The sequence below is a fragment of the Streptomyces sp. NPDC079141 genome (assembly GCF_040686775.1).
In the GTDB taxonomy this organism is placed as follows: Bacteria; Actinomycetota; Actinomycetes; order Streptomycetales; family Streptomycetaceae; genus Streptomyces.
The window spans coordinates 115,344-173,014 of the sequence record NZ_JBFBLP010000013.1; the positions used below are offsets into that span (position 1 = coordinate 115,344).

31 protein-coding genes (2 of these 31 cut by a window edge) are annotated in these 57,671 nt (G+C 73.6%); 22 read left to right on the top strand and 9 right to left on the bottom strand.

Annotated elements, in window-relative coordinates:
- A protein-coding gene (locus tag AB0Q90_RS29735) for a helix-turn-helix domain-containing protein (protein ID WP_363158593.1) crosses the window boundary here: on the bottom strand, nucleotides 1-563 show its beginning. It extends 712 nt beyond the left edge of the window; the window shows 563 of its 1,275 coding nt (coding positions 1-563); its start codon is at nucleotides 561-563; the stop codon falls past the left edge of the window.
- A gap of 226 nt (nucleotides 564-789) precedes the next feature.
- On the opposite strand from AB0Q90_RS29735, the gene AB0Q90_RS29740 reads away from it, so the two are divergent.
- Together AB0Q90_RS29740 and AB0Q90_RS29745 are read left to right on the top strand one after the other, a co-directional pair.
- Nucleotides 790-1,410 (top strand): hypothetical protein, encoded by a 621-nt coding sequence (locus AB0Q90_RS29740; protein ID WP_363158592.1) that lies wholly within the window; start codon nucleotides 790-792, stop codon nucleotides 1,408-1,410.
- 493 nt (nucleotides 1,411-1,903) lie between these two features.
- A complete protein-coding gene (locus tag AB0Q90_RS29745) occupies nucleotides 1,904-2,386 on the top strand; it encodes an ATP-binding protein (RefSeq protein ID WP_363158591.1) in 483 nt (160 codons plus the stop codon).
- 67 nt (nucleotides 2,387-2,453) lie between these two features.
- Here AB0Q90_RS29745 and AB0Q90_RS29750 read toward each other — a convergent pair whose 3' ends face one another.
- The gene (locus tag AB0Q90_RS29750; RefSeq protein WP_363158590.1) at nucleotides 2,454-3,494 is read right to left on the bottom strand and encodes a DUF2637 domain-containing protein; all 1,041 of its coding nucleotides are present in this window, start codon (nucleotides 3,492-3,494) and stop codon (nucleotides 2,454-2,456) included.
- 303 nt (nucleotides 3,495-3,797) lie between these two features.
- The gene (locus AB0Q90_RS29755; protein ID WP_363158589.1) at nucleotides 3,798-4,649 is read right to left on the bottom strand and encodes a (2Fe-2S)-binding protein; all 852 of its coding nucleotides are present in this window, start codon (nucleotides 4,647-4,649) and stop codon (nucleotides 3,798-3,800) included.
- 155 nt (nucleotides 4,650-4,804) lie between these two features.
- Here AB0Q90_RS29755 and AB0Q90_RS29760 point away from each other — a divergent pair, with 155 nt between their 5' ends.
- Nucleotides 4,805-5,587, top strand: a complete 783-nt coding sequence (locus AB0Q90_RS29760; RefSeq protein ID WP_363158588.1) for a GntR family transcriptional regulator — start codon at nucleotides 4,805-4,807, stop codon at nucleotides 5,585-5,587.
- 216 nt (nucleotides 5,588-5,803) lie between these two features.
- Here AB0Q90_RS29760 and AB0Q90_RS29765 read toward each other — a convergent pair whose 3' ends face one another.
- Nucleotides 5,804-6,580 carry a hypothetical protein gene (locus AB0Q90_RS29765; protein WP_363158587.1) on the bottom strand — a complete coding sequence of 259 codons (777 nt, stop codon included), beginning with the start codon at nucleotides 6,578-6,580 and terminating at the stop codon, nucleotides 5,804-5,806.
- A gap of 126 nt (nucleotides 6,581-6,706) precedes the next feature.
- Nucleotides 6,707-8,380, bottom strand: coding sequence for a PucR family transcriptional regulator ligand-binding domain-containing protein (locus AB0Q90_RS29770; protein ID WP_363158586.1), 1,674 nt, complete (start codon nucleotides 8,378-8,380; stop codon nucleotides 6,707-6,709).
- Nucleotides 8,381-8,756: 376 nt separating this feature from the next.
- Between AB0Q90_RS29770 and AB0Q90_RS29775 the strand changes: the two genes are divergently transcribed.
- The 5 genes from AB0Q90_RS29775 to AB0Q90_RS29795 all read left to right on the top strand — a co-directional run bounded on the left by AB0Q90_RS29775 (nucleotide 8,757) and on the right by AB0Q90_RS29795 (nucleotide 15,496).
- Nucleotides 8,757-9,647, top strand: a complete 891-nt coding sequence (locus tag AB0Q90_RS29775) for a xanthine dehydrogenase family protein subunit M (protein ID WP_363158585.1) — start codon at nucleotides 8,757-8,759, stop codon at nucleotides 9,645-9,647.
- Nucleotides 9,647-10,219, top strand: coding sequence for a (2Fe-2S)-binding protein (locus AB0Q90_RS29780; RefSeq protein WP_363158583.1), 573 nt, complete (start codon nucleotides 9,647-9,649; stop codon nucleotides 10,217-10,219). The genes AB0Q90_RS29775 and AB0Q90_RS29780 overlap by 1 nt, the downstream gene beginning before the upstream one ends.
- 5 nt (nucleotides 10,220-10,224) lie before the next feature.
- On the top strand, nucleotides 10,225-12,609 hold the full coding sequence (locus AB0Q90_RS29785; protein ID WP_363158582.1) for a molybdopterin cofactor-binding domain-containing protein: 2,385 nt from the start codon (nucleotides 10,225-10,227) through the stop codon (nucleotides 12,607-12,609).
- Nucleotides 12,610-12,834: 225 nt separating this feature from the next.
- Nucleotides 12,835-14,292, top strand: a complete 1,458-nt coding sequence (locus AB0Q90_RS29790; protein ID WP_363158581.1) for an NCS2 family permease — start codon at nucleotides 12,835-12,837, stop codon at nucleotides 14,290-14,292.
- A gap of 52 nt (nucleotides 14,293-14,344) precedes the next feature.
- The gene (locus AB0Q90_RS29795; protein WP_363158580.1) at nucleotides 14,345-15,496 is read left to right on the top strand and encodes an XdhC/CoxI family protein; all 1,152 of its coding nucleotides are present in this window, start codon (nucleotides 14,345-14,347) and stop codon (nucleotides 15,494-15,496) included.
- Here AB0Q90_RS29795 and AB0Q90_RS29800 read toward each other — a convergent pair.
- Complete coding sequence (locus AB0Q90_RS29800) at nucleotides 15,448-16,746, bottom strand: lanthionine synthetase LanC family protein (protein ID WP_363158579.1); 1,299 nt, start codon at nucleotides 16,744-16,746, stop codon at nucleotides 15,448-15,450. The two genes, AB0Q90_RS29795 and AB0Q90_RS29800, sit on opposite strands and share 49 nt — an antisense overlap.
- Before the next feature lie 24 nt (nucleotides 16,747-16,770).
- Entirely contained in the window at nucleotides 16,771-17,211 is a 441-nt protein-coding gene (locus AB0Q90_RS29805; RefSeq protein WP_363158578.1) for an SRPBCC family protein, read from the bottom strand.
- A 184-nt stretch (nucleotides 17,212-17,395) separates the two neighbouring features.
- On the opposite strand from AB0Q90_RS29805, the gene AB0Q90_RS29810 reads away from it, so the two are divergent.
- The 11 genes from AB0Q90_RS29810 (at nucleotide 17,396) to AB0Q90_RS29860 (ending at nucleotide 52,924) form a co-directional block, all read left to right on the top strand.
- Nucleotides 17,396-18,406: a DUF2278 family protein gene (locus AB0Q90_RS29810; RefSeq protein ID WP_363158577.1), complete on the top strand. Its 1,011-nt coding sequence runs from the start codon at nucleotides 17,396-17,398 to the stop codon at nucleotides 18,404-18,406.
- A gap of 84 nt (nucleotides 18,407-18,490) precedes the next feature.
- Nucleotides 18,491-19,711 (top strand): cytochrome P450, encoded by a 1,221-nt coding sequence (locus tag AB0Q90_RS29815; RefSeq protein ID WP_363158576.1) that lies wholly within the window; start codon nucleotides 18,491-18,493, stop codon nucleotides 19,709-19,711.
- 180 nt (nucleotides 19,712-19,891) lie between these two features.
- Entirely contained in the window at nucleotides 19,892-22,375 is a 2,484-nt protein-coding gene (locus tag AB0Q90_RS29820; protein WP_363158700.1) for an acyltransferase domain-containing protein, read from the top strand.
- Nucleotides 22,372-27,300 (top strand): type I polyketide synthase, encoded by a 4,929-nt coding sequence (locus tag AB0Q90_RS29825; protein ID WP_363158575.1) that lies wholly within the window; start codon nucleotides 22,372-22,374, stop codon nucleotides 27,298-27,300. The genes AB0Q90_RS29820 and AB0Q90_RS29825 overlap by 4 nt, the downstream gene beginning before the upstream one ends.
- Nucleotides 27,297-33,854 carry a type I polyketide synthase gene (locus tag AB0Q90_RS29830; RefSeq protein ID WP_363158574.1) on the top strand — a complete coding sequence of 2,186 codons (6,558 nt, stop codon included), beginning with the start codon at nucleotides 27,297-27,299 and terminating at the stop codon, nucleotides 33,852-33,854. Before AB0Q90_RS29825 ends, AB0Q90_RS29830 begins: the two co-directional genes overlap by 4 nt.
- Complete coding sequence (locus AB0Q90_RS29835; protein WP_363158573.1) at nucleotides 33,851-39,298, top strand: type I polyketide synthase; 5,448 nt, start codon at nucleotides 33,851-33,853, stop codon at nucleotides 39,296-39,298. The genes AB0Q90_RS29830 and AB0Q90_RS29835 overlap by 4 nt, the downstream gene beginning before the upstream one ends.
- Nucleotides 39,295-43,692, top strand: coding sequence for a beta-ketoacyl synthase N-terminal-like domain-containing protein (locus tag AB0Q90_RS29840; protein ID WP_363158571.1), 4,398 nt, complete (start codon nucleotides 39,295-39,297; stop codon nucleotides 43,690-43,692). The genes AB0Q90_RS29835 and AB0Q90_RS29840 overlap by 4 nt, the downstream gene beginning before the upstream one ends.
- Nucleotides 43,689-49,007 carry a condensation domain-containing protein gene (locus tag AB0Q90_RS29845; RefSeq protein ID WP_363158570.1) on the top strand — a complete coding sequence of 1,773 codons (5,319 nt, stop codon included), beginning with the start codon at nucleotides 43,689-43,691 and terminating at the stop codon, nucleotides 49,005-49,007. The genes AB0Q90_RS29840 and AB0Q90_RS29845 overlap by 4 nt, the downstream gene beginning before the upstream one ends.
- A complete protein-coding gene (locus AB0Q90_RS29850) occupies nucleotides 49,004-49,795 on the top strand; it encodes an alpha/beta fold hydrolase (protein ID WP_363158569.1) in 792 nt (263 codons plus the stop codon). The genes AB0Q90_RS29845 and AB0Q90_RS29850 overlap by 4 nt, the downstream gene beginning before the upstream one ends.
- Nucleotides 49,796-49,808: 13 nt before the next feature.
- Entirely contained in the window at nucleotides 49,809-51,383 is a 1,575-nt protein-coding gene (locus AB0Q90_RS29855) for an acyl-CoA carboxylase subunit beta (RefSeq protein ID WP_363158699.1), read from the top strand.
- 20 nt (nucleotides 51,384-51,403) lie between these two features.
- Nucleotides 51,404-52,924, top strand: coding sequence for an amino acid adenylation domain-containing protein (locus AB0Q90_RS29860; protein WP_363158568.1), 1,521 nt, complete (start codon nucleotides 51,404-51,406; stop codon nucleotides 52,922-52,924).
- A 217-nt stretch (nucleotides 52,925-53,141) separates the two neighbouring features.
- On the opposite strand, the gene AB0Q90_RS29865 is transcribed toward AB0Q90_RS29860, so the two are convergent.
- Entirely contained in the window at nucleotides 53,142-53,777 is a 636-nt protein-coding gene (locus tag AB0Q90_RS29865) for a TetR/AcrR family transcriptional regulator (RefSeq protein ID WP_363158567.1), read from the bottom strand.
- A 41-nt stretch (nucleotides 53,778-53,818) separates the two neighbouring features.
- Complete coding sequence (locus AB0Q90_RS29870) at nucleotides 53,819-54,469, bottom strand: TetR/AcrR family transcriptional regulator (protein ID WP_363158566.1); 651 nt, start codon at nucleotides 54,467-54,469, stop codon at nucleotides 53,819-53,821.
- Nucleotides 54,470-54,605: 136 nt separating this feature from the next.
- On the opposite strand from AB0Q90_RS29870, the gene AB0Q90_RS29875 reads away from it, so the two are divergent.
- The 3 genes in view from AB0Q90_RS29875 to AB0Q90_RS29885 are tightly spaced (each overlapping or abutting the next) and all read left to right on the top strand, a layout consistent with a single transcriptional unit that may run on beyond the window.
- Nucleotides 54,606-55,736, top strand: a complete 1,131-nt coding sequence (locus AB0Q90_RS29875) for a VOC family protein (RefSeq protein ID WP_363158565.1) — start codon at nucleotides 54,606-54,608, stop codon at nucleotides 55,734-55,736.
- On the top strand, nucleotides 55,733-56,659 hold the full coding sequence (locus AB0Q90_RS29880; RefSeq protein WP_363158564.1) for a fumarylacetoacetate hydrolase family protein: 927 nt from the start codon (nucleotides 55,733-55,735) through the stop codon (nucleotides 56,657-56,659). Before AB0Q90_RS29875 ends, AB0Q90_RS29880 begins: the two co-directional genes overlap by 4 nt.
- Nucleotides 56,656-57,671 carry the 5' portion of an AMP-binding protein gene (locus tag AB0Q90_RS29885; protein ID WP_363158563.1) on the top strand. The gene runs 793 nt beyond the window's last position, so the window shows 1,016 of its 1,809 coding nt (coding positions 1-1,016); it begins with the start codon at nucleotides 56,656-56,658; its stop codon lies beyond the right edge, outside the window. The genes AB0Q90_RS29880 and AB0Q90_RS29885 overlap by 4 nt, the downstream gene beginning before the upstream one ends.

The window sequence follows — 57,671 nt, forward strand, 5'->3', positions numbered from 1 at the left end:
GACGGCTCGGTCGTCGTGGGGGACGGGGGCAGGGGGCTCTTGGTCGGGCCGGGTGCGGTGGTACGAGGGGTGCCCGCGCCCCGGGCCGGGTCGTCGGCGGTCCTGTCGCCCGGGCCGGTGTCCAGGGCGGAGAGGGTGCCGAGCGTGGCGAGGAGCACCGATGCCACGGCCGCGGCGACCGTGGTCCGTCGGCGGCGGTACCAGGGGCGGCCCGGAGGGGCGGGTTCCGGTTCCCGTTCCGGTTCCGGTGTCGCGTCGGCGGGCTCCTCCGGCGGGTCCGCCGGTTGTGGTGCCGCCGCGGCCCGGGGCCGTTGCCGTGCCGCCACCGCCAGGAGCCAGCGGCGGTGCAGTTCCATGCGCTCCTCCGCCGACGCCCCGCACAGGGCGGCGAAGCGCTCCACGGGGGCGTAGTCCTGCGGGACCGCGTCGCCGGCGCAGTAGCGGTGCAGCGTGGAGGTGTTCATGCCCAGCCGGCGCGCGAGCGAGCCGTAGCTGCGGTCCGTGCGGTCCTTCAACTCCCGCAGAGATTCCGCGAACCGGGCCACATCGTCTGGTGCCGACACCCTTCCCCCGTGTTCTCCCGACCCGGGACGGCATCCCAGGCACCCCATGTACCTGCACGTCAGGCGGCCTGGGATGGTTCCACCACGAGGGAACCGGCGTCCCCTGTTGCGCCCGGGTCCTGTGACCGCTGATGCTCTTGGTGTCGCACCGACGACCGCCGGGCCGACCTTCCGGCGGCGCGGTGACGACGACCCGCACCCATGCACTCACCCACGGGGGACACCCATGCCCAAGCGCACCCGAGCAGGCGCGGTCACCGTACTCGCCGTCGCAGGCCTCGTCGCCGGTGCGGCCCTCACCGTACCGGCCGGCGCCGCCACCGGAGCGGCGAGCGCGCCCCGGTTCCTGTCGGCCTCCGAACTCCCGCCCCACCCCTCGTCCGCCTGGACCGCCGGCAAGGTCACCGACGGAGTCCCGGACGAACTGCGGCTCTGTCTGGACGAGGCGCTGCTCGCCTACGACTCGCGCTACCGCGAGTTCCACACCGACCTCGACACCAACGCCCGCCAGCTGAACGTCCGTGTCGGCACCGCCGCCAAGGCCAAGGCATTCGCCACGAGCCTGAACAAGGCGATCCGTTCCTGCGCCGGGCGCATCGAGCGGGCGTACCCGGACATCGAGGCCACCCACAAGTCCTACGGCACGCTGCCGGTCGAGGAGGGCGCCCGCGTCCACGGCCTGTACACCGAGGCCTCCTGGGGCGCCCAGGACATCCGGCTGCTCTCCGTGGGCCGGGACGGCCGGACCGTCACCGTCGTGGAGTGGGCGCAGATGGGCGACTTCGGCGATGCCCCGGTGGCCGCCTTCAAGAAGACCACGAAGACGGCCGTGAACAAGCTCCACTGACCGCACGACCGCAACAGGAGACGGGGCCGCCCTCCCGCCACGGGGGTCGGGAGGGCGGCCCCGCAGCGGTTGTCCCGAAGTCGGCTACGGCCGGATCGGCAGACGCGGATGGACAGTTGGGCCCATCCGGTGCGGTCAGGACCGTCCGGGTGCCCGGTGATCCGCCCCGGTGGCCCGCCCGTTCACCCGTGGTACGCGGATGCCGTGCCCGCTCGTCGCCTCCGCCACGCCCACCAGGGCTTTCCTCGCCTCGGATCGGCCGGAACCGGCCGCTGCCGCCCGGCGACACGCTGCATGTATGCACCGGCCGGCCCGAACGAAGGGTTCCGTACACCTTCCCGCCACCGTCCCCATGTCGTCCAGGGCGGCCCTTTCCTGGCCGGACACCGGGTAGTTGACGAATCGACATGACTGTCGCGTGCCCGACGGGGCATGGTTCCCGTGAACGTGTTCGAGCAGGAGGGGAACCGACATCGGCACGCGGGCGGGGGTCATGAAGAGGCAGGCACGAGGAGGCGGTCCCACGGCGATCGGGGCCTTCTCGGCGGAGACGACGGAGGACAAGCCCGACGGCCTCGCGCAACCGGCGCAGGCGCACCAGCTCCGGCGCAGGCTCGGGCGGGCGGATCTCAGGGCGGTGCCCGAGGCCCGCAGGGAACTGCGCAGGCTGTTACGGCACTGGGGGAGGCCCGGACGATCGGAGATAGCGGAACTGCTCACCAGCGAGCTCGTCACCAACGCGCTCGTCCACACGGACCACGACGCGGTCCTGACCGCCACCGTGGAGCCCGATGGACTGCGCGTGGAGGTACGGGACTTCGTGTCCCACAGGCCCCGCCTGTGCGTACCGAATGCCGACGACGGTACGCACGGCCGGGGCCTGGTCCTCGTCCAGTCCCTCGCGGACGCGTGGGGAGTGCGCCCGCACGCCGTGGGGAAGGCGGTGTGGTTCGAACTCGACGCCGGTCTCCTGTGACGACGAGAGGGGGGTACGACGTGGAAGTCGTACCCCCCTCTCGGGGTTCGTCCGATGAGGCCGGTCTCTAGCCGAACTGCTGCTCCAGGTCCTTGAGCTTGCGCTCCAGGGAGTCCAGACGCGGCAGGGCCATCGTGTCGTCCTCCGCGGTGAGGTCGACGGTCAGCGAGTCAGAGCCTTTGCGTACGGGCTGCAGTGAGGGACGCGTACGTACGGGCAATTGCTCCGGCGTCGATATGGCAGGCTCCGCGGTGACCCGGTCGGAGCCGCGCTCCACCGCCTGCACCTCCACCTGACGCCCGCCGCCACGGCCGACGAAACCGCGGTGGCCGCGGCTGATGGCCCTCAGCTGGGCACGCTCCACGCGCTGCGCCTCGCGGCGCCGCAGCCGCTGCTCCTCCTTCTTCAGCTTGTCCTCGCGCACTTCCTCGACCGCCTCGTCCAGGCTGCGCACGTTCTCCAGGAGCATCAGGGACCAGGCCCTGTAGGTCTCCCGGGGCGCCCGCAGCCAGCGGACGATGCGGATCTGCGGCAGCGGCCTCGGCACCAGACCCTGCTCGCGCAGGGCGGCCCGGCGGGTCTGCTTCAGCGCCCGGTCGAAGAGCACCGCCGCGGACAGGGACATGCCGGCGAAGAAGTGCGGGGCGCCGTCGTGGCCGAGGCCCCTGGGCGCGTGCACCCAGTTGAACCAGGCCGCGGCGAACGCGAACGTCCACACGAGTATCCGGGAGCCGAGCGCCGCGTCACCGTGGCTCGCCTCGCGCACCGCCAGCACGGAGCAGAACATCGCCGCTCCGTCCAGGCCGAACGGGACCAGGTACTGCCAGCCGTTGGTGAGTCCGAGGTTCTGTTCGCCGAAGCCGACCAGGCCGTGGAAGGAGAGCGCCGCGGCCACCGCCGCACAGCAGAACAGGAGCACATAGGAGACCGTGCCGTATATGGCCTCCTTGCGCCTGCGGCGCTCTTCGCTGCGCTCCCACGAGTCGTCGCTCGTGTCCTTCCCCGAGGAGCGCTTTCCGCGCGCGAGCACCGCCACCGCCGCCAGCGTGCCCAGGAGCAGTACGGCGCCCGGAAGCAGCCAGTTCAGCGATATGTCGGTCAGTCTCATCTGGGGTCCCTTGCATTGGGATAGGGCGTAACGCCCGCCATAGTGGCCCAATCCCAACGGCCCTCAGGGGTTTTCGGGGCAAGAGGCCGCCAAGGAGGTGCAAGGGGATGCCCAGGGCGGCGTTCTGCTCGAACTGCCGCTTGAGGGGCGGGAGTTGAGTTCGAATAAGACTACCCGTACGGGTGGTTCCACGGAAAGTTCCTGCGACGAGTGAGGAAGTTGTGAAACGGCTGTAACCGTGCGGGGGTGGCCTTGGGAGTTGATCTTAGCGGACCGGAGCGGGGTGCACGGTCCGGGGGTGCGTCAACTGGCTGCCGTGGCCAGCAGCTTGGTGACCCGGTCCGTGTCGCAGGTGCGCGGACAGGTGGCGCAGGTGTCCTCGGGGCGCAGGGTGTAGAACATGCAGCAGCTCACCCGGTCCCGGGTGGGCAGCGGCTCGCCGTTCGGGCCCGTGAGCACACGGAACGCCGCCGAGCCGGCGTACGGCTTGGTCGCGCCCGGCAGCAGCAGCTCCAGCTCGCGCATCGCCCGCTCCTCCTCACCGAGGAGATGGGCGACGTACCAGAGTCCCTCCACGACGTCGTCGGTCGCCATGCCCCACAGGGCGCGGCCGCGGCGGCGCATGCGGGGGCCGAAGGCGGCGAGGACGGGTTCGAGGTGGTCGGCGACCGCGCCGCGCACCTCGGCGCGCAGCGCCTCCTCGTCCGGGACCACCCGGGCGCCGGGGAGCGCCGCGGCCGGGTCGTCGGGGAGGCAGGCGAAACCGGCGGTCGGGCGGACGGTCATGTGGCCGAGGGCCAGGCCGGGGGCCGTGCGGTCGTACGAGACGTGCGTCACGGGGAGGCGGGGGACGCGGCGGTGCAGGAACCAAGGGACCGTGATCAGCAGGCAGGCGGGCCAGGCGTAGCGGTGCAGGCCGAAACTGGCGACCACGTCCGGGCGGGCCTGCGTGCCGTAGTCGCGCAGGACCTGGGCGTCGTCCCAGGCCAGGAAGGTGTCCAGGGCGGTGGCGTCCTGCGCGAGCGCGGCGGCGGTGAACCGGCCGGGGTTGGTGGGGGTGGGGTCCGTGGGGGTGAGTTCGGTGACCGCCAGTGATGGCATGACCTCGGTGAGCCGGGTGTACGCGTCCGTCGTGGCGGAACGGGGTACAGGCATCCGGGCTCCCGAGTCACTCATGTTTGAAGGTAAGCCTTACCTTACCCGAGATCGAGTGGATTTGAACTGACGGCCCGTGCGCTTATGGTGCTTGACGGGCGAGTAACAACCCGCCGTAATGACCCCAAGTACCGACACGTCCGGAGGAGGAGCCCGTGAAGCAGGGTGCGCGAGGCTCCGCCGGTGCGGCGGCGGCCGGGGTTCCGCAGGTCCGGGGCGCGGTGGCGCCGCGGGTGCCGGTGCAGCCCGGGGCCGGGGATGTGCGGGGGGAGCACACGCACAGCGAACCGCCCATTCCGCGGCCGCGGGCCGGCGTGGAGGGGGATCGTGCCGTCGTTCAGCGGTCCTCGGTGCGGGGGCAGATTCTCGATGCGCTGCGGACCGCGCTGGTGGCGGGCGAGCTGAAGCCCGGTGAGGTGTATTCGGCGCCCGTGCTGGGCGAGCGGTTCGGGGTTTCCGCCACGCCGGTGCGTGAGGCCATGCAGCAGCTTGCGCTCGAAGGCGCCGTCGAGGTCGTGCCCAACCGGGGGTTCCGGGTGGTCCGGCGCGGGGCACGGGAGCTGGCGGAGCTGGCCGAGGTGCGCTCGCTGATCGAGGTGCCCGTGGTGCTGCGGCTTGCGCGGACGGTGCCCGCGGAGCGGTGGTCGGAGCTGCGGCCGCTGGCGGAGGCCACGGTGCGGGCGGCGTCGAGCGGGTGCCGGGCCACGTATGCCGAGTCGGACCGGGCGTTTCACCGGGCGGTGCTGGGGCTGGCGGGCAACGAGCAGCTGGTGCAGATCGCGGAGGATCTTCATCGGCGGTCGCAGTGGCCGTTGGTCGGGGGGCGGGGGCGGGCCGAGCTGATCGCTGACGCGGCCCAACACACGGCGCTGCTCGACGCGTTGGTCGCGCGGGAGCTGGATGTGGTGCGGGTGCTGGTGGGGGAGCACTTCGCGTAGGTGCCTGCGGCGGCCTGTTGCGGTTCGGTGCGGGTGCGCGTAGCGCCTGGTCGTGGTGGGTGGGTCGGGGCCGCGCCGGGGGGTGTCCGTCCTCGGGCGGGCGGTCTGTTTCTTGGTACGGCAACGGAGTTGGCGCCCGCCGCTGCGGGCGGACACCCCCCGGCACGTCCCCTTCCCGTGGGCCACTGCGGGTCGGCGCCCTCCCCGGCGTTGCGGCTACGCCGTTGCCGCGTCCGGTGGGGACAGCTGGTGGGCCAGCCAGGTCGGTACGCCGCCCAGGAGGCGGAACAGGCGGCGGGCTTCCTCGCGCAGGCGGGAGGCCTCCGGTTCGGTTTCCGTGTCCGCCAGGGACACGAGTGCGGGGGCCGTGCCCACCAGGTAGCCCAACTCCTCGCGGATCCTTAGGGATTCGGCGAAGCCGTGGCGGGCCTCGGCCAACTCGCCGTCGCGCAGGGCCAGTCCGGCGAGGTGGCGCCAGGTGAAGGAGAGGAGGAGGGGGTCGGCGTGGGTTGTCGCCGCCGCGTGGGCCCTGCGGTACGCGGCACGGGCCGCCTGCGGGGAGCGGGCCAGGTTCTCCGCCAGCAGGCCCCGGCGGTAGTCCAGCAGGGCCCTGCCCGGCGCTCCCGGCGGGATCAGGGCCGCCGCCCGGCCCAGGGCCGCCCGCGCCTCGTCCGCCCGGTCCCGCACCGTGTGCAGCGTGGCCGCGTAGGCAAGTTGCCCGCGTTCACAAGCGGCCGCGCCCCGCTCCTCGTCGCTGTGCGCCTGGGCCTCCGCCGTGCGCAGCGCGTCCTCGGCGTCCTCCCAGCCCTGCTCGGTGTACAGACACCGTTCGACCAGCAGCGAGGCCCGTTGGAGTGCGGCGGCCGGGGTGTCGGGGTGGAGCAGGGCTGCCGCGTCGGCCCAGCATGCGCGTGAGCGCAGCCGCCATACCGCGGTCTGGAGTGGATCGTCACCGGCGGTCGTTCCGTTACCAGACATGGCGGTATGCGCCACTTGCCCTCCCCGAGCACGCCATTGAGCTATGAGTGGTCGCCGCATTTCAGCATCTGCGGGCGGTCATGGCCAAGGGGGTGGGTGAAGGAATTCACAAAGTCGTGGGAACGCGCGCCCACTTGGAGGTCAGCTCATCCGCAGGGCCAGGAAGAAATCGAGCTTGTCCTCCAGCCGCGACAGGTCCCGGCTCGTCAACTGCTCGATCCGGCCCACCCGGTAACGCAGCGTGTTGACGTGCAGGTGGAGGCGGGTCGCGCAGCGGGTCCAGGAGCCGTCGCAGTCCAGGAACGCTTCGAGGGTGGGGATGAGTTCGGCTCGGTGGCGGCGGTCGTAGTCGCGGAGGGGGTCGAGGAGACGGGCGGTGAAGGCCCGGCGCACGTCGTCGGGGACGAAGGGGAGCAGGAGGACGTGGGAGGCCAGTTCCTGGTGGCCCGCCGCACAGACCCGGCCGGGGCGTGCCGCCGCCACTCTGCGGGCGTGCCTCGCCTCCTCCAGGGCGCCTCGCAGGCCCTCCGCCGAGTGGACCGACGCGCTGACGCCCAGGGTGACCCGGCCGTCGTCGTCCAGGCCGGCCGCCAGCGGGTCCCGTACGGACTCCAGGAGGGCGTCGGCGAGGATGCCCTCTTCCGAGCCGTCGTGCTCGGCCGACACCGCGGGCAGCGGTACGAGCGCGATCGCCTCGTCGCCGGTGTGGGCGACCGCGATGCGGTCGGACGGCTCCGGGCCCGTGGTGAGCGGGTCCACGAGGATTTCCTCCAGGAGGGACTGGGCCACCGGGCCGCCCTCCACCTCGCCGCCCTCCCACTCGACCCGGGCCACCACGACCTGCCAGTGCGGGGCCGCGCCGAGGCCGGGGAGCAGGACCGGGGCGGCCACGCGCAGGCGGGCCGCGATCTCGGCGGGGGCCGCGCCCGTCTGGACCAGTTCCAGGACCTCCTGGGCCAGGCGGCGGCGGACCGTGCGGGCCGCGTCCCTGCGGTCGCGCTCCACCGCGATCAGCTGGGTGACGCCCTGGAGGAGGTCCAGGCGCTCCTCCGGCCAGTCCCCGGCGTCCGCCTCGACGGCCAGCAGCCAGTCCGACAGGACCGTCTCGCGCACGTCGCGGGAGGCCTGCGGGGAGCGGCCGGTGCTGCGGATGGGGAAGAGCGAGTACACCGTCGAGCCGAGGGTCACCCGGTGCGGGCCCCTGCGGCCCGTGCGGGCGGCCGCCAGGTGCTCGGCCGCCAGCTTGGCGCAGGCGTCGGCGGGCAGGGCCGGGCCCGATGCCTTGGAGCCCGCGATCAGCCGGCCGGCGGGGGACAGGACCCAGGCGCGCAGGTCCAGGTCCGTGCCGAGCAGGTCCAGGACGACGTCCGGACCGCCGCCCGCGGGCCCCGAGGTCATCATCCGGCGGTGGCGGTCCACGACGGCCGCCAGGTCGCCGGCCCGCTCCCCGGAGACCTGCCGTACGACGTGTTCGGTGATCGTCGCGAAGGCCACCGCCTCGTGCACGCCGAACAGGGGCAGGCGGTGCCTGGCGCAGGCCAGGATCAGGTCCTCCGGGACATAGCCGAGCTCCGCCGTGCCGGACGCCAGCCCGGCCACCCCGGCCTGCGCCAGGATCCGTACGAACGGCTCGGAGTCCTCGGCGTCGCGGCGCCAGGCCAGGCCGGTGAGCACCAGCTCGCCGCCGGAGAGGTAGCGGCTGGGATCCCGCAGGTCCGTGGTCATCACACCGCGTACGGTGCGATCCAGCTCGTCTTCGCCGCCGAGCAGCTTGAGGCCCAGCGCGTCGGTGTCCAGCAGTGCGCGCAGCCGCATTCTCGTCGCCGCCGTTCTTTGTCTCGAAATCTACGATGGATCTAGTAAAAGGTGGGCTCTCGGGCCCGTTCGGCGGGCCGGTGAGCACTGCCCGCCGTCCTGTGGCCCACGATTCGGCTGTGTCCCAGGTCACGCGGGGCGTGTCGCACGTTTCCACAGGAAAGCGAAGAGGTTTCTGATGACCTCCGTTCATACGAATCTACAAGATGCCTGGCCTGGCCAGCCAACTCCTTCATGGTTTCCGTGACTGACCCCGGTGGAGCAAGGCGCTGTGTACTGGCCTCACTCCGCGTTAACAGCACATGAACGAGCCGGGCCCGCCGCACACGGATTGGCTCAATCTGTACGACCCACGAGACGAAGAAGAGAGCCGGTCATGGACTTCCTTCGCCCCGCCAGCTGGGAGGAGGCGCTCGCCGCGAAGGCAGAGCACCCCACCGCTGTGCCGATTGCGGGTGGCACCGATGTGATGGTCGAGATCAACTTCGACCACCGCCGGCCCGAGTACCTGCTCGACCTGAACCGCATCGGCGACCTCACCGAGTGGGAGGTCGGCGAGGAGAGCGTGCGGCTGGGTGCCTCCGTCCCGTACACCCGGATCATGGAGGACCTGCGCGCCGAGCTGCCGGGCCTGGCTCTCGCCTCGCACACGGTCGCCTCCCCGCAGATCCGCAACCGCGGCGGCGTCGGCGGCAACCTCGGCACCGCCTCCCCGGCCGGCGACGCCCATCCCGCCCTGCTGGCGGCCGGCGCCGAGGTCGAGGTGGAGTCGGTGCGCGGGTCGCGCCGTATCCCCATCGACGAGTTCTACACCGGCGTCAAGCGCAATGCGCTCGCCGCCGACGAGCTGATCCGTGCGGTGCACATCAAGAAGGCCGACGGGCCCCAGCAGTACTCCAAGGTCGGTACGCGCAACGCCATGGTCATCGCCGTGTGCGCCTTCGGGCTCGCGCTGCACCCCGAGACGCGGACCGTCCGTACGGGCATCGGGTCCGCCGCGCCGACGCCCGTCCGGGCGAAGGCCGCCGAGGAGTTCCTGAACGCGGCCCTGGAAGAGGGCGGCTTCTGGGACAACGGCAAGATCATCACCCCGTCGGTCGCCAAGCAGTTCGCCGAGCTGTGCTCCGGCGCCTGCAACCCGATCGACGACGTCCGGGGCACCGCGAGCTACCGCCGCCACGCGGTGGGCATCATGGCCCGCCGCACCCTGACCTGGACGTGGGAGTCGTACCGCGGCACCGCCGCACGCACGGAGGGAGTCGCGTAATGCGCGTCAATTTCACGGTCAACGGACGTCCGCAGGAAGCCGACGACGTGTGGGAGGGCGAGTCCCTGCTGTACGTGCTGCGCGAGCGGCTCGGTCTGCCGGGTTCGAAGAACGCCTGTGAGCAGGGCGAGTGCGGGTCCTGCACGGTCCGCCTCGACGGCGTGCCGGTGTGTGCGTGTCTCGTCGCGGCGGGGCAGGTCGAGGGCCGCGAGGTGGTGACCGTCGAGGGACTCGCGGACTACGCCAAGCAGCGCTCCTGCGGTACCGATGCCTGTGGTACGTCGCTTCAGGACGCCCAGGGCTGGGCCGCCAAGGGGCAGGACTCCCAGACCGGCGAGGGCACCGAACTCTCCCAGATCCAGCAGGCGTTCATCGACGCCGGCGCCGTCCAGTGCGGCTTCTGCACGCCGGGTCTGCTGGTTGCCGCCGACGAGATGCTGGAGCGCAACCCGAACCCGTCCGACGCGGACATCCGCGAGGCGCTCTCGGGCAACCTGTGCCGGTGCACCGGCTACGAGAAGATCATGGACGCGGTCCGCCTCGCGGCCGCCCGGCAGGGAGAGGCGGTCTGAGCGACATGCCAACGAACGGCGCTCCCACGAAGATCACCCAGGGGTCCCAGACCAAGGGCGGCATCGGCGAGTCCACGCTCCGCCCGGACGGCACCCTCAAGGTCACCGGCGAGTTCGCGTACTCCTCCGACATGTGGCACGAGGACATGCTCTGGGGGCAGATCCTCCGCTCCACCGTCGCGCACGCCGAGATCGTGTCCATCGACACGAGCGAGGCGCTGGCCATGGCGGGTGTGTACGCCGTGATGACGTACGACGACCTGCCGACCGACGTGAAGAACTACGGCCTGGAGATCCAGGACACCCCGGTCCTCGCCCACGGCAAGGTACGCCACCACGGCGAGCCGGTCGCGATCGTCGCCGCCGACCACCCGGAGACCGCGCGCCGCGCGGCCGCCAAGATCAAGGTCGAGTACCGCGAACTGCCCGTCATCACCGACGAGGCCTCCGCGACCGCGCCGGACGCGATCCTCGTCCACGAGGGCCGCGACGACCACCACATCGGCCATGTGCCGCACCCGAACATCGTGCACCGCCAGCCGATCGTCCGCGGCAACGCCGAAGAGGCCGCCAAGAAGGCCGACTTCGTCGTCAAGGGCGAGTACACCTTCGGCATGCAGGACCAGGCCTTCCTCGGCCCCGAGTCGGGTCTCGCGGTGCCGGACGAGGACGGCGGCGTCCACCTCTACATCGCCACCCAGTGGCTGCACAGCGACCTCAAGCAGATCGCCCCGGTCCTCGGCCTGCCCGAGAGCAAGGTCCGGATGACGCTGGCCGGCGTCGGCGGCGCCTTCGGCGGCCGCGAGGACATCTCGATGCAGATCCACGCCTGTCTGCTGGCGCTGCGCACCGGCAAGCCGGTCAAGATCGTCTACAACCGCTTCGAGTCCTTCTTCGGGCACGTCCACCGCCACCCGGCGAAGCTCTACTACGAGCACGGCGCCACCAAGGACGGCAAGCTCACGCACATGAAGTGCCGGATCGTCCTGGACGGCGGCGCGTACGCGTCGGCCTCCCCGGCGGTCGTCGGCAACGCCTCCTCGCTGAGCGTCGGCCCGTACGTCGTGGACGACGTCGACATCGAGGCGATCGCCCTCTACACCAACAACCCGCCCTGCGGCGCCATGCGCGGCTTCGGCGCCGTCCAGGCGTGCTTCGCCTACGAGGCGCAGATGGACAAGCTGGCCGACGCGGTGGGCATGGACCGGGTGGAGTTCCGGCAGCTCAACGCCATGGAACAGGGCACGATCATGCCGACCGGGCAGCCGGTCGACTCCCCGGCCCCGGTCGCCGAACTCCTGCGCCGCGTCAAGGCGATGCCCATGCCGCCGGAGCGTCAGTGGGAGTCCAGCGAGGGTTCCGACGTACGGCAGCTGCCCGGCGGTCTGTCCAACACCACGCACGGTGAAGGCGTCGTACGCGGTGTCGGCTACGCGGTCGGCATCAAGAACGTCGGCTTCTCCGAGGGCTTCGACGACTACTCCACCGCCAAGGTGCGCATGGAGGTCATCGCCGGCGAGCCCGTCGCCACCGTGCACACCGCCATGGCGGAGGTCGGCCAGGGCGGAGTCACCGTCCACGCGCAGATCGCCCGCACCGAGCTGGGTGTCGCCCAGGTGACGATTCACCCGGCCGACACGCAGGTGGGCAGCGCCGGTTCGACGTCCGCGTCGCGTCAGACGTACGTCACCGGCGGCGCCGTGAAGAACGCCTGCGAGCTGGTCCGCGAGAAGGTGCTGGAGATCGGGCGCCGCAAGTTCGGCTCCTACCACCCCGCCTGGGCCACCGCCGAGCTGCTGCTGGAGGGCGGCAAGGTCGTCACCGACGGCGGCGAGGTCCTCGCCGATCTCACGGACGTCCTGGAGGACGAGGCCGTGGAGATCGAGGAGGAGTGGCGGCACCGGCCGACCGAGGCCTTCGACCTGCGCACCGGCCAGGGCAACGGCCATGTCCAGTACTCCTTCGCCGCGCACCGCGCCGTCGTCGAGGTCGACACCGAGCTCGGCCTGGTGAAGGTCATCGAACTGGCCTGTGCCCAGGACGTCGGCAAGGCGCTCAACCCGCTGTCCGTCCTCGGCCAGATCCAGGGCGGCACGCTCCAGGGCATGGGAGTCGCGGTGATGGAGGAGATCGTCGTCGATCCCAAGACCGCGAAGGTCAGGAACCCGTCCTTCACGGACTACCTGCTCCCGACCATCCTCGACACGCCGATCATCCCCGTCGACGTGCTCGAACTCGCCGACGAGCACGCCCCGTACGGGCTGCGCGGCATCGGCGAGGCCCCCACCCTGTCGTCGACCCCGGCCGTCCTCGCGGCGATCCGGAACGCGACCGGGCTGGAGCTCAACCGGACGCCGGTCAGGCCCGAACACCTCACGGGCACGGCGTAGCAAGTCTCTCCGGGCGGCGCAGGGAACGTCACACTTCGCCGCGCCGCCCGGAGTAACCAAGTACCGCACCGCTCGCGGAACTTGGCGCAAGGCAGTCAGTACCAGATCCTGATCGTTCGTCTCGGGCCGTCCCCCGGGTCGTGCGGCCGAAGCACCTTCCCAAATCCCGCAACCGCGCCCGCGGTTGTTTGCGGGGGCCCCTTTGAACCTTGGGAGTAGGCCCACATGACCCAGCAGTCACTGGAGCCGAAGACCGTCGCCGAAGATGCGGGTGAAGGCACCCGCGTCCCCGCCGGACGCTCTTGGCTCGACCGGTACTTCCACATATCCCACCGGGGATCCTCCGTCGCACGCGAAGTGCGCGGCGGCGTCACCACCTTCATGGCGATGGCGTACATCCTCCTGCTCAACCCCCTGATCCTGTCCGGCAAGGACGCGGCGGGCGACACGCTCGCACAGAAGGCCCTGATCACCGCGACCGCGTTCGCGGCGGCCTTCACCACGCTGCTGATGGGCTTCTTCGGCAAGGTGCCGCTCGCCCTGGCCGCCGGCCTCTCCGTCTCCGGCGTCCTCGCCTCGCAGGTCGCCCCGCAGATGACCTGGCCGCAGGCCATGGGCATGTGCGTGATGTACGGCGTCGTCATCATGCTGCTGGTCGTCACCGGCCTGCGCGAGATGATCATGAACGCGATCCCGCTCGCGCTCAAGCACGCGATCACCATGGGCATCGGTCTGTTCGTCGCCCTGATCGGTTTCTCCAAGGCCGGCTTCGTGCACCAGGGCGAGGCCACCCCGCTCTCCCTCGGCCCGACGGGCGAACTGGCCGGCTGGCCGGTGCTGTTGTTCGCCGTCACCCTGCTGGCCATCTTCATGCTCCAGGCGCGCGGCATCCCCGGCGCGATCCTGATCGGCATCGTCGGCGGCACCGTGATCGCGGTCGCCCTCAACGCGTTCGACGTCATCAAGCCCGACCAGTGGGCCAGCGGCGCCCCCGAGCTGCACGGCAGCGCGGTCTCCATGCCGGACTTCTCCCTCTTCGGCGACGTCGAGTTCGGCGGCTGGGGCGAGGTCGGCGCGATGACGGTCGGCATGATCGTGTTCACGCTGGTGCTCGCCGGGTTCTTCGACGCGATGGCCACCATCATCGGCGTCGGCACCGAGGCCAAGCTGGCCGACGACAAGGGCCGGATGCCGGGCCTGTCCAAGGCGCTGTTCATCGACGGCGCGGGCGGTGCGATCGGCGGTGTGTCCGGCGCCTCGGGCCAGACGGTCTTCGTCGAGTCGGCCACCGGGGTCGGCGAGGGCGCCCGTACGGGTCTGTCCTCGGTCGTCACCGGCCTGTTCTTCGCGGCCTGTCTGTTCTTCACCCCGCTCACGGCGATCGTGCCCGGCGAGGTCGCGGCCGCGGCCCTGGTGGTGATCGGCGCCATGATGATGATGAACGCCCGGCACGTGGACTGGGCCGACCGCGCCACCGCGATCCCGGTCTTCCTCACCGTCGTGATCATGCCGTTCACGTACTCGATCACCGCGGGTGTCGCCGCCGGCGTCATCTCCTACGTCGCCATCAAGGTCGCCCAGGGCAAGACGCGCGAGATCGGCGTGTTCATGTGGGCGCTCACGGTGATCTTCGTGGTGTTCTTCGCTCTCAACCCGATCGAGAGCTGGCTGGGCGTCCATTAGCCCGGCCATGATCAAGTCCCTTCCGCACAACCGCCGTTAAGGAGACCGAGAGATGCTGGACATCGCCGAGGAGCTCAACCGGTGGGTCGAGCAGGGCCGTGACTTCGCCGTGGCGACCGTGGTCGCCGTCGGCGGCAGCGCGCCCCGCCAGCCCGGCGCGGCGCTCGCCGTCGACAGCGACGGCACGGTGATCGGCTCGGTCTCCGGCGGCTGTGTGGAGGGCGCGGTCTACGAACTGTGCCAACAGGCCCTTGAGGACGGCGAGTCGGTCCTGGAGCGCTTCGGCTACAGCGACGACGACGCCTTCGCCGTAGGGCTCACCTGCGGCGGCATCATCGACATCCTCGTCGTACCGGTGCGGGCGGGCGACCCCGTCCGCCCGGTCGTCGCGGCCGCCCTCGCCACCGCCGCACTCGGCGAGGCGGCGGCGGTGGCCCGTATCGTCTCCGGACCGCGGGAACTGACGGGCCGCGCGCTCGTCGTCCGCCCCGACGGCTCCTACGAGGGCGGCTTCGGCGCCCATCCCGAACTGGACCGCACCGTCGCGGCCGAGGCGGGCGCCTTCCTGGACGCCGGCCGTACGGGCACCCTGGAGATCGGAGAGCAGGGCTCTCGCTGCGGAGCACCGCTCACGGTTCTGGTGGAGTCCTCCGTGCCGGCCCCCCGGATGATCGTGTTCGGCGCGATCGACTTCGCGTCGGCGCTGGTCCGGGTCGGCAAGTTCCTGGGCTACCACGTCACCGTGTGCGACGCCCGGCCCGTCTTCGCGACGAAGGCCCGCTTCCCGGAGGCCGACGAGATCGTCGTCGAATGGCCCCACACCTACCTTGAGCGCACGCGGGTGGACGCCCGCACCGTCCTGTGCGTCCTCACCCACGACGCCAAGTTCGACGTACCCCTGCTCCGGCTCGCGCTGCGCCTGCCGGTCGCGTACGTCGGCGCGATGGGCTCGCGCCGCACCCACCTGGAACGCAACGAGCGGCTGCGGGAGGTGGGCGTCACCGAGCTGGAGCTGGCGCGTCTGAGGTCCCCGATCGGGCTCGACCTCGGCGCCCGTACGCCCGAGGAGACGGCCCTGTCGATCGCCGCCGAGATCGTGGCCGACCGGCGCGGCGGCAGCGGAGTCTCACTGACCGGCGCCCACACGCCGATCCATCACGACACGGCGTCGCTGCCGGCCGGGCGGATCGGGTCCGTGGCCTGAGCGGCGGAGCGCCGTACCGCGGGCTGGTCCGGCCAGGCGAAGGCGTAGTCCGGGTCGCCGCCCCGCTCCAGCCGTACGAAGCGCAGCAGTTCGCGCACGATGCCCGCGTTGCCCATCGCCCAGCCGGTGCACGGCTCCAGCTCGCTCGGGTCGGCGCGGTGCTCGACGTTCGACCAGCGCGCGCCGTCCGTGTCGCGGACGGCCCGCGCGGTGAGGTCCGCGACCAGCAGCCGGGCGAAGTCCGGGGCGTCGCCCTGTTCGGCGATCCGGTCCGAGGCGAGGGCCAGGACGCCCGCCGTGCCGCAGCAGCGGCCGTTGTTGTCCCAGAAACCGGGGCGCAGCCGCTCGGGCAGTCCGGAGCGGGTGACGGTGTGCCAGCAGCGGTCGGCGAGCGCCGGCCAGACGGGGCCGCCGAAGAGATCCCGCAGCAGCCGGAAGACCTGGGCGTCGCCGGCCGGGCCGTGACACCACCCGAAGCTGTACCGCGGGGTCCGCTCGGGGGCGTGCGCAGGGTCGGAGTGGGGCACCAGAAAGCCCTCGGGACCGGCCTCGTCACGGGAGACGACGTCCGCGACCCCCTCCAGCGCGAGCTTGACCAGGTCCGTCCGGCCGGTCGCGACACCCACCGAGGCCAGCCCGCAGACGACGCCCAGCGTGCCGTGCGAGATGTGGTGCATCCGGCCGGGCACCTCGGGCTTGAAGGGCCACTGGACGCCCGTCGCGGTCCGCTCCGCCGTGCGCAGATACGGCTCCACCGCGCGTACGGCCAGGTCGACGTCCCCGAGCAGCAGCGCACCGAGGCCGATCCCGGCGTTGCCGCCCATCAGCTCGAACAGCTCGCCCCAGCGGGTCCCGTCGAACCGTGCCCGCACGAGCCCCATGGCCCGGTCCGCCGCGACGCCCGCCGCGGGGTCGCCCAGCTCGTCGTGAACGGCCCGCAGGGCAAGGGCCATTCCGGTGCGGCCGAAGTACAGGGAGTCGTCCTCCCAGCCGTCCACCGAGGCGGCGAGACCCCGGGCCGCACGCACGGCGGCGTCGCCGTAGGAGTCGTCACCGAAGTGCCGCCGCGCCTCCAGCAGCACCGGCACGACGCTCGCCGTACCGCTGTAGAGGATGGGGTTGAGTGCGGGGTCGGAGGGGCGGGTGGGCCAGCCGAGGCCGCCGTCGTCGTGCTCCCGCGCCACGTCCAGGAGCCAGCGCAGGCCGTCCGCCGCCAGCTCCTCGACCTCGTCAACTTCCTTGGTGGTCATGGTCCTCACTCTGGCACGCGGCCGTCACGGCCGTCTCAGCAGGCGGTTCACCGCACGCCCGAACACATACGTCGCCGCTGCCCGCAGCGGTTTGTCGAAGAACCCCGGGAGCAGACGCACCCGTAGCTCCTCGCGCCACACGACACGCGCCCGGCCGCCGGGACCGGGCCGCACCTCGATCTCCGCCCAGCCCCGCACCATCCGGCCCCGCTTCTCCAGACGGCACAGACCGGGCGTGTCCTCCGCAGGCGGCTGCCACACGGTGACCTCCATCCGGTCGTCGAAGGAGAGCGGGCCGAGCCCCGAACGCGCCACGAACACCGTGCCTTCACCAGTTGGGCCGGGCGTCAGCACCGTGACGCGGGTCAGCGGGACCACCTCGCCGTGGCGGGGCCACTGCGTGAGGCGGCGCCAGGCCTCGGACGGGGAGAGGGGTGCCGTGCGTTCGAGCAGGAAGTTGACCACAGGACGATCTTAGGGAATCCGGCCTGCTCAGCGGCGTACTCGTGGACGTCTCACGCACTTGGGGCAACGCGGGGTCGTCGGGCGGACGTACAGCGGGCGTGGACGCGCGCGAAGTCCCGTCCGGGAGCGCGCGCGGGCCCTACCCTTCGTCCAGGACCAGGCGTTCCAGGGGGAGTTGGTCGTCATGCCACTGAAGTCCTACGGCGTTCTCATCACACGGGCGGTCGACACCCGGCGCGAGGGCGCCGTCGACACCCCGCACTACCAGATCCATCTGACGGACGATCACGGCACCCAGTACCGGGCCTCGGTGAACGTCCTGTCCCAGCAACAGCCCTCCGAACTGCTGTACTTCGTCGCCGACGACTTCCGGCACCCGGTCGCCGCCCGGCTGGCGGGCCTGCCGAGCGGCTGGAACGCGCTGCCGTCCGGCTCCGACGGGCCGAACCTCGACTTCGTGCGCGGCAACCTCTTCGACCCGGCCCGGATGCGCAAGCTGCCGCCCGACCTGGCCGGCCCCGACAACGACCTCGCCGACCTCCTCGACCACTACGTGCGGCGCGCGGTCGACGACCCCGAGGCCCGCCTGTACGTCTTCGGCGAGCGCTGGGGGCCCGAACAGGCACTACGGGACAAGGTGTTCGGCTTCCTGCCAGGCAACGGCGTCCACGACATCCATATGAACCAGGGCAACAGCCGTCGCTTCCGCGGCGACGACGGCGTCCGGCAGGACGGCGCGATCCTGCTGCACTTCCCGGCGCAGGAGCGCTGGGTCGGCATCTTCCTCGCCTTCCAGAGCCAGTCCTGGCACACCGACGACACCACCGGCCACGCCCTCGACGCGGTCGACGGCACCCGCCCCGAGCCAGGCACCCGGCCCGTCCGGATCGTCGCCGCCCTGGTCAACCCGCGCGGTCCGGCGCCCGAGGCGGAGAGCGTGACCCTGCTCAACGCCTCGCCCGACCCCGTCGACCTGACCGGGTGGACCCTCGGCGGCCGGCAGGGCAGGCGCGCGCCGGTACCGGCCGGCCCGCTGGCCGCGGGCGACTGCCTGCGAATCGCCCTCACCGAGGACACCGAACTCGGCAACCGCGGCGGCGAGATCAACCTCTTCGACCCGAAGGGCCTGAAGGTGCACGGCGTCTCCTACACCGCCGCCCAGGCGGCCCGGGAGGGCTGGTCCGTCGTCTTCTGACGCGGCGGCCGAATGCCGCCTACCGAACCCGCACATGCGTACGGCACCATGAGCGCGACCGCTCCACCGGCCGGAGGGCGTCTCGTGGACCGCGAACCGCACGGCAGACGCGACGCGTTGGCGCGCGACCCGTACCCGCACTACGAGCGCGCCCGGCACGCCCAGGGGTTGACCCGCGTCGCCGAGCTGGACGCCTGGATGGTCGCCCGCGACGCCGACGTCCGTGAGGTGCTGCGCCGCCCCGAGGACTTCTCGTCGGCGAACGCGCTCAGGCCCGATGTGCTGCCCTCGCCCGCCGCGCTCGCCGTCCTCGGCCGCGGGTTCGGCGGACGCCCCGTCGTCGTCACCGCCGACGGGGCCCTGCACCAGCGGCTGCGCGCCCCGATCGTGCGTGGCCTCTCACCGGCGCGCGTCAGCGCCGTCCTGCCGTACGCCGCCGAGCGGGCCGCCGCCCTGGTGGCCGCCTTCGCCGAGGACGGGCAGGCGGAGCTGATGGCCGCCTATGCCCGCCGGCTCCCCGGCGAGGTCATCGGCCGGATCGTCGGCCTCGACCCCGGGGACGTACCGGCCGTCGTGCACGGCGGGTACCGCGCCGAGGAACTGCTGTTCCGGCCCCTGCGGGAGGCCGAGCAGGTCGCCGCGGCCGAGGACGTGGTCGCCATGCAGCAGCTCCTCGACCGTCAGGTCCGCGAGCGGCACGCCCGCCCGCGCGAGGACCTGTGCACGGAGCTCGTGGCGTCCGTGCGCCGCCCCGGGGAGGGCGAGCTGACCCTGGAGGAGCGCCATGAACTCGTCGCCCACCTCCAGAACCTGCTGATCGCCGGGCACCTGACCACCACGGCCCTGATCGGCACCACGGTGCTGCACCTGCTGCGCCACCCGGCCCAGTGGCGGCTGCTGTGCGCGGAACCCGACCGCATCCCGGCGGCCGTGGAGGAGGCCGCCCGCTACGACAGCGCCCTCCAGGGCTTCCGCCGGGTCACCACCCGCCCGGTCACCCTCGCCGGCACCGAACTGCCCGCGGGGGCGGCGCTGTTCGTGGCGTTCGGCGGGGCCAACCGGGACCCGGCCCGCCATGCGCGCCCCGACGCGTTCGACATCACCCGCTCCCCGGGTCGCCATCTCGCCTTCGGCCTGGGCGCCCACGGCTGCCCCGGCGACCGGCTCGCGCGCGAACAGCTGCGGCTCACCCTGGAGGAGCTGACGCGCCGCCTGCCCGGTCTGCGGCTGGCGGCGGACCACCCGGTCGTCATGCGGCCCACGATGATCCACCGCTCTCCCTACCGGCTGCGCCTGACCTGGTAATTCAGCCTGCCGCACCCTCCGTGTATCCCATGTAATTCTGCATTTCCGGGACCGGGTGTGGAGTTGTGGCCGATGGACTGTATTCCGGGTGGCTCCAATTCCGCTCGAATATGAGTCGAATTTCTTTCGTGGTGCACTTAGTGGCGGAAATTGCACCCGTCGTGACCTGGTGATTTACTAATCGAACCCGCTTCCGCACGCAAATATGTCCAATTCGCTGGCCAGTCGTACTCACTTGAAGCAAGATGGTGGTCACCCCAGGCCGGGGGCCTTTGGCTCGGATTACTCACGCAGGGGAGCAACATGGCCGAGCGGTGGCGGCGAATTCCCGACGGTCTTTCCATGGCAGTGATCGGTACGGCCAGTCGGCCGTCCGGCGGCGGGCCCGGTGCGGACGAGTTCGACCACGAACTGTTCGGGCTCTCCGAGGAGGAGGCCGAACAACTCCCGGCGCCGGACAAGCTGCTGATGACGGTCGCCTGGGAGGCGCTGGAGCACGCCGGACTTCCGCCGCTCCGCGTGTCGGAGGACCGTACGGCGGTCTTCGTCGGCGCGGACGGCCCCTCCGACGAGTGGCTGCTCCTCGGGTCCTACGGCGCACCCGTCGCCGTCTGCCCGTCCTCGGGGGCGGCGCTCCAGCTGGCGGCCGAAAGCCTGCGCGGGGAGAAGTGCCGTACGGCGCTGGCCGCCGTCAACGACCCGGCGGCCGGCGGCTGCGCGGTGGTCGTCCTCCGGGAGGCGGACGCCGCCCGCCGGGACGGCGACCGGGTGCTGGCCCTCGTGGAGAGCGCGCAGGAGCCCGGCAGCGGCGGGGCCGGGCCGGACCCCGGGCTCCTCCTCGACCTGGTCGGGGTGATCGCGGCCCGCGAGGAGCTGACGCTCACCCACCCCGACGGCCGCGTGCGCGTCGAGGCCGCTCCCGCCGAACCCCCCGCGCCGCAACGGGACTTCGAGCCGCTCGTCCTGTGCGCACTGTCGGGCACCTCGGCCGCCGGACTGCGGGCCGACGCCGAACGGCTGGCCGAACTGCTCGCCTCCCCCCGGCCGCCGCACCCGGCGGACATCGCCTGGACCCTCGCCCGGCACCGGGCGCACCTCCCCGAGCGGGCCGTCGTCGTGGCCCGTGAACGCGGCGAACTGGAGGCCGGACTGCGGGCCGTGGCCGCGGGCGCGTCGGCGCCGGGGGTGGTCACGGGCCGCGCCGTGTGGGCAGCCGCACGCAAGGCGGTCTGGGTGTTCTCCGGCGACGGCTCCCAATGGACCGGAATGGGCCGGGAGTTACTGGAGTGCGAGCCCGCCTTCGGCGCCTTCCTGACGGAGGTCGACCCGGTCTTCCGCGCCGAGGGCGGATACAGCCCGCTGGAGCTGCTGACCTCCTCGGACGTGGGCGCCGCCCGCGGCGGCCGGCTCCAGGGGCTGTGCTTCGCCATGCAGGCCGCGCTGTCCCGCGTATGGCTCGACCACGGCGTCGAACCCGCCGCCGTCATCGGGCACTCCGGCGGTGAGATCGCCGCCGCGGTGGCGGCGGGCGCCCTGTCGCCCGCCGACGGGGCCCTGCTGGTCTGCCGCCGCTCCGCGCTGCTGCCGCGCACGGCGGGCGCCGGCACCATGGCGCTGGTCGACCTGCCCCCGGCCGAGGTCGAGGCCGCCCTGCGGGACCGGACCGACGTGGTCGTCGGCATCCGGGCCTCGTCCCTCACGACCGTGATCTCCGGCGACGTGGACGCCGTCGAACAGCTCACCGCGGCATGGGCGGCGCAGGGCAGGTTCGTCCGGACGGTGGCCACCGACATCGCCCCGCACAGCCCCCACATGGACCCGCTCCTCGACGAGGTACGGGCGGCGCTGGCCGGACTCGCCCCCCGCCCGCCCCGGGTCCCCCTGTACTCCACCGTGCTCGACGACCCGCGCACCACCGCGCTGCGCGACGCGCAGTACTGGGCCGGGAACCTGCGCAACACCGTGCGCTTCGACGTCGCGGTCGCGGCCGCCGCCGAGGACGGGCACCGGATCTTCCTGGAGATCTCCGGCCATCCGCTGGTGACCCAGGCCATGCAGGAGACACTCGGCGCGCACGGCGTCGACGACGCCGTGGTGCTCCCCACACTGCTGCGCAACCGCCCCGAGCAGTCGACCGTCTTCACCCACCTCGGTGCCCTGCACTGCCACGGCGCGGCCGTCGACCTCACGGCACGGCACCCCGGCGGCCGCCTGGTCGACCTGCCCGCCCGTGCCTGGCGGCGCCCGGCAGCCGACGGCCCGGACGGGACGCGGCAGCCGGACGGACCCGAGCGGCGGACCGACTGGCAGCTGCTGCCCCCCGACGAGCTGCGCCAGGCGCTGACGGACCTGGTCCGCGATCTGGTGGCCGCCCAACTCGGCCTGAAACCGGCAGAGCTGGACAACCGGCGGCCCCTGGCCGAACACGGCATGGAGTCCGTCGCCTCGCTGGCGATCAGGCGTCGTCTCGCCGAACACCTCGGCCTCCCGCTCCCGGCCACGCTGCTGTGGAACCACCCCACCGTCGACGAGGTCGTGCCCGCCCTCGCCGCACGCCTGGACCGGTCCGCCGCGCCGGAGCCCGCACCGGCCGAGGACACCGCCGGCCCGTCGGGCTTCGAACTGCTCCTGAGTGACATAGAGAGCGACGGAGACGCCCTGTGACCATCAGCCAACGACTGTCCGCGCTCACCGCGCAGCAGCGCGAGACCCTTGCCGAACGGCTCGGCGCGGCGGCCGGGACCGTCGCCGCCGAACCCGTCGCGGTGATCGGCATCGGCTGCCGGCTGCCCGGCGGCGTCGCCTCGCCGGACGACCTGTGGCAGCTGCTGGCCGAGGGGCGCGACGTCGTGGCACCGGTGCCCGAGGGGCGGCGCACCCCCGGCGACGGCACCGACGCGCTGGACGCACAGGTGCGCGAGCGGCTGCACCGGGGCGGATTCCTCGACGACGTGGCCCACTTCGACGCCGAGTTCTTCGGCATCTCACCGCGCGAGGCGGAGGCCATGGACCCCCAGCAGCGGCTGCTGCTGGAGGTGGCGTGGGAGACGCTGGAACACGCGGGCACCGTCCCGGCACGCCTGGCCGGCAGCCGTACCGGCGTGTTCGTCGGCGCCTACTACAACGAGTACCTGCAACGCGGCCTCGCCGACTCCGAGACCCTGGACGCCTACACCCTGACCGGCGGCCTGCACAGCGTCCTGGCCGGCCGGCTGTCCTACGTCCTCGATCTGCGCGGCCCCTGCCTGGCCGTGGACAGCGCCTGCTCGTCCTCCCTCACGGCCGTCCATCTGGCCTGCCAGAGCCTGCGGTTGCGCGAGAGCGACACCGCGCTGGCCGGCGGGGTCAACCTCATCCTCGACGTCGGCATCAGCCGCTCTCTTGAGGAGTACGGGCTGCTCGCCCAGGGCGGCCGGTGCCGCACCTTCGACGCCGGTGCCGACGGGATCGTCCGCACCGAGGGCTGCGCCCTGGTCCTGCTCAAACGGCTCTCCGACGCACTGCGCGACCAGGACCGCGTGCTCGCCGTCGTACGCGGCAGCGCCGTCAACCAGGACGGCCGCTCCAACGGACTCACCGCGCCCTCCGGAACGGCCCAGCGCGACCTGCTGCGCGACGCCCTCACCCGCTCCGGCGTCGACCCCGCCCACGTCGGCATGATCGAGACGCACGGCACCGGCACCGCACTCGGCGACCCCATCGAGGTGGAGGCGCTGGCCGAGGTGTACGGGGCCGGGCAGTCGGGTCGCTGCGCCCTCGGCGCGGTCAAGACCAACCTCGGCCACTCCGAGGCGGTCTCCGGCGTCACCGGCCTGATCAAGACGGTGCTGGCCGTCGGGCGGGGCGTCGTGCCGCGCAACCTCCACTTCACCGAGCTCAACCCGAACATCTCCCTCGACGGCACCCGCCTGTTCGTGCCCACCGAGGACACCGCGTGGCCGGTCGAGGGCCCGCCGCGGCTGGCGGCCGTGTCGGCCTTCGGCATGGGCGGCACCAACGCACACCTCCTCGTCGAGCAGGCGCCCGCACCCCGGAAGGCCCCGCCCGCGCCCACGGCCACGGCCACCGCGGACGCTCCGCTGCTGTTCCCGCTGTCCGGCGCCACCGACGCACACCTGCGCGGCGCCGCCCGGCGGCTGGCCGAATGGCTCACCGGGCCCGGCGCGGACACCCCCCTGACGGACGTCGGCCACACCCTCGCCCTGCGCCGCGCCCACCACGCCGCCCGGCTGACCGTCGTGGCCGGGGACCGGCCCGCCCTGCTGGACCGGCTGCACCGCTTCCTGGCAGGCGAGATCGCCTCCGGCAACAGCGAGGGCACGGTGTCCCGGGCCGCCGACCGGGGCGTTGTGTGGGTGTTCTCCGGCCACGGCTCGCAGTGGACCGGCATGGGCGCCGAACTGCTCGCGCACGACCCGGCGTTCGCCCGCGTCGTCGACGAACTCGACCCCGTCTACGCCGAGGAGACCGGCACCTCCCTGCGGGCGGCGCTGCGCGAGGACCTGCGCACGGCTCCCGCCGACCGGGTCCAGCCCCTGCTCTTCGCCCTCCAGGTCGCCCTGGCCGAGGTCTGGCGGGCGCACGGCGTCCGGCCGTCCGCGGTGATCGGCCACTCCATGGGCGAGATCGCCGCCGCCGTCGTCGCCGGGGCACTGACCCGCACCGACGGCGCCCGGCTGATCTGCCGCAGGTCACTGCTGCTGCGGGCGGTGGCCGGACACGGCGCGATGGCCGCGCTGGATCTCGACGCCGACGCCACCGAACGGCTGCTCGCCGGACGCGAAGGACTGTCGGCCGCCATCCTCGCCGCACCCGACTCCACCGTGGTCTCCGGACCGCCGGACGCCGTGGACGCCCTGGTCGCCGACGCGACGGCCGCCGGGATCAACGTACGCAGACTCGCCTCCGACGTGGCCTTCCACAGCCCGGCCATGGACCCGCTGTGCGCACAACTGCGGGACGCGATCGCCGAGTTGCCGTGGAGCGAGCCCGACCTTCCCTTCTACAGCAGCACCTACGGCGGCGGCCGGCACACCGGCCCGCTGGACACCGGCCACTGGGTGGCCAACCTGCGCAACCCCGTCCGGTTCGGCGCCGCCGTCGCCGCTGCGGCGGCCGACGGCCACCGGCTGTTCGCCGAGATCTCGCCGCACCCGGTCGTCGCCCGCACCCTGCGGCGCACACTGGACTCGGCGGGCGCCGACGACGCCGTGGTCGTCGCCTCGCTCCGCCGCGACGAACCGCAACGCGCCACCCTGCTGGAGCAGTTGGGCACCCTGCACTGCCACGGAGTGGAGCTCGACTGGACCCGGGTCCATCCGCACGGCGGACCGACCGGCCTGCCCACCACGGCCTTCCAGCGCCGCCGGCACTGGCGGGCCGGCGTCCCTGCGGGAGCCGTGGCGCAGCGACGCACCGCAGACGGGCCGTTGGGCGTCCCGGCCGAACTCGCCGCCTTCCCCGACGCCCGCGTATGGGAGCGGCCGGCCGGCCCCACCACCCCAGTGGACCACGACGCCTGCCTGGAGAACGCCTGGGCCGCCGCCCGGGCCACCGGACTCGACCCGTCCGGCATCACCGACTTCGCCCTGCGGGACACGCCCCCCGCGGGAGCCGTGATCCGGCTGCAGACCACCGTGCGGCGCACCGGCCCGCTCACCGCCGAGTGGCGGCTGCACTGGCGCGCACAGGACGGCACCTGGCACCTCCTCGCCGACGCCGAACTGGCCGAGGACGGGCGCGGCGGCGTGCCCGCCGACTGGGTCTACCGCACGGAGTGGCGGGCCCGCCCGCTGCCCGAAGGCCGCGACCGCGCCCCCGGCCGGTGGCTCGTCGTCGACGGCGCGGGCCTCGGCGACAGCGTCCGCGACCTCGTAGAGTCCCGCGGCGGCACGGCCGTCTCCGTACCCGCGGGCGACCTCCTCGACCTGCCGCCCCAGGAGCTGGCACAGCGGCTGCCCGCACTCGACGCCGTCGACCACGTCCTGTACTGCGCCGCCCTCGACACCCCGCCGGACGAGCCCGAGTCGCCGGTGTGGGCACGCCGGCTCACCGTGGGCCTGCTGCGGCTGGCCCGCCTGCTCGCCGTCCGGGGACACGGCCGCCCCCGGCTGCACCTGGTCACCCGCTACGCGCAGACCGTCGGCGACGAACCCCGCGTGGCCCCCGCCCAGGCGGTCCTGTGGGGCCTGGGCCGGGGACTCGCCGTCGAACTCACCGAGGTCTGGGGCGGCCTGACCGACCTCGACGACACCGACCCGGCCGAAGCGGCCCGGCTGCTGCTCGCCGAGGCCACCCGATCCGACGGCGAGGACCAGGTCGCCTTCCGCGCCGGCCGGCGCCACGTCACCCGCCTCGTCCGCGGCAAACTCGACGACGGCCCGAGCGGCACGCTGGGCCCCGACGGCTGCCACCTGGTCGTCGGCGCGAGCGGCTCCATCGGGCCCAGCCTGATCGACCGCCTGGCCACCCTGGGCGCCCGCCACCTCGTACTGCTCACCCGGCGGGAACTGACCGGACCCGCCGCCGACACCGCAGCCCGCCTGCGGGCCGGGGGAACGGCGGTCACCGAGGTCAGGGCCGACGTGGCCGACGGGACCGCCATGACCGCGCTGTTCGCCCGCTTCGGGGCCGATCTGCCCCCGCTGCACGGCGTCTTCAACGCGGCGATGGCCGGCGGCTACACCGAGCTGGCCGACCTCACGGACGAGGACATCGCGCTGATGCTCCGGCCGAAGGTCGACGGCTCCGTCCTGCTGCACCGGCTGTCCGCGGGCCACGAGGTACGGCACTTCGTGCTGTTCTCCTCCACGGCGGCCCTGCTCGGCGCCCGCGGACTGACCCACTACGCCGCCGCCAACTACTTCCTGGACTCCCTCGCCCGGCACCGCCGTGCCCTGGGACAGCCGGCCCTGGTGATCGACTGGGGCATCTGGGGAGAGGCGTTCGGGCAGGTCCACTACAGCGACCTGATGGCCGCCTCCGGCCTGCGCCCCATGCCCGACACCACCGCCGTCCGCGCCCTGGACTCCCTCCTGTTCGACGACGGCACGCACGCCGTCATCGCCGCCGTCGACTGGCCGGTCCTCGCCGACGCCTACCGCTCCCGCATCGCCCTGCACCTGATCGACGAGGTCGCACCCGAACGCAAGCCCACGCACCGACCGTCGGCACCCGGCCAGGAGGCCGCCCGCGTGCTCGCCGCCACCGGCGCCGCCCGGGCCCGGCTGCTCCAGGAGTTCGTCCGGGCCACCGTGGCCGGCCTGCTCGGCTTCGACTCGCCGAGCAGGCTCGGCACCGACCAGCGGTTCTTCCAGATCGGCATGGACTCCCTGACCGCGAGCCGGACCCAGGCCCAGCTCGCCCGCGACCTCGGCCACGACATCCCCGCCGCCGCGGTCTTCAACTACCCGACGGTCGAAGCACTGACGGAGTACCTCCTGGAGGAACTCACCGACGACCCGGCCGAGATCGCCACCCCCGGCACCACACCCCCCGAGACCGCTCCCGCGGCGCAGGACACCCCCGCCGAGGACCTCTCGGAGGACGAACTCATCCGCCGCCTCACGGAAAGACTGGGTCCCCTGTGACGGGTACGGACAACCACGAGGGAGACCGGCGAGCCGTCCTCCAGCGCGCACTGGAGACCATCGACCAGTTGGAGCGCAGGGCGCTCAAGGCCGAGGGACGGCTCACCGAGCCGGTCGCGGTCATCGGCATCGGCTGCCGGCTGCCCGGCGGCGTCGACGGCCCCGACGCCTACTGGCGGCTGCTCGCCGAGGGCCGCGACGCCGTCGTCGAGGTCCCGGCGGCCCGCTGGGACGCCGCCGCGTTCCTGTGCGACGACTTCACCGTGCCCGGCACGATCCGGTCCGCGAGCGGGGGCTTCCTCACGCACTGGGAACCGGAGTCGTTCGACGCGGCGTTCTTCGGCATCACCCCGCGCGAGGCCGACGCCATGGACCCGCAGCAGCGGCTGCTCATGGAAGTGACCTGGGAGGCGCTCGAACATGCCGGGCTGCCCGCCGACCGGCTGCACGGCACCCGCGGCGGCGTCTTCGTCGGCATCACCCTGCACGAGTACGGCGTACGGCACTTCGGCGCGCTCGCCCCGCAGGACGTGGACGCCTACACGGTCACCGGCAGCGTGCACAACCCGGCGGCCGGGCGCATCGCCTACCACTTGGGGCTCCAGGGACCGGCCCTCGCGGTCGACACCGCCTGCTCCTCCTCGCTGACGGCCGTCCACCTGGCCTGCCAGAGCCTGCGCACCGGCGACGCCGACCTGGCCCTGGCCGCCGGCACCAATCTGATGCTGATGCCCGAGTCGAGCATCTCCCTGTCCCGCTTCGGCACGCTCTCCCCGGACGGCCGCTGCAAGGCCTACGACGCCTCCGCCGACGGCCTCGGCCGCGGCGAGGGCTGCGGCGTCGTCGTCCTCAAGCGGCTGGCCGACGCCGAACGCGACGGGGACCGGGTGCTCGCCGTGGTCCGCGGCACCGTGGTCAACCAGGACGGCGCCAGCAGCGGCCTGACCGTGCCCAACGGACTTGCCCAACGCGCCGCGATCCGGGCCGCGTTGGAGCGGTCCGGCCTCTCCCCGCACGACATCGACTACATCGAGGGCCACGGCACCGGAACCCCGCTCGGCGACCCCATCGAACTGGAGGCGCTGGCCGACGTGTTCGTCCCGGACCGGGACCCCGACCACCCCCTGGTCGTCGGCTCGGTCAAGACCAACATCGGGCACACCGAGGCGGCCGCCGGGGTGGCCGGCCTGATCAAGACGGTCCTGGCGCTGCGCCACCGCCGTATCCCCGCCCACCTCCACCTGGCGGAGAAGACCCCGAGGATCAGCGAGCGGGCGGCCCGCATCGCCCTCGCCGGCGACGGCCTGCCCTGGCCGGAGCGGGACAGGCCGGGCCGGGCCGGCGTCAGCGCCTTCGGGATCAGCGGTACGAACGCCCATGTCGTCGTCGAGGAGGCCGCGGTACCCGAGGAGGCGCGGCCCGCCGAGAAGGACGGGCCCTGGCTGTGCCAGCTCTCCGGCGCCGACGCCCGCGGCCTGCGGGCCAACGCCGGGCGCCTCGCCGAATGGCTCGCCGACCACGGCGACGTACCACTGGCGGACATCGCGCACACCCTTGGGCGGCGCCGCACCCACCTGGACGTGCGGGCCGCACTGGTCGCCGACACCGCCGACGGCCTGCGCGAGAGCCTGACCGCGCTGGCCGACGAGGAACGGGCCGGGACCCGCGTCCTGCCGTCGGCCGGCGCCGGAGCGGTCTGGGTCTTCTCCGGCCAGGGCTCCCAGTGGACCGGCATGGGCCGCGAACTGCTCGCCGCCGAACCGGAGTTCGCCGCCGTCATCGACACCCTCGAACCCGTCGTGCGGGCCGAGACCGGCATCGGACTGCGGGAGCTGATCACCGAACGGGACCTGAGCCGGGCCCCGATGCAGCACGTCCAGCCCGCCGTGTTCGCCCTCCAGGTCGGCCTCGCCGCCGTATGGCGCTCGCGCGGCCTGGAACCCGCCGCGGTCCTCGGCCACTCCATGGGCGAGGCGGCCGCGGCCGTGGTCAGCGGAGCGCTCGGCCTTGAGGACGGCGCCCGGGTCATCTGCCGCCGCTCCCGGCTGTTCGGCGAGCGCTCCGGGGGCGGAATGATCGCGCTGGTCGAACTCCCCGCCGACGAGGTCGAGGAACGGCTGGCCGGCATCGAGGGAGTGACGGTCGCCGTGAGCGCGTCGCCGCGCTCCACCGTGGTGGGTGGCGTTGCCGAGGACGTGATGCCGCTGGTCGAGCAGTGGCGGGCCGAGGGCCTGCTGGCCCGCCCGGTCCCCGGCGTCACCGTCGCCGCCCACACCCCGCACGTCGACCCGCTGCTGCCCGAGCTCCGCGACCTGCTCGCCGACCTCGCCCCGGCCGAGCCCCGCACCACCTTCTACTCCACCGCCCTGCCCGACCCCCGCACCACCCCCGCCTGCGACGCCGACTACTGGGTCGCGAACATGCGCAACCCGGTGCGCTTCAGCCAGACCGTCGCGGCCGCCGCCGAGGACGGCTTCCGGGTCTTCGTCGAGGTCTCCCCGCACCCGGTCGTCACCCACTCCATCGGCGAGACGCTCCAGGACGCCGGAATCGACGACCTCCTCGTCACCGGCTGCCTGCGCCGCGGCGAACCGGCCCGGCACGCACTGCTGTCCGCACTCGGCGTCCTGCACAGCCACGGCGTACCGGTGGACCTCGAACGCCTGCACCCCTACGGCGAGTTGACGGACCTGCCCGCCTACGCCTGGCAGCACGAGCGGTTCTGGTTCGACACCTTCGACGAAAGCGGTGGCGCGGCGGCGGAACCGGGCACGCACCCGCTGCTCGGCAGCCATGTCGTCGTCCCGGGCTCACCCGTCCAGCACCTGTGGCAGACACAGCTGTCCGAACGACGGCTGCCCTGGCTCGCCGACCACCAGGTCGCCGGCAGCGTCGTCGTGCCCGGCACCGCCTACTGCGAGGCGGCCCTCGCCGCCGCGAGCGAGGCCCTCGGGGCACCGCCCGACACCGTCGAACTGCACGACATCGCCTACCGGGCGCTGCTCGTCGTCGACGGCACGGTCACCGTCAGCACCGTCCTGACCGAAGAGGGGCCCGGCACCGGCCGGATCGAGATCCGCACCCGCGACCACACCGGCGCCTGGGTCACCCACGCCACCGCCGGGGCCCGGGTCGCCGCGGACACCGAACGCCCGCCGCCGCAGGACGTGGCCGCACTGGAGTCCCGGCACCCGCGCCCGCTGGAGCCGGAGCGGCTCTACGCGTGGATGCGCGCCGCCGGACAGCAGCACGGCCCCGCCTTCCAGGGCGTGCGGTCCGTCCGCCTCGGCGACGACGGAACCGGCGCCGCGCTGGGCCGGATCGACGTACCGCAACAGGCCGCGGTCGGGCTGCGCCAGGCACATCTGCACCCCGTCCTGCTCGACCTGTGCATGCAGCTCCTCGGCGCCGTGCCCGCCGCCGAGCCGCCCACGGACGACGGGCCCGGCGCCCTCCTGCCGGTCGCCGTCCGCTCACTGCGCCGCTGGGCCGACCCCGCCGACGGACACCTGGTCGTCAGCCGGCTGACCCCGGTCGCGGACGGCGCCGGGCTCCTCGGGGACGTCGAACTCCTCGACGACGAGGGCCGCGTGCTGGTCTCCGCCCGGGGAGTCGAGGTCACCGACGTGTCCCGGGCCGCCGACCGGCATCCGCTGGACGACCGCATGTACGAGCTGACCTGGGAGCCCGCGCCCCCGCTCGCGCCCGCCTCCCGGCCGGCCGGCGGCAGCTGGCTCCTGGTCACCGAGCCCGGCAGCATCCCGCTCGCCGAACATCTGCGCAGCGGTCTCACCGCGGCCGGTGAGACCTGCCTGCTGCTGGACTCGGCGGCCGGGCCGGAATCCCTCACCGGCGCACTGGCCGCCGTGGGGGCGGCGCCGAGGGGGGTCGTGGTGCTGATGCCCCCACAGGACGACATCCCCACCGTTGTGGAGAGCGCCCGGCTCCGAGTCCTCCGTCTGGCCGAGCTGGTCAACGGCCTGGACTCCGCCCTGGAAGAGGCCGGGGACCGCCCGCGGCTGTGGGTCGTGACCTGCGGGGCGCACGCGGTGCGGCCCGGGGACCCCGTGGCGCTCGCGCAGAGCGGGCTGCGGGGCCTGGCCAGGACGCTCGGCTTCGAACACCCCGCGCTGCGCACGACGTTGCTCGACCTCGACCCGCGCGGCGCCGACCCGGACGCCCTGCTCCAGGAACTGCTCGGCGACCCCGGGCAGGACGACATCGTCCACCGCGACGGGCAGCGCCACCTCACGCGCTTCACACCCGCCCCGCTGCACGACCCCGACCGCCCGCCGCCGCGCCGCACCGCCCGCTACGGCCAGGACGGCTTCCGGCTGGCCACCCGCAGGCCCGGCCGCCTCGACGCGCTGGAGCTACGGGCCTTCGACCGCCGCCCGCCGGGGCCCGGCGAGGTGGAGATCCAGGTCGCGGCCGCCGGACTCAACTTCAGCGACACGCTCAAGGCGCTCGGCGTCTACCCCGTCCGCGCCGGTGAACCCGAGCCGCTGCTGGGCACCGAGTGCGCCGGGCGGGTCAGCGCGGTCGGCCCGGACGTGACGGACTTCGCGGCCGGGGACCTGGTCGTCGCCTCCGGCTGGGGCTGCTTCGCCTCGTTCATGACCACCCGCGCCCACCTCGTCACCCGGCTCCCCGAGGGCATGACCCCGGAGCAGGCGGCCACCGTGCCCTCGGTGTTCGGCACGGCCTGGTACGGGCTGCGGCACATCGCGCGCATCGCGGCCGGAGACCATGTCCTCGTCCACTCCGCGACCGGCGGCGTCGGCATGGCCGCGATCGCCATCGCCCGGGCCGCGGGAGCGGAGGTGCACGCCACCGCCGGCACCCCGGAGAAGCGCCGGCTGCTGCGGGACATGGGCATACGGCATGTGTCGGACTCGCGCAGCCTCGACTGGGCGGACGACGTGCTGGCCGCCACGGACGGCCGCGGCGCGGACATCGTGCTGAACTCGCTGACCGGCCCGGCGCTGCGCCGCGGCGTCGAGATCCTGGCCGAGCACGGCCGGTTCGTCGAGCTCGGCAAGCGCGACATCCACGACGACATGCGCCTCGGACTGCTCTCCTTCAGCCGCGGCATCACCTTCGGCGCGGTCGACGCCGACCTGCTCGCCCGCACCCGCCCCGCCGTGTTCCGGCAGGTCCTCGACGAGGTCTTCGCGGAGCTCGCGGCGGGCCGCCTCGCCCCGCTGCCGTACACGCGGTGGCCGCTGGAGGAGGCCGCCGAAGCCTTCCGCACGATGGCGGGCGCCGAGCACACCGGCAAGCTCGTCATCACCGTCCCCGAGACGGGGGAGGCCCAGGTCACCACCCCCGAGGCCGCCGTGCCCGTGGTCCGCGAGGACGGCGGCTACATCGTCACCGGCGGACTGACCGGACTCGGCCTGCACACCGCCGGGCATCTGGTGGACCTCGGGGCGCGCTGCGTGGTGCTCAACGGCCGCTCGGCGCCCACCGATCGGGCCGAGGAGGCCATCGAGCGGATGCGCGGGGCCGGGGCGGAGGTGGTCGTCGTCCGCGGGGACATCGCCGCACCGGACACCGCGGAGCGGCTCGTCGACGCGGTCGAGCGCACCGGCGCCACCCTGCGCGGGGTGGTCCACGCGGCGGTGGTGCTGGACGACTGCGCGCTGGCCGGCCTGGACGCCGAACGGCTGGAACGGGTCTGGCGCCCCAAGGCACTCGGGGCATGGCGACTGCACGAGGCCACCGAGGGCCGGGACCTGGACTGGTGGGCGGGGTTCTCCTCCACCGCTGCCGTGTTCGGCAACGCCGGACAGGCCGGGTACGCGGCGGCCGGCGCCTGGCTCGACGGCCTGGCCCACTGGCGCCGGGCCCACGGCCTGCCCGCCCTGACCGTCGACTGGGGCCCCTGGGCCCGGATCGGACTGGCCCGGAACCTGGACGCGCGCGGCTACCGCCTCATCGAACCCGAGGACGGCATGGCGGCGTTGGAGGCGCTGATCTCCGGCGGGCGCACACAGGCGGCGTTCGTCGCCTTCGGCCGGGACGAGTGGTTCAGCGGCCATCCGGCGGTACGCGCCTCGTCCGTCTACGCCCGCACCCGGGACGCCGCCGAGCAGGACGGGCAGGCGGGGGCGCCGCTGCTGACCCGGATCGCCGAGGCGCCGTCGCCGCAGCGGGCCCGGCAGCTCGTCGCCGCCTACCTCGTAGAGCAGGTGTGCGGTGTGCTGCGGCGCAGCGAGAGCACGGTCGACCTGCGGGCACCGATGTCCACCTTCCGGTTCGACTCCCTGATGGCCCTGGAGCTGCGCAACCGGCTGGAGGGCGGAACGGGCCTGAAACTGTCCGCGACGCTCGTCTGGGCCCACCCGGACCTGGCCTCCCTCGCCGACGACCTCGCCGGACGGCTGGGCATCGAGGCCGAACCCGAACCCGAACCCAAACCCCCCGCGGAGCCGGACCCCGGCACCGGCGACGACACGGACGACGACGCGGACGCCGCATTGCTGGCGCAGATCCTGGCCGCGGTCGAACCGGCGGACGGCACGGACGCTGACGAGGAGGGCCCGCGATGACCGACCTGGCCGCACTCATAGGCAAGCTCTCACCGAAGGCGCGGGCCGCGCTGGCCCGCGAGCTCACCGGCGGTGCCGAGGACCGGCCCGGCGCCGAGGAGCCCGTCGCGGTGGTGGGCCTGGGCTGCCGCTACCCCGGCGGCGCCGACACCCCCGAGCGGCTGTGGGACCTGCTGGCCGAGGGCCGCGACGCGGTCACCCGCATCCCCGACGGGCGCTGGGACATCGACGCGTTCTACTCCCCGGACCCGGACATGCCCGGCCGGATGCCGCACGTACGGGGCGGCTTCCTCGACGACGCCGCCGGCTTCGACGCCGAGTTCTTCGGCATCGCGCCCCGCGAGGCGCTGGCCATGGACCCGCAGCAGCGGCTGCTGCTGGAGGTGGCCTGGGAGGCGCTGGAGCACTCCGGCACCGCCCCGGAACGCCTGCGCGGCAGCCGCACCGGCGTCTACGTCGGGATCGCCGCCCCCGACTACCTCATCGAGCGGCTGCTGGACCCGGAGGGCCTGGACGACGCCCACACCGTGACCGGCGGCTCCCACAGCACCGCCGTGGGCCGGCTGTCGTACCTGCTGGACCTGCGCGGGCCGTCGATCGCCGTCGACACGGCGTGCTCCTCCTCGCTGGTGGCGGTCCACCTGGCCTGCCAGAGCCTGCGCAGCGGCGACACGGACGTGGCGCTGGCCGGCGGGGTGCACGTGATCAGCTCGCCGCTGACCACCGTCGCGCTGTACAAGGGCGGGATCACCGACCCGGACGGCCACTGCAAGGCCTTCGACGCCGACGCCGCGGGCTTCGTACGCGCCGAGGGCTGCGGAGTCGTCGTACTGAAGCGGCTCTCCGACGCGCTGCGCGACGGCGACCCGGTACGGGCCGTGATCCGGGGCAGCGCGGTCAACCAGGACGGCCTGTCGAACGCCCTCACCTCGCCCTCCGTGGAGGCCCAGCGGGCCGTCCTCGCCGAGGCGGTCGGGCGGGCCGGGGTCCGCGCGGGCGACGTGGGGATGGTGGAGACCCACGGCACCGGCACACCGATCGGGGACCCGATCGAGGTGACGGCGATCGGCGAGGTCTACGGGCGCTCGGGACAGGGCCGTTGTGCCCTCGGCGCGGCCAAGACCAACATGGGCCACTGCGAGGAGGCGGCCGGGGTCCTCGGCCTGATCAAGACGGTGCTGTGCCTCCAGCACGGCCGGATCCCGCCCAACGTCCACTTTCGGCGCCTCAATCCGGAGATCGACCTGGACGGAACCCGGCTGTTCGTGCCGACCGGGCTCACCGACTGGCCGGTCACCACGGCGGGGCCGCGGCTGGCCGCCGTGTCCTCCTTCGGCATGGGCGGCACCAACGCCCACCTCGTCCTCGAACAGGCCCCCGCGGGCCCGGAACCCGAGCCGGAACCGGAGCCGCGCCCGTATCTGATCCCGGTGTCGGGCGCCTCCCCGCGCGGGCTGCGCGCCAACGCCGAGCGGCTGGCCGAGTGGCTGCGCGGAAACGACGGAACCTCGCTGCGCGACCTGGCCCACACCCTGGGTCGGCGCCGCTCCCACCTCCCCGAACGCGCGGTGGTCGTCGCCGACACCCCGGACATCCTGGCGCTCGGCCTGAAGTCCCTGACGGCCGACGAGGACGGCCCGAACCCCGTCGGATCCGTGCTGCCCGCGGCGGCCGCCGGCGCGGTCTGGGTCTTCTCCGGACACGGCTCCCAGTGGTCCGGCATGGGCCGCGAACTCCTCGTGCAGGAGCCGGAGTTCGCCCGGATCCTGGACCGGCTCGAACCGGTGGTGGCCGAGGAGTCCGGCATCTCCCTGCGGGAGACGATCGCCGCCGGCGACTACGCCGACCCGGTCCGCACCCAGATCGCCCTCTTCGCGATGCAGGTGGGTCTGGCCGAGGTGTGGCGTGCCCACGGCGCCCGTCCGGCCGCGGTCCTCGGCCACTCCATGGGCGAGGTCGCCGCCGCGGTGGTCAGCGGGGCGCTCGCACCGGAGGACGGCGCACGCGTGATGTGCCGCCGGCTCGACGTGATGAGCCGCGGCCTCAAGGGCAAGGGCACCATGGCGCTGGTCGAACTGCCCATGGAGGAGGCCGCCCGACGCCTGTCCGACCACCCCTCGGTGTCCGTCGCCGTCAGCGCCTCGCCCCGCTCCACGGTGGTGTCCGGCGCCGTGGACGCCATCGAGGAACTGGTCGCCGCCTGGCAGGCGGAAGGGCTGCTGGCCAAGCGGATCAAGGGTGCCGACGGAGCCGGGCACAGCCCGCAGGTCGACCCGCTGCTGCCGGAACTGCGCGAACGGCTCAGCGGCCTCGACCCGGCCCGGCCCCGGGTCACCTTCTACTCCACCGCCCACCCCGACCCGCACACCGTGCCCGCCTGCGACGCCGACTACTGGGCGGCCAACCTGCGCAACCCCGTGCGGTTCACCCAGGCCGTCCAGGCGGCCGCCCAGGACGGGCTGCGGGTGTTCGTCGAGGTCTCCCCGCACCCGATCGTCGCCCAGTCGGTCACCGAGACCCTCGACGACGCCGGGATCGACGACGCCGTGGTCGTACCGACCCTGCGCCGCGCCCTCCCGGAGGTCACCACCTTCCTCACCCACCTGGGTCAACTCCACTGCCACGGCGCCCCGTTGGACCGCGAGCTGGCGCACCCGGCGGGCCGCCCTGTGGACGCGCCGGCCAACGCCTGGCAGCACCGGCAGTACTGGCTGCGCGAGGGGGAGCGCCGCGGCCCGGCCGTCGGCGGGGGCGAGCATCCGCTCCTGGGCACGCACATCCGGCTGCCCGGCACCCCGGCCCGGCACATCTGGCAGTCCACGGTGAGCCTGGACCGGCTGCCGTGGCTCGCCGACCACAGCTCACGCGACCTCGTCGTGATGCCCGGCACCGGCTACTGCGAGATGGCGCTGGCCGCGGCCTGCACGGCGTACGGCACCACCGCGGACGCGTTGCGGGTGACGGACATCGAGTACCAGCAGCTCCTCGTACTGAACCAACCCTCGCAGATCACCACCGAGTTCACCCGGCAGGACGACGGCAGTGCGGTCGTCGAGATCGCCACCTCCTCCACGGCCGGCGCCCGCGTCGTCCACGCGACGGCCCGGGTCCGGCCGGGCGAGCCGCACCCCACCGAGCCCGCACCCACCCTCTCCGCCCTCATGGCCGACCACCCCCGGTTCGGCGACCCCGCCGAGGTCTATGCGCGGATGCGCCGCTTCGGGCAGTTCCACGGGCCCGCGTTCGCCGGACTCGTCGAACTGCGCCTGCCCGCAAGGGAACCCGGCGACGGGCTCGTCGCCTCCACCCTGTGCCGCGTCGAGTGGCCGAAGGCCGCCACCCGCAACCCGCACTACCAGGTCCACCCCGCCTTCCTCGACGCCTGTCTGCACAGCGCGGTGGCGGGCGTGCCGGAGGTGCCCGGCCGCCACTACCTGCCCGCCGGCCTCGAACGCCTGGAGATCCACGGCGACTTCGGCACCGTCACCTACTGCCACGCCGAAGTCCGGGCCGCGCCCGGGGACGCGGGCTACCTGGCGCGGCTGCGCCTGCTCGACGCGCAGGGCGGCCCGGTCGCCGACCTCGACGGCCTGTACTTCCGGCAGATCGACGAGGCCGCCCTGCCGGTGTCCCTGCACGACAAGCTCTACGAACAGAGCTGGCAGCCCGCGCCGCTGCCCGAACCGTCGGGCGAGCCCCGGCCGGTGCACTGGCTCGCGCTCCACGACGGCGGCACGCGCGGGGCGGACCCCGCGGCAGCCGTCGCCTCCCTCGCCGCGGCGGGACACGCCGTCGCCCACGCCGACTGGCGCGACCCCGCGACGGTGACCGGCGCCCTCGCCGAGGACACCCCGTACACCGACGTGCTGTTCCTCGCCGACGCCGCCACCGAGGCCGTGGGCGAGGACACGCTCGCCGAGGGCGCGGCCCGGGTGCTCGCCGTGGCACAGGTGGTCGCCGGACTGGCCGAGCGCACGGCACGGGGGGTGGCCCCGCCGCGCCTGTGGCTGCTGACCCGGGGCGCGCAGTGCGTGACCGACGGAGAGCGGCCCGACCTCGCCCAGGTCGCACTGCGTGGCCTCGCCCGGAGTCTGGTGTTCGAGCACCCCGAACTGCGGCCCACCCTCCTCGACCTGGACCCGGCCTCCCGCGAACTGACCGAGGTGGCCGCCGAGGTGGGCTCCGGCGCCCAGGACGACGAGGTCGCCTGGCGTGCCGGTGAGCGCCGGCTCGCCCGGCTCACCGCGACGACCCTGCCCGCGGCCGACCCCACGGTCTCCTTCGTCCGCGAGGGCGGCGGCTACGTCGTCAGCGGCGGCCTGAGCGGCCTCGGCCTGTACACCGCCGGCGTGCTGGTCGAGCGCGGCGCGGGCTGCGTCGCCCTCAACGCCCGCTCCCGGCCGACGCCGGAGGCCGAGGAGGCGATCGGGCGGATGCGCGCCAGCGGGGCCCGGGTCGTCGTCGTACGCGGTGACATCGCGGAGCCCGGCATCGCACAGCGGCTCGTGGACGCCGTGCGCGACAGCGGCTGCGTGCTGCGCGGCGTGGTCCACTCGGCGGCGGCCCTCGACGACGGAGTGGTCGCCGGACTCACCGCCGAACGCCTGGACCGGGTCTGGCGGCCCAAGGCCGTCGGGGCCTGGCGGCTGCACGAGGCCACCGCCGGACTGGAACTCGACTGGTGGACCGGCTACTCCTCGATCGCCTCCCTGCTCGGCGCCGGTGGCCAGGGCAACTACGCGGCCGCCAGCGCCTGGCTCGACGGCCTGGCCCGGTGGCGCGCGGCGGACGGCCTGCCCGCCCTCTCCGTCAACTGGGGCGGCTGGGCGGAGATCGGCGCCGCCCGCGACCTCGAACTCGCCGCGTTCGGCCTGCTGCGCCCGCAGGAAGGCATCGAAGCGCTGGAAGGGCTGCTCGCCCACGGCCGCACCCGGGCCGGCGTCACCCGCATCCACACCAGGCTGCTGGCCGAGACCTACCCGGAGCTGACCGGCTCCTCGTTCTTCGCCCCGCTGCTCGCCGGCGGCGAGGAGGAACAGACGGCCGGGGACTGGCCCGGGCCCGGCGCGCTGAGCGGCCTGACCGGCCAGGAACTCACCGACACCGTGCAGGGCCGGCTGACCCGGGTCGTCGGCCGGACGCTCGGCATGCCGGCCGGGGAACTGGACACGGCCCGGCCGCTGGTCCGCCTCGGCCTCGACTCTCTCATGGCCGTCCGCATCAAGAACGCGGTGCAGCGCGACTTCGGCCTCGCCCTGCCGGTCGCCGTGCTGCTCCAGGGCGCGAGCGTGGACCGGCTCACCCAGGAGGTCGTACGCGGCCTGCCGGGCGGCACGGACCCGGCGGATGCGGCGGCCGACGACGGCACCGCCCGGATCGCCGAGAAGGCGCGCGCACGTGCCGCCCGGCGCGGACGGCGACAGGACAGGAGGAAGGACGGATGACGGCCGACGACCAGGAGCCGGGGCCCGACGAGGGGGCCGTCGCGGTGATCGGCATGGCGGGCCGGTTCCCGGGCGCCCGCACGGTGGCCGAGTTCTGGGACAACCTCTGCGCCGGGCGGGAGTCCGTCGTGGACCTCGACGACGAGGAACTGCGCGCCCAGGGCGTCCCCGACGCACTCCTCGCCCACCCCGACTACGTCAAGCGGGCCGCCCCGCTCGACGGCTTCGACGAGTTCGACGCCGACTTCTTCGGCTACACCGCGAAGGCCGCGCGCGAACTGGATCCGCAGCACCGGCTGTTCCTGGAGACCTGCTGGCACGCCCTGGAGGACGCGGCCCTGGACCCGGCACGCCACGACGGCGACATCGGCGTCTACGGCACCTGCTCGGGCAACGCCTACTTCGCCTACCACGCCCTGTCCGGGCACGACCCGCGCGAGCTGATCGGCGCGGGCATGAACACCGAGCTGCTGACGCTCATGGCCGGCAGCGACAACGCCTTCGTCGCCACCCGGGTCTCGCACGCACTCGACCTGCGCGGACCGAGCCTGGGCGTCCAGACCGCCTGCTCCAGCGCCCTGGTCGCGGTCCATCTCGCCGTCCAGAGCCTGCTGAACGGGGAGTGCGACGTGGCCCTGGCGGGCGGCATGACCGTCAAGGTGCCGCACCGGATGGGCTATCTGTACGAACCGGGCGCGATCGTCTCCCGTGACGGACGGTGCCGCGCCTTCGACGTCCGGGCCTCCGGCACCGTGTTCGGCAGCGGCGGCGGGGTGGTCGTCCTCAAGCCGCTCGCCGACGCCCTCGCCGACGGCGACCGGATCCGGGCGATCGTACGCGGCTCGGCCGTCAACAACGACGGCTCGCTGAAGATGGCGTTCAGCGCCCCGAGCGTCGACGGACAGGCCCAGGTCGTCGCCGACGCCCTCGCGGTGGCCGGAGCCGACCCGGACGACATCGGATACGTCGAGACCCACGGCACCGGGACCGTCCTCGGGGACCCGGTGGAGATCGCCGCGCTCAGCCGGGCGTTCGCGGGCCGCTCCCGCCCCTGCCCGATCGGCTCGGTCAAGCCCAACGTCGGTCACCTGGAGTACGCGGCAGGCATGCCCGGCCTGATCAAGGCCGTCCTGGCACTGGAGCACCGCACCCTTCCGCCCACCCTCCACTACACCGCGCCCAACCCCGAACTGCGGCTGCACGACTCGCCGTTCCGGGTCCAGGACCGGCTGGAGCCGTGGACCTCCGACCGGCCGCTGCTGGCCGGCGTCAGCTCGCTGGGCGCGGGCGGCACCAACGTCCATGTCGTCCTGGAGGAACCCCCGCGGCAGCCGGAGCCGCCCGCCGAGGAAGCGCCGGGCCCGCAGGTGCTGCTGGTGAGCGCCCGCGGAGCCGACGAACTCGCCGAATCTGCGAAGCAGTTGGCCGAACATCTGCGCACGGCCCCCGAGTCGCGCCTCGACGACGTGGCCGCCACCCTCGCCGAGGGGCGGCGCGCCCACGAGCACCGGCGGGCGGTGGTCGCCCGCACCGCGCAGGAGGCCGCCGAGGCCCTCGACGCCGTCTCGCACCCGCGCTCCCACACGGGCACCGCACCCCACAAGACGCCCTCCGTGGCCTTTCTGATGCCGGGTCAGGGTGCCCAGTACGGCGGCATGACCGCGGGCCTGTACGCGCACGACGCCCGCTTCAGGGAACAACTCACCGACTGCGCCGGGGCGTTCTCCGACGAACTGGGCACCGACGTCCTCGCCGCTCTGCTGGCCGAAGGCGAGGAACTGGCGCGGCGCACGGACCTCGCCCAGGCCGCCCTGTTCAGCGTGGAGTACGCCCTCGCCCGCCGGCTGGAACCCTGGGGGATACGGCCGCAGGCCCTCGCCGGGCACAGCGTCGGGGAGTACACGGCCGCCTGCCTGGCCGGCGTCCTCGACCTGCCGGACGCGGTACGGATGGTCGCGGCCCGCGGACGCCTCATGCGCGAGGCACCCCCGGGCGCGATGCTCTCCGTACGGCTCGCCGAGGCCGACCTTGCCCCCGAACTGCACGGAACGGGCCTGGAGTTGGCCGCCGTCAACGAACCGGGCGGCTGCGTCGTAGCGGGCCCGGCACCGGCCGTGGAGCTGCTCGCCGAGCGGCTGACGGCACGCGGCGTCGCGTCGAGCCGGCTGCACACCGCACACGCCTTCCACACCAGCGCCGTACAGGAAGCCGCCGACCGCTTCGCCGCGGAGATCTCCGGCATCCGGCTGCACGCCCCCCGGATTCCCCTGCTGTCCGGCGTCACCGGCACCTGGATGACCGACGCCGAAGCCGTCGACCACGGGCGCTGGGCCCGGCAGCTGACCGCGACGGTGCGGTTCGGCGCGAACACCCGGGAACTCCTCGCCGGCACCCCCCGGATCCTGGTGGAGACCGGCCCCGGCCGCACCCTGACCACCCTCGCCCGGCGCAGCACCGCCTGGAACACGGAGCACCGCACGGTCCAGACCGTCCGGCACCCCTCCGAGCCCAGGGACGACGTCGAGGTGTTCCACCTGGCCCTCGGCGCGCTGTGGGCGGCCGGAGCGGACGTCGACTGGAGCCCGGCCCGCGGCGGGCGGCGGCCCCGCAAGGTCTCCCTGCCCGGCTACCCGTTCCGCCGGGACCGGCACTGGATCGACTCGGCGTACATCCAGGGCGGGGCGCCGAAGATCCCGGTCCCCGCACCCCGCCAGGAGGCGCCGCAGGAGCAGGCCGGCGGCACCCGCGCCCTCCTCGCCGCCCTGTGGGGCGAACTGCTCGGTGTCCCCGACGTACCGCCCGACGCCAACTTCTTCGACCTGCGCGGCGATTCCCTGGTCGCCGTCCAGCTGGCGACCCGCGCCACCAAGGCCGGGCTGACCATGTCGCCGCAGGACGTCTTCGTCCACCAGACGGTCGCCGAACTGGCCGACGCCCTCGACGCGGCGGCGCCGCCCGCCCCCGGCCCGGGGGAGCGGCACGAACCGTGGACCGGCCCCGTCCCGCTGACCCCCGCCCAGCTGCGGCTGCTTGAGGAACCGCGCTCGAACGCCTTCCACGTCCCGCTGGTCGTCGAGGCCCCCGCCGCCCTGACCCCCGAAGCGCTCGACGAGGCCCTGGCCGCCGTGGTCGCCCTGCACGACGGGCTGCGGCTGCGCGTCCGGCACCGCGACGGCCTGTGGGAACAGGAGGTCGCCGAACCCACCCGGCGCGTTCCGCTGCTGGTGATCGACAGCGACGAACCGGACGCCGACCGGCGCGTCGCCGACGAGCTGGGCCGGGCCGTCGCCGCCGACGGCTACTCCGGCGGACCCCTGCTGCGGGCCGCCGTCGTGCCCGCGGCGGGCGGGCGCCCGGCCCGACTGGTCCTGGTGCTGCACCATCTGCTCGTCGACATCAGCTCCGAACGGCTGCTCCTTGAGGACCTCAACACCGCCTGCGGACAACTCCTCCAGGGGCTGCCCGTCGCCCTGCCCGCCCCCAGCACGCCGTGGCCCGGGTGGGCGGCCCGGGTCGCGGCGCTCGCCGCCGACCCCCAGGTGCACGCCGAACGGGCGCTGTGGCTCGGCGCCCGCCGCCGCGCCGTACGCCCCGCCCTCGGCGTACGGCCGGCATCCGGATCGCCCGCCGAGGCCGAGGTGCGCTGCGAGCGGACGGTGCTCGACGCGGCGGACACGGCAACCCTGCTGGCCTTCCAGCGCGAGCGGCGCGCCCCGCTGGACGAGACGCTGCTCGCCGCCGTCGCCCTGGCCCACCGTCAGGTGACCGGCGAGGACGCGCTGCTGGCGGACGTGGAGGGACACGGCCGCGCCGTGCCCCTCGCGGGCGTCGACCTCACCCGCACCATCGGGCCCTGCACCACCGTCTACCCGGTCCTGCTCACCACCGGCGGACGCGGCGTCGAGGGCGCCCTCGCCCGCGCCCGCGAGGCCCTGCACGAGATCCCCCGGCAAGGACTCGGCCACGGAGTGCTGAGCCGGCTGCACGCACCGACCGCCGCCCTGCTCGCCGGGGCTCCCCGGCCGGAGCTGATGGTCTGCTACCTCGGCGCCCTCAGCCACGACACCGCCGAACTCGACGACGGCCCCCTGCGCCCCGCCCCGGACGCGGTGCCGGCCGCCCGCTCGGCCTCCGCCTGCCTCGGCACCCCGATGGAGCTGCGCTGCTTTCTGAGCGGCGACCGCCTGCACCTCGACTGGTGGTACGACAGCCGGCGCTGCGACCGCGGCACGGTGCACGACCTGGTGGAACGGACGGCCGACACCCTGCGCGGCTGCGGCCGGACCACCGACACGCCCGACAGCGGCGGCACGGCCGGCTGGGGTGCCCTGACCGACGACGAATTCGCGGAGCTGTTCACCGAACCCCGCCGGAGCGAGAAGGACAGCGGATGACCACGCACAAGCGGCCCAGCCCCGCTCTCGACAACGTGGAGGACGTCCACGTCCTCTCGCCCATGCAGGAGGGCATGCTCTACCACACCCTGCGCCACCCGGACTCGGCGGTCTACCTCCAGCAGGCGGCCGTCACCTTCCACGGCCCGCTGGACCCGGCGCTGCTGCGCCGTGCCTGGCAGACCGTGGTCGACCGGCACACCACGCTGCGCAGCGCCTTCCGCTGGGAACGGCTGGACAAGCCGGTGCAGGTCGTCCAGCGCACGGCGGTGGTCCCGCTGGCCGAGCACGACTGGAGCGGGCTGACCCCGGAGCAACAGCGTTCCCGCGAGGAGCAGTTGCTGGCCCAGGACCGCAAGACCGGCTTCGACCTGGCCGAGGCCCCGCTGCTCCGGCTGCACCTGGCACGCCTCGCGGCCGACCGGTACCGCTTCGCGTTCAGCCTGCACCACATCATCCAGGACGGCTGGTCCACCGGGATCATGCTGCGCGAGGTGGGCGCCGCGTACGGGGCACTGTCCCGCGGCGAGCCGTTCGCGCCGCCGCCGGTCCGGCCGTTCGGCGAGTACATCAAGTGGCTGGGGGAGCAGGATCCGGCCGCGGCGGAGACGTACTGGCGGCAGCGGCTCCAGGGCTTCACCGAACCGACCCGGCTGGTGCGCTCGGCCACCGCCGCGGCCGGCACCGACCATGTGCAGCACGCCCGGCTGCACCTGCTCGACGCGGACCGCACCGCCGCCGTCACCTCGGCCGCCACCGCGCAGCGGGTCACCCTGAACACCTTCCTCCAGGCGGCCTGGGGTGTGCTCCTGGCCCGCTACTCCGGCCGCGCCGACGTGGTGTTCGGCGCCGTCTCCTCCGGCCGCCCGCCGGAGCTGGACGGGGTCGAGGACATGGTCGGCCTCTTCGTCAACACCGTCCCCACCCGGCTGCGCGTCGACCCCGACCGGGAGGTCGGCGACTGGCTGCGCGAGGTGCAGGCCGACGCTCTGGCCGCCCGCGCCTACGAGCACGTGCCCATGACCCGCATCCAGGAGTGGAGCGGAACACCGGCCGGGGTGGAGCTCTTCGAGACCGTGCAGGTGCTGCAGAACCTCGACGCCGACCCGCTCGCGGCCGTCTGGCAGGGCTTCGAGGACCTCACCGTCGCCGACTTCACGTACTACACCCGCACCAACTACCCGCTCACCCTGGCCGGACTCCCGGGCGAACGGCTCGGACTGCGCATCTCCTACGACCCCTCCTGGCTGACCGACGACAGCGCCGAACGCCTCCTCGGCCACCTGGACACCCTGCTCGTCGAACTGGCCGCCGACCCGCGGCGCCGGATCGGACGGGTGCCGCTGCTGACCGCCGCCGAAAGCGAGCAGCTGGAGGGCTGGTCACGGGGCCCCGCGCGGCGCCTCGGCCCCGGCGCCGCCCACCGCTCGGTCGCCGAGCACGCCGAACGCACCCCACAGGCGACCGCCCTCACCTGCGGCGCCCGCCGGCTCACCTACCTTGAGCTGGACCGGCGCGTGAACCGGCTGGCCGCCCTGCTGACCGAGCGCGAGGCGGCCCCCGGCATCGTCGGCGTCCTGCTGCCCGACCGCCTAGCGCAGACTGTGGCGGTGCTCGCCGTGGCGCGCGCCGGCGCCGTCCCCTTCCGCGTCGATCCCAGCCTGTCCCCGGACCTGCTGGCCGCCGAGGTGGGCGAGGTGCAGCCCCGGCTGCTGCTGACCCGGACCGGCACCGAGGTGCCGGCCGGAGCCGACTGCGAGGTCCTGCTCCTGGACGAGGACCCGGGCGACGACGAGGCCTGGGACCCCGCCGCCGCGGTGCTGCCCCCGGAGGAGTCCGTCGGCCGGCCCGCCTGGGTGGTGACGACCGCCGGAACGACCGGTCCGCCCAAGGCCGTTCTGCTCGGCCACGCGGCGGTCTCCGCCATGGCCTCGGCCGCCCGCGAGGAGTTCGGCCTGAGCGCCGACGACGTCGTGCTGTCCCTGGCCCCGCCCGGCTCCGCCGACGCGCTGCTCGAACTCCACCTGGCCCTCGTCAACGGCGCCGCCCTGCGCCTGCCCGAACAGCCGGTCGCCGCCGCCTCCTTGCTGCACGAGGCCCGCGAACACGGCACCCACCCGGACCTCACCGAGGTGACCTGTCTGCGGCTCACCCCGTCCCTGCTCGCGGCCCTGCCCGCCGGCCGGCTGCCGGACGGTGTGCGCACCCTGCTGGTCTCCGGCGAACGCAGCCCGCACGCCACCCTGCGCCGCCGGGCGACCGGGCGCACCCTGTACGAGGTGTACGGCACCGCGGAGACGGCCGGCCTCGCCACCGTGACCCGGGTGGACGACGAGGACCCGGCACCCGCGGGCGGACGGCCGACCGCCGGAGTGGCCGCCCACGTGCTCGACGACTCCGGCACCCCGCTGCCGGCCGGCGTCCCCGGCGAACTCCACATCGGCGGCGAGGCGGTGGCCCTCGGCTACCCCGGCCGCCCCGCGCTGACCGCGGAACGCTTCCGCTCCGACCCGAGGGCCGGACGGCTGCTGCGCACCGGCGACCTGGCCCGGTGGACCGAGGACGGCCGGCTGGAGATCCTCGGCCGCGCCGACCTGCGGCTGGCCGTCCGCGGACATGTGGTCGACCCCGCCGAGGTCGAGGACGCGCTGCTCGCCCTCACCGACGTCGAGCAGGCCGTCGTCACCGCCGACGGCCAGGGCGAGAACCGCCGGCTCATCGCCCACGTCGTGCCCGCCCCGCCGGACGCCGACCGGCCCGGCGCCGAACTCGACACCGACCAGGTCGAGCAGTGGCGGCAGGTCTTCGGACACGCCTACGGCGGCCCCGCCACCGGCGAAGAGCCCGAGTTCAACACCGTCGGCTGGAACAGCAGCCTCACCGGCGGCGCGATCCCCCAGGACGACATGCGCGAGTGGCTCGACACCACCCTGGACCGGCTCCGCGCCCTCGCCCCGCGCCGCGTCCTGGAGATCGGCTGCGGCACCGGCATGCTGCTGCTGCCCCTGAGCACCTCGTGCGAGCGGTACTGGGCGACGGACCTGTCCCCGACCGCCGTCGACTACGTGCGCGACCATCTGCCCGCCGAGGCCGCCGACCGCGTCGAGCTGCGCTGCCAGGAGGGCGACGACTTCACCGGCCTGCCCGAGGGCGCCTTCGACCTGGTGATCGTCAACTCCGTCGCCCAGTACTTCCCGCACGCCGACTATCTGCGCCGGGTCCTGGAGGGCGCCCACCGGATGCTGCTGCCGGGCGGCCGCATCTTCGTGGGCGACGTACGGAGCCTGCCGCTGCTCACCGCCCAGCACGTCGCCGCCCAGCTCGCCAACAGCCCGGACCTGCGCGACACCCGGCCGCTGTGGCAGGCCGCCCACCGCGCGGCCCGCACCGACGAGGAACTGGTCCTGCACCCCGACTACTTCCGCCGCGTCACCGCCGGCTGGCCCGAGGGCGGCGGCACCCGGATCACCGTCCGGCGCGGCCGGGCCCGCAACGAGATGTCCCGCTTCCGCTACGACGCCCTCCTCACCTCCGGCACCACCGGGCAGCCCGAGGCACCGGCCCGCGTCACCGAGTGGACCGGCGACCTCACGGACCTGCGCGAGGCGCTCGCCGCACGACCGGGCTCCCTGCTCGTCCGGGGCGTACCCGACGCCCGCTCGCACGGACTGGCCACCGCCGCCCGCATGCTCCAGGACGGCACGGCACCCCGCGACGCGGGCTCCCTGCGCGCCGCCGTGGAGGCGCACCCGGCCGTGGAACCCGACGATCTGCACGAGCTGGCGGAGGCGTCCGGGTACGCCGTCGACCTGCTGACCGGCGACCGGCCCGGCACCGTGGACGCCTTGTTCGCCGAGCAGAACGGGTCCGGCACCGTGGACGCTCCGTTCGCCGAGCAGGACGGGTCCGGCACCGTGGACGCCCCGTTCGCCGAGCAGGACAAGCCCGGGAACGAGGCCGCGCGAGCGAAGTGGTGGGCCTGGGCCGACACCCTGCGGCCCGCCCCGCGCCCCTGGCCGGAGTGCGCCAACGACCCGCTGACCCGCCGCCGGGAGAGCCGGCTGCTGCCGCGGCTGCGCGCGGCACTCGACGCCGGCCCCCTGCCCCCGCACCTCGTCCCGGACGAGATCGTCCTGACCGGCAGCCTGCCGCTGACCCGGCACGGCCGCCCCGACCCCGGCGCGCTGCCCGCCTCCGAACGCCCCGCCCGGGCCGGCACGCCCAGCGCCTTCGTCGCCCCCAGGGACAGCACCGAACTGCGGATCTGCAAGGTCTGGGAGGACGTGCTGGGCGTGCGCCCCGTCGGCGCCACCGACAACTTCTTCGCCCTCGGCGGGCACTCCCTGCTGGCGATGCGGGTGATCTCCCGGCTCCAGCGCCGGTTCGACCAGGACGTGGACCTGGCGGTGCTGTTCAGCACCCCGACCGTCGCCGAACTCGCCGACGTCCTGCGCCCGGGAACCGGCCGCAGCACCCGCTCCTCCCTGGTCGCCCTGCGCGACCAGGGCAGCATGCCGCCGTTCTTCGCCGTCCACCAGACCGGCATGAACACCCTCGTCTACCAGTTCCTCGCCGACCAGCTCGGCCCCCAGCAGCCCTTCTACATGCTGGAGCACTCCGACATCGCGCAGTTCGAACGCCTGGAGGACCTGGCCGCGCACTATGTCGGCGCCGTGCGCGAGGCGTTCCCGCACGGCCCCTACCGGCTCGGCGGGCTGTCCTTCGGCGGCCTGGTCGCCTTCGAGATGGCCCAGCAGCTCGTCGCGGCCGGCGAGGAGGTCGACGTGGTCACCCTCTTCGAGTCCTCGCTCGCGGGCACCCCGCCGGACCTCGGCGGGCCGCGCGAACTGCTCGCCTACCGCACCCACCACTACGCCCGCGTCTTCGAGCTGATCTTCCACCGCTCGGTGCGGCTCACCGAGGAGGAGCTGTTCCCCCTCGACGAGCAGGGCCAGCTCGACCTGCTGTACCGGCGGGTGGCCGAGGTGCTCCAAGGGGACATCGGCATCGACCTGTTCCGCTCCACCGTCGACGCCGTCCGCACCGCCCGCCGCATGGTGCAGGGCTACCGGCCCGGCCCCTGGGACGGGCCGCTGCACCTGTTCATCGGCCTCCAGCCGATGCCGGAGGGCATCAACGACCCCGAGTTCTACCGCCCCGACCGCGCCCTGGGCTGGGACGCCGTGGCCCCCCGGCTGCGGATCCTGGACGTGCCCGGCGACCACCTGACCCTGCTCAACCCGCCCAACGTCGAAGTCCTCGCCCGTCAACTGCGCCCCCTGCTGGAGCAGCGCACCACCGGAGGCACCCCGTGACCTCTTCCTGGTTCGTCCCGTTCGACGAACGCCCCGAGGCGTCACTCACCCTCATCTGCTTCCCGTTCGCCGGCGCCAGCGCTCCCGCGTTCCGGCCGTGGCTGCCGCTGCTGCCGCGCTCCGTCGCCCTGCACGCCGTTCAGCTGCCGGGCCGTCAGGACCGTATGCGCGAACCGGCGTTGACCGGCCACCGGGAGATCGTCCAGGCGCTGGCCGACGAGCTGGAGAAGCAGCCGCCCGAACTGCCCTACGCCTTCTTCGGGCACAGCATGGGGGCGCTGCTCTCCTTCGAGCTGGCCCGCGAACTGCGCCGCCGGGGAGCCCGGGCCCCGGTGCTGCTGGCCGTGTCCGGCTGGCCCGCGCCCAGCGGCGTGCCCGCGCACGTTCCGATCACCACGCTGCCCGACGACCGCTTCCTCGCCGAGGTCGCCACCCTGGGCGGCATGCCGGACGAGGTGCTCGCCGAACCCGATCTGATCGATGTGCTCCTGCCGTCGCTGCGCGCCGACTTCGGGGTCTGCGAGCGGTACCGGTACGAGCCGGGGGAGCCGCTCGACACCCGGCTGATCGTCTTCGGCGGCACCCAGGACCCGATGAGCACGATGGACGGACTGCGCGGCTGGCGGGCGGAGTCGACGCGCCCGGTGCGGGTGCGGCAGTACCCGGGAGGCCACTTCTATCTCATCGAGCACGCGACCGCCGTGGTCGGCGCCGTCGTCGACGAGATACGCGGGGTGCTCGCCGAAGGATCGACGGTCGGTGGGGCGGGCCATGACACAGCGAGCTGAGGGGGCCACGGACATGGAAGCGGCGGGTTTCGGCGGCACGGTCGGCAAACGCGAGGAACTCGCCCGCCGGCGCCGGAAGGCGCTGTCGGCGGGCTCGCCGGCGGCAGTGGACAGACAGCACGCCAAGGGCAAGCTGACGGCACGGGAACGGATCGACCTGCTGCTCGACCCGGACTCCTTCGTCGAGATCGGACAGCTGGCCCGGCACCGCTGCCACGAGTTCGGCATGGACCGCAGCCGCCCGTACGGCGACGGCGTGGTGACCGGCCACGGCACGATCGACGGGCGGACGGTGTGCGTCTTCGCCCAGGACTTCACCGTCTTCGGCGGCACGCTGGGCGAGGTCTACGGCGAGAAGATCGTCAAGCTGATGGACCTGGCCGGGTCGATCGGCTGCCCGCTGATCGGCCTCAACGACTCCGGCGGTGCACGCATCCAGGAGGGCGTGGCGTCCCTCGCGCAGTACGCCGAGATCTTCCGCCGCAACGTCGCGCTCTCCGGCGTGGTGCCGCAGATCTCCGTCCAGCTGGGCCCCTGTGCGGGCGGCGCCGCCTACTCCCCGGCCGCCACCGACTTCGTGATCATGGTGGACCAGCTGTCCCACATGTTCGTGACCGGACCGGAGGTCATCAGGTCCATCACCGGTGAGGAGACGGACCCGGAGGACCTCGGCGGGGCGCGCACCCACAACGAGATCACCGGCAACGCCCACTACCTCGCCACCGACGAGGAGGACGCCTTCGACTACGTACGGATCCTGCTCGGCCATCTGCCCGCCAACAACCAGGCGGAACCGCCCGTCTACGCGCCGCACTCCGACGAGGCCGCACAGCCGGCGGACGACTGGCTGGACACGGTCGTCCCGGACGCCGACAACCGCCCGTACGACATGCTCGCCATCGTCCAGCGGGTGGTGGACGACGGCGAACTGCTGGAGATCTCCCCGCTGTTCGCGCGGAACATCATCTGCGGCTTCGGCCGGATCGAGGGGCACTCGGTGGGCGTCGTCGCCAACCAGCCGCTGCACGCGGGCGGCGCCCTCGACATCGACGCCTCGGAGAAGGCCGCACGCTTCATCCGCTTCTGCGACGCCTTCGGCATCCCCGTGCTGACCTTCGTCGACGTGCCCGGCATCCTGCCCGGAGTGGAGCAGGAGCGCGGCGGCATCATCCGGCGCGGGGCCAAGCTCGGGTACGCCTACGCCGAGGCCGGCATCCCCATGATCACCGTCGTGGTGCGCAAGGCGTTCGGCGGCGGCTACGCCGTGATGGGCTCCAAGCACCTGGGCATCGACGTCAACCTCGCCTGGCCGACGGCACAGATCGCCGTGATGGGGGCGTCGGCCGCCGCCGAGGTGATGCACCGCAAGCAGCTCATGGAGGCCGAGGACCCGGTCACCCTCAAGAAGCAGCTCGTGGCCACGTACGAGGAAACGCTGTGCAACCCCTACCTGGCGGCCGACCGCGGCTATGTCGACGCCGTGATCGCCCCGACGGAGACGCGCGAGGAGATCGTGCGGCGGCTGCGGGTGCTGCGGCCCAAGCGCCGTACGAAGACCACCCGTTGGCACGGGAACATTCCGCTGTGAGCGGGGCGAGGAGAGCAGACATGGCCGGGGCAGCCCACGAGCGCATGGACGAGATCTTCGCCCGCGTCGCCGCTCAGCAGCCGGACGCGGTGGCGGTCGAGGACCGCGGGCGCACGGTGACGTACGCCCAACTGGCCGAGCGCGCACGGAAGATCGGCGATCTGCTGCTCAAGGCAGGGGTGCCGTCCGGGGGGCTCGTCGGGCTGCGCGCGGGCCGCGGGGCGCAGGCGGTCGCGGGCATGCTCGGCATCTGGGGGCACGGCTGCGGGTACGTCCCGATCGACCCCCGCTATCCGCAGGCCCGCCAGGACTACCTGGTCGAGGACTCCGGCGTCGGGCACCTGGTCGTCGAGGACCCGGCGAGCGGCGAGCCGACGGTAGAGCCCACGGGACGCACACCCGACGACACCCCGCCGGTGCCCACCGACACGGCGTACGTCATCTACACCTCCGGTTCCACCGGCGCCCCCAAGGGAGTTGTGGTCCGGCACGCCAACGTGGCGGCCCTGCTGGGCGGTTGCCGGTCCTACGACCTCGGCCCCGGCGACGCGTGGTCCTTCTTCCACTCGCCCAGCTTCGACTTCAGCGTGTGGGAGATCTGGGGTGCGCTCGGTACGGGCGGCCGGATCGTCGTCGTGCCCGAGGAGGTCACCACCGACCCCGCGGGCCTGGCCGGCCTGCTGGCCGACCGGCGGGTGACCGTCCTCAGCCAGGTCCCCTCGGTCTTCGGCTTCCTGGTGCGCGGCCTGGAGGACCAGCCCGTGCCGCTGCCCGACCTGCGGTACGTCGTGTTCGGCGGCGAGGCGGTCAGCGCACCGGTGATCCGCCGCTGGACCGACCTCGGACTCGCCCCCGGGGCCGAACTGCACAACATGTACGGGATCACCGAGATCACCGTGCACGCCACCGACACGGTCGTCGACCCCGGAAAGCTGCGCCGGCACCTGATGGGCACCCCGATCGGCCGGGCGCTCCCGCATCTGCGCATCGCGCTCCTGGAGGACTCGACCCCCGTGCCGCCCGGCGTGCCCGGCGAACTGCACGTGGCCGGAGCCGGGGTCGCCCACGGCTACCTCGGCCGCCCCGAACTGACCGCCGAACGCTTCGTCCGCCTCGCCTTCGACGACTTCCAGGACCTGTGGTACCGCACCGGTGACTACGCCGTGGAGGACGACGACGGCGAGCTGGAGTACCTCGGCCGCCGTGACGAACAGGTCAAACTGCGGGGCTTCCGCATCGAGCTCGGCGAGATCGAGGCCGCCCTCGACGACCTGCCCCAGGTGCGCGAGTGCGCGGTCGTGCTCACCACGGCCCCGAGCGGAGAACCGCTGCTGGCCGCCTGCTACGTGCCGAAGGACGGCCCCGTCGAGGACGGGCTGCTGCGCCGGGAGCTGGCCGGCGTCCTGCCCGCCCACATGCTGCCCTCGGCCTGGGTCAGCCTGCCGGAACTGCCGCTCACCCTCTCCGGCAAGCTCGACCGCTCCGCCCTGATCCCACTCGTGGCCGAATCCGCGGGCTCCCAGCGGGGCCAGGGGAACTGACAGCTGCCTTCCGGTCGCACAGCCCTGCACTTCGGCGGAGCGCTCAGCGCCGCCTGTGACGGTCGCGGCGGTCGGTGCGCTGTAGCAGATGGGTCGTGAGGGCAGCCTTTTGGGGCCGCATCCCTCCCCTGGCGGCGGGTGTTCGCCCGCGCGACCCAAGGCCCCGGCCGACCCACAGCCGGACCCCAGCCCCGGTGCAGGGTCGGGCGGGGCTGCTTCAGCGGCGCGGCCTGACCGTCGCCATGCGGACGGCCGCGTCGTGGACGAGGCGGGCGTGCAGTTCGAAGAGGGCGACCAGGTCGACGCTGTCGCCGGTGATCTCGCGGTGGACGAAGAGCCCGTCGGCGCCGGCAATGGCGTAGGTGGTGAGGGTCTGGACGGCCTCCTCGTCCAGGCCCGGGAGCAGGGTCGAGATGACGTCTGCGATCTTCTTCCGGGAGATCTCGCGGACCTGGAGGAAGACGGTGCGGCCGCGGGGTTCGGTGGGCCGTCGTTCCAGGGCGAGCATCAGGCCGAGGCGCAGGAAGTCGGGTGCGTCGATGAGTGAGCGGGCCACGTTGGCGGCCATCAGGGTGACCCGTTCCAGGGGGGTGCCGGCGTCCTCGCCGGGCAGCTCGACCGCTGCCAGCCAGGTCTCGAAGCTGCGCTCGATGACGGCGGCGATCAGGTCGTCCTTGTCCTTGAAGTGCCAGTAGATGGAGCTGGCGGGCAGTCCGCACTTGGCGCTGACGGCCGCGATGGAGGTGCCGTCGTAGCCGCGCTCACCGGCGATCTCCACGGCCGCGTCCAGGATGCGCTGCCGCGACTCCACCCCGTTCGCGCGCTTCCTGCGCGGCGCCTGCGCCCTGGTCATGTACGTGCCCTTCTCCACTGACGCTTCTCCACTGACGCTACTCAACTGACGATCGTGTCGACGGCATCGAGGTCCGGCAGATCCAGCGAGCAGATCCGCGCCGCCTCCTGCGCGGAGATGCCGAACTGCTGCAACAGGCCGCGGACGACCAGGTCCGACGACCTCGCGTCGTCGCGGTCGGGCTGCGCGTGCAGCAGCGCGCCCAGCGCCAGCGCGGCGCCCGCCGTCACCGCCAGCGCGAGCTCGGGGTCCTCCACCTCGAACCGGCCCGCCGCCACCGCGGCCCGGATGTCGTGGAAGGCGCGCGGCGCCAACCCGCGGGGGGACTGGGCCAGTTCGAGCCCGTGGTTGAGCAGGATCCGGCTCAGCTCCGGGTGCCGCCGGTGCAGCCGCCCGGTCATCCGGAAGCTCTGCGCGTACGCGACCGCGGGGTCGTCCATCTCCGCGGTGAGGCGGTCCATCAGGTCGCCCCACCACTCCAGCGCCTCCTCGACCGCGACGCGGAAGAGCTCCTCCTTGCTGTCGAAGTGGTTGTAGAAGGAGCCGACCCCGATGTCGGCGAGCTCGGTGATCTCCAGGATCGGAACGTCCGTCCGCCCCTCGGCCAGCAGACGCTGGGCCGCGTACACCAGCGCGCTCCGGGTCCGCGCCCTGCGTCGGTCCACCCGCGACGTCGCCGTCTTCTCGGGCATCGCGTCCTCCGTCCCACCCGTACTGGCGTTCACCAGCACTCTAGCCGCCCGGCCCGTTTCCTGAAGATTTCTTCAGCTCTCTTGACTGACGTCAGATTCGGAAGTGAATATTTCTTCAGAACAATCTGAGGACGTGATGACCGTGGGCACTCACAACGACCTGCACTCCGACCGCGGCGCGCTGCCCGGAGAGCATCCGGGCCGGGCGGCGAACCCGGTGATCAAGGTTCATGACCTCGCGTGGCTGGAGTTCGCCAAGCCCGACCTGCACCGCGCCGCGGCCTTCGCCCGGGCGTTCGGCTTCGTGACGTCGTACCGCGACGGCCGCGAGCTGCATCTGCGCGGAACGCAGTCCGGCGCGCCCTGCGTGATCGTCCGCAAGGGCCGCACCTCACGGTTCCTCGGGCCGGCCTTCCGCGCCGCCGACACCCGCGACCTGCTGCGCCTGGCCGACGCCACCGGCACCCGGGTGCGGCCGCTGCCCCCGATCCTGGGCGGCTCGGCCGTGGACCTGCGCGACCCCGGCGGCCTGCGCGTCCGGATCGTCGCCGACACCGACGAACTGCCCGCCCTGCCGGGACAGCAACGGCAGACCGTGAACGCCGCCGACGACCTGGCCCGAGTCAACGGCACCCAGCGACCACCCCGCGAACCGTCCGGCGTACGGCGCCTCGGGCATGTCGTCCTCCAGACGACCACCTACCTGCGCACCCTGAACTGGTATCTGGACCGTCTCGGCCTGATCGTCAGCGACTTCCTCTACTACGAGGGTCAGCGCGACCGCGGCCCCACCATGAGCTTCGTCCGCTGCGACCGCGGCAGCACCCCGACCGACCACCACACCCTGGCCCTCACCCTGGGCCCCTCCAACCGCTATGTGCACTCGGCGTACGAGGTGACCGACCTCGACGCGCTGGCCGCGGGCGGCGAGTATCTCCTCAAGCAGGGCTACCGCCGTTCCTGGGGGATCGGCCGGCACATCCAGGGCAGCCAGCTCTTCGACTACTGGCGCGACCCCGACGGCTTCCTGGTCGAGCACTTCACCGACAGCGACATGTTCGACGCCGGCCTGGAACCCGGCTGGGCCCCCATGACGGCCTCCGGGCTGGCCCAGTGGGGCCCTCCGGCCACCAAGGACTTCCTCGGCGTCGCCCCCGGCCGCGAGTCTCTGGCCGAACTGCGCGCGATCCTCACCGCCCTCCGCTCCGACGACAACGAGTTCGACCTCGAACGCCTGCGAGGCCTGCTGAAAGTGGCTACGTCATGACTCTCTCCGTCCTGCGCACCTCCGACGCCTGGTGGGTCGCCCGCGACGCGCAGCGCGCCGTCCGGATCGACACCACCGCGACCACGACCGCCGAACTCCTCGCCGACCGGGCCGCGATCCACGCCGCCACCGGCGAACCCCACGACATCGCCGGGCTCCAGCTGCTCTCCCCGGTCACCGCGCCGTGCCGGGTGGTCGCGCAGATGACCAACTACGTCTCCCACGTGCGCGATTCGGGCATGAACCCGGACACCGTCCCGCTGACCTTCTTCCGCAAGACGTCCGGCTCCGTCAGCGGCCCGTACGACGAGATCGTCAAGCCCGCCCACGTCCGCTTCCTCGACTACGAGATCGAACTCGGCCTGGTCGTCGGCAGCCCCCTCGAAGTGGGCGCCAGGGTGACCGACCTGAAGGACCACATCGCCGGCCTCGTCATCACCAACGACGTCTCCGCCCGCGACGTACAGCTCCCCAAGACCCAGTTCTACGAGGCCAAGTCGTACCCGACCTTCACACCCGTCGGCCCCGCCCTGGTCCTGCTCGACGCCGACGAGCTCGACCGGCTGACCGAGCTGCGGCTGGTCCTCAGGGTCAACGGCGAGATCCGCCAGAACAGCGACCTGACCGACATGATCTACAGTCCGCTGCGGGCGCTCCAGGAACTCTCCCGCTTCCAGGCTCTCGCCCCCGGCGACCTCCTCCTCACCGGCACCCCGGGCGGTACGGCCCTCAAGGCGCCGCCCAAGCCGGTCGAGCTCCTCGGCGCGCTCCTGCCTCCCGCGATGAAGTGGAAGGCGTTCTTCAAGTCCCAGGCGAGGAACGAGAAATACCTCCGCGACGGCGACGTGCTGGAGCTCTCCATCCGCACCCCCGACGGCGCCGTCGACCTCGGCACGCAGCGGACCGGGGTGAGGTTCGCATGACCACCGGCACCGACATCGCCTGGCCGCGCTACGACCACCCCGACGACCTGCCCGTCATCGAGGCGGTGCCGCTGGCCGCACGCGGACTGCCCGCCACCTCCTACGACGCCCTGCGCCGCGCGGCCGACCGGTGGCCCGGGCGGACCGCGCTCAGCGTCCTCCCCGACGCCGCGTCCTGGCGCACACCGAGGACCCGCACCTACCCGGACCTGCTCGCCGACGTGCACCGGACGGCCAACGCCCTGTACCGCCTCGGCGTCCGCCGCCACGACGCCGTAGCGCTGCTCTCCCCGAACTGCGACGAACTGATCACCGCCCTCCTCGCCGCCCAACTCGTGGGAATCGCCACGCCCGTGAACCCGGCGCTCGACCGCGGCCATGTCACCGAGCTGGTCCGCCGGTCCGGCGCCCGCGTGATCGTCACCGCCTCCGCGGAGCTGAGTCCGGAGGCGTACGCCACCGGCGCCGAGCTGGCCCGGCAGGGGCTCGTGGACCACGTCCTCGTCCTCGGCTCCACCGACGCCCTCGCCGACTGTCCGAGCGACCGCTTCCTCGGTGAACCGCCCACCGGCACCGACCTCGCCGCCTTCTTCCACACCGGCGGCACGACCGGCGCGCCGAAACTCGCCGCCCACACGCACACCAACGAGATCACCGACGCCTGGATGCTCGCCGCCAACTCCGTACTGGACGAGGAGTCGGTGGTGTTCGCCGCGCTGCCGCTGTTCCATGTCAACGCGCTCGTCGTCACCCTGCTCGCACCCATGCTGCGCGGCCAGCACGTCGTGTGGGCAGGCCCGTTGGGCTACCGCGACCTCGGCCTCTACGCGGAGTTCTGGCGCATCGTCGAGCACTACCGCATCGCCACGATGAGCGCCGTGCCCACCGTCTACGCGGTCCTGGCCGGCTGCCCGGTCGGCGACGCCGACCTCGGCTCGATGCGCTGCGCGATGGTCGGCGCCTCCGCGCTGCCCGACGGGGTGCGCACCAGCTTCGAGACGGCGACCGGGAT

Bases quoted from the DNA above. Each gene is read 5' to 3' on its own strand.
- AB0Q90_RS29740 (WP_363158592.1), top strand. From the start codon at position 790: ATGCCCAAGCGCACCCGAGCAGGCGCGGTCACCGTACTCGCCGTCGCA.
- AB0Q90_RS29745 (WP_363158591.1), top strand. From the start codon at position 1,904: ATGAAGAGGCAGGCACGAGGAGGCGGTCCCACGGCGATCGGGGCCTTC.
- AB0Q90_RS29750 (WP_363158590.1), bottom strand. From the start codon at position 3,494: ATGAGACTGACCGACATATCGCTGAACTGGCTGCTTCCGGGCGCCGTA.
- AB0Q90_RS29755 (WP_363158589.1), bottom strand. From the start codon at position 4,649: ATGCCTGTACCCCGTTCCGCCACGACGGACGCGTACACCCGGCTCACC.
- AB0Q90_RS29770 (WP_363158586.1), bottom strand. From the start codon at position 8,380: ATGCGGCTGCGCGCACTGCTGGACACCGACGCGCTGGGCCTCAAGCTG.
- AB0Q90_RS29775 (WP_363158585.1), top strand. From the start codon at position 8,757: ATGGACTTCCTTCGCCCCGCCAGCTGGGAGGAGGCGCTCGCCGCGAAG.
- AB0Q90_RS29780 (WP_363158583.1), top strand. From the start codon at position 9,647: ATGCGCGTCAATTTCACGGTCAACGGACGTCCGCAGGAAGCCGACGAC.
- AB0Q90_RS29785 (WP_363158582.1), top strand. From the start codon at position 10,225: ATGCCAACGAACGGCGCTCCCACGAAGATCACCCAGGGGTCCCAGACC.
- AB0Q90_RS29790 (WP_363158581.1), top strand. From the start codon at position 12,835: ATGACCCAGCAGTCACTGGAGCCGAAGACCGTCGCCGAAGATGCGGGT.
- AB0Q90_RS29795 (WP_363158580.1), top strand. From the start codon at position 14,345: ATGCTGGACATCGCCGAGGAGCTCAACCGGTGGGTCGAGCAGGGCCGT.
- AB0Q90_RS29800 (WP_363158579.1), bottom strand. From the start codon at position 16,746: ATGACCACCAAGGAAGTTGACGAGGTCGAGGAGCTGGCGGCGGACGGC.
- AB0Q90_RS29810 (WP_363158577.1), top strand. From the start codon at position 17,396: ATGCCACTGAAGTCCTACGGCGTTCTCATCACACGGGCGGTCGACACC.
- AB0Q90_RS29835 (WP_363158573.1), top strand. From the start codon at position 33,851: ATGACCGACCTGGCCGCACTCATAGGCAAGCTCTCACCGAAGGCGCGG.
- AB0Q90_RS29840 (WP_363158571.1), top strand. From the start codon at position 39,295: ATGACGGCCGACGACCAGGAGCCGGGGCCCGACGAGGGGGCCGTCGCG.
- AB0Q90_RS29845 (WP_363158570.1), top strand. From the start codon at position 43,689: ATGACCACGCACAAGCGGCCCAGCCCCGCTCTCGACAACGTGGAGGAC.
- AB0Q90_RS29855 (WP_363158699.1), top strand. From the start codon at position 49,809: ATGGAAGCGGCGGGTTTCGGCGGCACGGTCGGCAAACGCGAGGAACTC.
- AB0Q90_RS29860 (WP_363158568.1), top strand. From the start codon at position 51,404: ATGGCCGGGGCAGCCCACGAGCGCATGGACGAGATCTTCGCCCGCGTC.
- AB0Q90_RS29865 (WP_363158567.1), bottom strand. From the start codon at position 53,777: ATGACCAGGGCGCAGGCGCCGCGCAGGAAGCGCGCGAACGGGGTGGAG.
- AB0Q90_RS29870 (WP_363158566.1), bottom strand. From the start codon at position 54,469: ATGCCCGAGAAGACGGCGACGTCGCGGGTGGACCGACGCAGGGCGCGG.
- AB0Q90_RS29875 (WP_363158565.1), top strand. From the start codon at position 54,606: ATGACCGTGGGCACTCACAACGACCTGCACTCCGACCGCGGCGCGCTG.
- AB0Q90_RS29880 (WP_363158564.1), top strand. From the start codon at position 55,733: ATGACTCTCTCCGTCCTGCGCACCTCCGACGCCTGGTGGGTCGCCCGC.